Here is a 54,859-nt window from a genome sequence, read left to right as displayed (position 1 = left end):
AAGGGGCGTGTGGACGACTGGCGTGATGCCAATCTTCAGCTTTCCGTGGGGCTCAAGGGACCGGACGGCGGCAAACTCCTGCAGCAGCTGGGCTTTGACATTATCCCCTTGAACGAAAACGACGGCGGACGGCTTTACGCGATCGCCTCAGGGGTGCCGTCGAGCGGGCTTGCAGTCCAGCTGGACGCCACGATAGGCACTTCCGAGCTGTCAGCGGACGGCGATCTGGTGATCGTGAAGGATGCCGACACGGAGTATGACGTTGCCGTTTCCGCAAAGACGGATGATCTGGCACCGATCGCACTGATGGCCGGCAGGGTTCTGCCTGTCATGACCGGCACATTGCCGGCCGAGATTTCCTTCGGCATGAAGGGACGTGGCAGCCAGCTTGAAATCAAGGACGCGGCGGGCAGGATCGGCGAGACAACATTCGAAGGGGCTGTTCAAGGTGACCTGGAACCGGCACCCGGCGAGCGCAACCGGCGCTTTAGCGGCAGGCTTGTGTCGAACCAGGCGGATCTTCGCGGTCTGACCGAGCTTGTGCTTGGTCCCGATCAATGGTTTGCCGCCGGGGACGGGTCAAGCATCTGGCCGACTGTGCCATTCGGCGCACCGCTTCTTGACCGCCTCGATGTGACGCTTGAGTTCGAAGCGGATCGGCTGTTGCTCGATGACGAGACCGAAATCTCCAACCCGCGCGCCGAGATGCGGTTGTCACCGACATTGATGCGCCTTGACGGCCTGAACGGCGCGTTCGCGGGAGGCGGCCTGACCGGGAGCCTTTCGGTCCAGCGTTCGGACGCCGAGGCGGCGTTCTCCGGCCGCGTGAAACTTGACCGTGCCGATGTCCGCCAGCTTGTCTGGCGACCGGATAACCGGGCTGTCGCATCCGGAACCCTGGACCTGTTCCTCGAATTCGAAGGGGCCGGGCGGTCGATTTCCGCCATCGTTGCGGGCCTGAACGGCGGCGGCACATTCGCACTCGAGGCGGGCGATTTCCGCGGTCTCAATCCACAGGCCTTTCCACTCGTCACACGCGCAGCCGATGCCGGGCTTGAACTCCAGGATGACCGGATCCGGGACGTTTTCGTCAACCACATGAGCGCCGGAAGTCTGCCGTTCGACAGAGTCGACGGCACGCTCACGCTTGTCGGGGGACGGCTGAGTGCGCGCAATGTGGTTGTCGATTCCGCAAGGGCGGAAATTTTCGGTTCGGGCGAAGTCGATCTCAGATCCTATGATCTTGATGCCGACTTCTCGTTGAAGATCGATCCGGGAGAGGATGCAGTCACTGGTGCAGAACCCCAGGTCGGGCTGCTGTTTGAAGGACCTGTCGATGCGCCTGCGCGCCGGGTCGATATTGCACCGTTTACCGCCTATCTCACGCTGCGTGCGTTTGAACAGGAGGTTGAGCGCGTTGAAAAGCTGCAGGCGGAGATCCTGGAAAGGGACCGGCTGGTGCGTGAGCTGAAACGCCAGAGACAGGCGCGGGACAGGCGCGTGCGCGAGGCCGAGGCAGCCGCGCTTGCTGCAGAAGAACTGGAACGCCTGCGGCTCGAGGAAGAGGCGCGGGCGCTTGAAGAGCAATCGGAACAGCGGATCGAAGAAGAAGCTGCCCAGCCGAGCGAGCCGGCTCCTGTGCCGAGACAGCAGAGTATTTTGCAGCAGGACGGCGAAGACGGTGCGTTCGCGGAGCGCATCCGGGCAGTTATTGGGGATGACGGTCCGCCGACAACCCAGTCCGTGCCCAGTTCAGCGCCACCGTCAAAACCCGGTAGCGATCTGCCGCCGCTCGACCCGCCGATTTCGATCGAAGACCTGATCACACAGGATGTGGGTGCACCTCTCGTGCTGCCGGGTGCTCAGTAACGCAGGTTCCCCCTTGGCGGGAACAAGTCGGCTTCATCTATCTCACCGTTTTCTTCCGTAATGATCAATGAGTGTCCAAGACTTCCGGACGGCTGCGCCACCCCTTCCGGGAGGATGAAACTGACGCCTTGCGAACCGGCTAGGCCTGAAGGTACGCGAATGGCGTCCAAGATCCGGTAGACATCCCTATGGCCGAATCTGACCGGTTCGAGTTTTCCTGCAGCAACAAGCTGAGCCAGTCCGGCCTCTTTGGGCAATAACTCGTAGTACCGGGCCTCAACATCGCTCGACACCGCTTCCTTTGCCACGTTGACGACGCCCCCCGGATTGAATCTCTGGAGAACCTGCTTCAACTCCCGGTTAACCGGACCAGCCATCAACTGCCGGATGGCGGGACTGTGGCCTGAGCTGTCGGAACCACCCACAGAAGACGTGACGTATGACAGATTTTTACCGTACGCGGCAGCCTTTGACGGCTGATCCAGATATTTGCCTGATGGAAGCGCGAGTTCATGGACCGAACCATGTCCGTGTATTTCAACGGTCGCAGCCCCGACAAGGTCTGTCGATTGGACCCAGGCCCTGATGTTGCTTACGCTTTCTCTTTTGGTCACTTGATAAATGCACTTGGAAGACGACACAAAGGTCGTTTTTGCGTCTGAAAGGCCGGTTGCTCCAGCCATGATTTTTCCCTCGTCGTTTTCCGGTCCGGACAGAACGACGTTTTCCAGACGGTTTACCGCGCCGGCCAGCTGCCAAATGATCGGACTTCCAGACGTAAGTATCAGGTAAAGCGGTGTCTCACCGGCTTCGATGTTGATCTTTGCAACTGAGGTTAGCCGGTCCTGCCCGGAAACCGAGACCGATGACACGCCGCTGCCTTTGGACGCGCCAACGAGGTGAACCTCCGCTTCAGCGGATGCAACAGGAGCTTCACAGACGTTCTGCTCTCCCTGATTTTGCGTTTGAACCCGAGGGCCTGTGCCGTCTTTGAGGACTGCCCGCAACAGACCCGCGGCCTCATATGCCGACAGGGCTCCGTTTTTGTCCGGATCAAGCTCGAGCAGGTCTTCCAGAATCAGGAGTGCTTCGTGTTGCCTGTTTTTCCCGTCCGGCACGGATCTGGTGCTGATCGCCGCTATTTCCTGGAGCGTGATTTCTCCGTCCTGGTTTGGGTCCAACTGAAGTATTCCCTGGACTTTCGACTCTATGCGGGCGCTGTTTCGAATGCGTTTTCTATTTCTTTTTGCAATGCGCGCGGTGGAAACAGTTGCGATCTCCTCGCGGTTGATGACGAAGTCGCCGTTCAGGTCATACTTCAGGTAACCTGAAACAGTGTTCGCGCGCTTATCCGCCAAGAGCCGGGCCCTGAAGAAGTCTATTTCGCTCTGGCTGACGCCATCATCGTCACGGTCGATTTTGTGCATCATCACAACAAGGTTGTCGAGAAATGCCGTTTCCTTCATGCGATCGTCAAAGTGAACGGTCCACTTGTCGCGAAGCGCGTTGAATTCTTGAGCGGCTACCGGTGTCATTGGCGTCGCAAACGCACACAGTATCCATATACCGAGCCACAATGGCTTGAAATTTCGATTAAGTTTCAATGAGGTCTGGTCCCGCATCATTGTCTCCGGAATACACGCATGAAGTGTTCAGAAAAAGTATGTCTATGGAGGGTATGCGGAAGTCGGAGCGAAATTTAGGCAGAGCGGAGCTGTTTTAGCGCCCATACCCGAACTGCCGAGGACAGCGGGTCGTCCGGATCGCGGCTGTCGTCAATTTCGGCGATCAGGCTGGCGAGCGAGCGTTTCTCTGATTTTACGTGGGTGTCGACCACGTCCCAGAATTCGGGCTCCAGAGCAAGGCTCGTTCGGTGGCCGTGAAGGGACAGGGATCGTTTGACCAATGGCATGAGGATCAGGCTGTGTCGTCGTCGGAAGGGGACAACCGATGCCCCTCGACCTTCTTTTCCAGTTCATCGCGGCGTCTGCGGGCAGCCTCCCGCTCGGCCTTGGTCCGGCCGAATTTGCGGCGGTTGTCTTCCGCCTGCTTTTCGCTGTCAGTGCGCTGCTTTCGCTTGCGCGCCTGGCGCAGATTGACGATTTCCGCGCTCATTGGTGTCTCCGCTGGTCAGGTCTTCTTCCGGAAAGCGTCCAGGGAAACGACTTCGCCACCGCCGTCGCCACCGGGTGCCTTCTCGGCATCGTCCTTGTCCGGCGGCGAGGCATCGGCCTCCTTCGTGTCGCCGGGTGCGTCGGTCGAATTTTCCGACTGCTCCTGTTCGGCCTTGGCAAGTTCCTCGACTGCTTCGAGCAGCTCTTCCGGCAATTCCTCGGCGGTCTTGCCGGGATCGAATTCCAGGGCGAACTGGACGGACGGATCGAAGAAACCCTTGATAGCCGAAAACGGGACCAGAAGCTTTTCCGGGACGCCGCCGAATGAAAGACCCACTTCAAATGCATGCTCGCCGATCGCCAGATCCCAGAACTGGTGTTGCAGCACGATGGTCATTTCCTGCGGGTAGCGTTCCTTCAGTCTCTGCGAGATGCGAACGCCCGGCGCATTCGTGTCGAAGGCGATATAGAAATGATGCTCGCCCGGCAAACCGGTGCGCCCGACCTCGGCCAGGATCTTCTTGACCGCGCCCCTGAGCGCGTCCTGGATCAAAATATCGTATCGCAGAAGGTCTTCAGACATCAGTTCTCGTCGAATCTTGCTTTGATTTGGTGCCGTATAGGCCACATTGACGGTCCGGCGGCAAAAAGAAAAGCCAATTCTCCAAGTGATACCAGAATAATGCGTCTTTCCTGAGAAGGCGCAGTCAATGCATGCACAAAGCCGTGTTTTCGGCCCTCGTTATGGGCATCTCAGAGGTTGGGAAAGTGAAGGCTTCTGTTGCCAGGTGCCTTCGAACCCCGCCTGCCGGTGCTAACCCAGCAGGGCTTTAAAGGACGACTGGCACTGCATTACGCAGCGACAGCGTTGTCCATAGCATAGTTGTCGTTTGCAACTATTAAAACAGCCCGATAACGGTGGTACAATGCCGAGCAAAAGCACAGTCTTTACGCCCTCGTCGATCCTATTTCGCCCCCGCCGAAACCCACGTCACATCCGGTGGAATGCCTCGTGGGCTTGGGTGGAGGCGCCGGGTACCGCCCCCGGGTCCGATAGGTTTATTGCACTGACAGTTTATTGCCATAGCTGGCGAACCAGCACGCCTGATATAGGTGTTTCAGCCCTGAATTGAAAGTGCTTTTGCACCTTAAGGCCTGTTTCGCCGGCTTCTTCGGAGGCGGATCGTCCACAGCCTCGGCCTTGCGATCTGGGGAAAGTGCCGGGCAGGGGATGTGTTTTTGCGAGAATCTGCGAAGTTAGCCCTATCCACTCACATCCGCGTCCGAAAGGCATTGCCGTGCAGCAATATCTCGACCTCCTGACAAAGATCCTGGAAGAGGGCGTTGATCGCGGTGATCGCACGGGTACAGGCACACGGTCGGTCTTCGGGTATCAGATGCGGTTCGATCTGGCCGAGGGGTTTCCCGTGGTCACGACCAAGAAACTGCATCTCAGGTCGATCATTCACGAACTGCTCTGGTTCCTGGCCGGTGATACCAATATTCGCTATCTAAACGAGAACGGCGTCAAGATCTGGGACGACTGGGCAGATGAAAACGGTGAACTCGGCCCCGTTTACGGCTACCAGTGGCGGTCCTGGCCGGCACCGGACGGCCGCTCCATCGACCAGATCGAGAAGCTGCTTGAAATGATCCGCACCAGCCCGGAGAGCCGGCGGCTGATCGTGTCGGCCTGGAATCCAGCGCTGGTCGACGAGATGGCGCTGCCGCCGTGCCACTCGCTGTTCCAGTTCTATGTCGCGGACGGCAAACTCTCCTGCCAGCTCTACCAGCGCTCCGCCGACGTGTTCCTCGGCGTTCCCTTCAACATCGCCTCCTATGCGCTTCTGAACATGATGGTGGCGCAGGTGACCGGCCTGAAGCCGGGCGACTTCGTGCACACGCTCGGCGATGCGCATCTTTATTCCAACCATTTCGATCAGGCGCGCGAACAACTCACCCGCGCACCGCGCCCGCTGCCGGAGATGAAGATCAATCCGGACGTCAAGGATCTGTTTTCGTTCAGGTTCGAGGATTTCGAGCTGGTCGGCTACGACCCGCACCCGCATATCGCAGCACCGATCGCGGTTTGATTGTCTGGGGCCGAACTAGCCAGTCGGCCACCGTCCACCGACTGCCTCTCCCAGCGGGAGAGGGGACTTTCACTTCGTCTATTGCGCAACGGCTCTCTATCGGCACGCTGATCTAAACCCCGCCACGTCCGGGTGACGAAATCTGGACCATGCGGTAACCGTTTTACACCCTCATCCTGAGGAGGACCGTCAGGTCCGTCTCGAAGGATGGGCCACCTGGCTCTGTACCAGCCGCACATCCTTCGAGACAGCGCTCCCGCGCTTCCTCAGGATGAGGCTTTTGCGCCTGGCAATCCGCTTTCGATGGTTCTTTTGACCGGTTGATCGAGGTTGTATGGGCCAATTTGCCACCGGGCGTTGGTCACCTCTCCCATCGGGAGAGGTCGGCGCGACTGCGCCGGGAGAGGGGACAAACCTCGTTGAGATGTGCAAACGTCTGATCCCTCACCCTAGCCCTCTTCCAGCGGGAGAGGGGACTTTCGCTTCGACCCATGTGGCCTATCCTTCGACACATCACTGCCGCGCTTCCTCAGGATGAGGCTTTTGCGCATGGCAGTCCGCTGCGCTTCGACAGGAATGTCAAGTCCGTTTACGCAGGCTCGCCTTATGGGACCCATTTCGCGGAAGCCGGATCGCAGCGGGTCAGGTGTGGCAAGGGCGATCACCGGGTGTTTTGCGCACGCGCATCCGCATCACAAATGCTGACTGTGTGGGCCTGAGGGCGCAATTTGCGCCGGCTCACACCACCTCGAACCACGTCATCATGCCCGAGGCGGCGTGGCCGAGCATGTGGCAGTGGATCAGCCACTTGCCGGGATTGTCGGCGACGAAGGCGATCCTGACCGTCTCCTGCGGCTGTGTTGTGAACGTGTCGCGCCAGTCCTGATGTTCCAGTGGCTCTCCGTTGCGTTCCAGAACGCGGAAATGATGTCCGTGGATGTGCATTGCGTGGGCGAAGCCGGTGTCGTTGCGGCTTTCCAGCACGATTGTCTCGCCGCGTCTCGCATTGAACATCGGCTCTCCGTGCATGCCCGCAACCCCGTTGAAGGTCCAGAACTGGCCGTCCCGGATCATCTTGCGGACCTCGTCTTCCGTCCGGTCCTGCATCAGCGCACGCATTCCGCCCATGGCGCCGCCCTGCATCTCAAGGGGAAGTTCGAGGGCGTCGCCAAGGTCCGGTTCCGGCAAGCTGTTGATCGCGGGAAGCCGAAGAGGTCCATCCCGGCCACCAGCATCCGTCACCTGGAAATTGGCGAATGCGAAGGGCTGCCCGGTCATCATTTCGAGAGGAAATGTGCCAGTTTCCGTTGGCCTCAGGGCAAGATCCATGCGCTGTGCCGGGGCCAGCTGTACAATCCCCGGCACCTCCCGTGGTTCGCTCAGTGTCTGGCCGTCAAGCGCGATCACCTTCGCGCCCAAGCGCTCCGGGGCGAGATCGAGGATCCTTGAGGCGGAGACGTTGATCAGGCGCAATCGGTGCCAGCGGTCCTTCTGCAAGGCAATGTCCGGCAGGGAGGTGCCATTGACCGTGAGCCAGTTGCCGAGGCGTCCTGCATGCGAGAAATCATGGCGCGCACCGAAGCTCGCCGTGTCGAGAACGCCGTTCTCGTCCAGGCGCCAGTCGCTCAAAACCAGATTGATGTCTGTATCCGGTGAAAAGGCATCGTCGCGATCTTCGACGATCAGTGGTCCCGAGAGGCCGCGTGGAACCTGGTTCCAGCTCATGTTGTGGGCGTGGTACCAGTAGGTTCCAGCGTCGGGTACGACAAAGTCATAATCAAAGCTTTCACCGGGCTGGACTGCCGGCTGGGTGATGCCCGCAACCCCGTCCATTGCATTGTCGATACGGATACCGTGCCAGTGGACCGAGGTCGGTTCGTCAAGTTCGTTGATGAAGCGGACCCTGACCCTTTCGCCCTGTTTTACCCGGATTTCGGGGCCGGGCAGGCGGTCATTGTACAGCCACAGGGGAGAGGACCCGCCCTTTTCGCCGTAGAGCCTTGCCTCGCCTTTGGCAGCTCGCAGTTCCATGAAACCGTCTGAACTTCTGGCGAGTGACAGTTTTGGAATGGTGGCCGTTGCACATCCGGCAAGTGCCACTTTCAAAAATGACCTGCGATCCAAATCCATCTCCAGTGAATTCGAACAAAAACGTTCCAGGCAGACTTATGATGTTTCCAGCGGCTGGAAGGTCAAGTCCGGAACACGGATTGGAGTTTGGACGTCCAATTGGGCGCATTCTTGTGTACACTTGCAGTTGTGCTCACCGACCTCTTCCGATCAGGACACGGCTCATGACTTCTCCCGACACTGCAATCTCCCTGTCGCCGCATGCACTGGCCGCCGAAAATCGTGGATTCGATCCGATGATCGGCCGCAAGCTACAGGCCGGTGTCGAATCCGGCCTGTTGCCGCACCTGCATGTCGTATTGGCTGAACGGGGTGGCGAAACCGTTCTTGAAAGCTTCGGAAAAGGGCCCGACGAGGACTGGGGCAGGCCGATCGGGGACGTGGAATTCGGGCCTGGCACGCTTCATGACCTGCGTTCGATCACCAAGAGCATCGTCAGCCTGCTCTATGGCATCGCACTCGGGAAGGGGCTGGTGCCGCGCATCGACACACCGATCCTTGCTCTGTTCGCCGATTATCCCGATCTCGCCGCCGATCCAAAGCGGATGGAACGCACGATCGAACATGCGCTGACAATGAGCCTTGGCATGGCGTGGGATGAGACAAAGCCCTATACGGACCCGGAAAACAGCGAAATCGCGATGGAACTCGCCCCGGATCGCTACCGCTACATTCTGGAGCGCGATCTCGTTGCCGAGCCCGGTACACGCTGGATCTATAGCGGCGGGGCCACAGCCCTGGTCGGCGGAATCATTGAAACGGGCACGGGCAAGACGCTACCAGATTTCGCCAGGGAGGTGCTGTTCGATCCGCTTGGCATCACAATGTTCAAGTGGTCCGCAGGAAAGGACGGAACCCACTCGTCCGCCTCCGGCGTTCGGCTGACGGCACCCGATCTCCTGAAGATCGGCCGTCTGGTGCTCAATGACGGCGTCTGGGACGGGCGCAGCATTGTGCCCGAAGCCTGGCTCCGGGCGTCGCTCCGACCCGTTCTCGCAACCGGCGAAGGGGTCGACTACGGTTATTTCTGGTTTTGCGGGAAGGCTCAAAACGCAGCGCTCGGCGGGCCGTTGCCGTGGTTTGGCGGCTTCGGGAATGGCGGGCAGCGGCTGTTCGTCTGCCCGAAAGCCGATGTCGCCGCCGTCATCTATTCCGGCAATTACAACAACTGGATGGCCTGGGTCCCGCCCACCAGGGTGTGGCTCGAGATCATCCTCGCCAACCTGCAGAAGGCCTGAAGGGCGAGCGCCTGGGTGAACGTTCGCGGTTCAGCCGAGTGTGCAGCCCATCCTTCGAGACGCCGCTGACGCGGCTCCTCAGGATGAGGTTCTTGCGTGTTGACGCCGCAGAAGCAGCAGCTCACTCAGTCCTCATCCTGAGGAAGCGCAGGAGCGCTGTCTCGAAGGGTAAGCCACTTGTTGAGTTTCGCAATTCAAACTAGTGTTTCTTGAAAAAAACACTTATGGATAGAGCGCGCATGGCGGCAATCGTCTATATACTCAGATGTTCGGACGGCAGCTACTATACGGGCATCACGCAAAAAGATCTGGAAAGCCGGTTCAGTGAACACCAGCAGGGCGTTCATGATGGGTACACAGCCCGACGCAGGCCCGTTACCTTGGTTTTCAACTGCGTTTTCAACCGGATTACGGATGCAATTGCCTGTGAACGTCAGATAAAGGGTTGGCGCCGCGAGAAAAAGGAAGCTCTCATCCGGGGCGAATATGAATTGCTTCCCGAACTGGCGGCTCGCAGGATGAAGTAGATACCCTGAGCAAGCGGCCCATCCTTCGAGACAGGCCTGCGGCCTTCCTCAGGATGAAGTTGTGTTTCAACTAGACCTTCTGCATTTGCCACAGGCCCAAACCTCATCCTGAGGAAGCGCGGGGCGCTGTCTCGAAGGATGGGCCGCGGGCGAGATCACGGCGACACCCTGGTGGCTGTTCCAGATCACTCGGACGTGGACAGATCCACGAGCCATGTCCAGAAGGCCAGCGTGGGCTTCCAGGTGTCCACGAGAAACGACGCCGCCGTCTCACCGATAACCGAACCGGTGTCCGCGAGCGACGTCCAGACGGCCAGGCCCTTGTGGCGGGCGAGATCGGTGTGTTCGTGGTTTTTTGGAAAGCCGCGGGGCGCCTTGGCGAGATCCGGCGCGGAGCGTTCGAAGCCTTTTCCCGCAAGATCGGACAAGAGTGCCGAGATTTTGTCTCCGCTGCCGCTTTCCAGGGCGTGGAGATAGGATCCCAGAGCCGTCTTGGAAAACGTCATGCAGCCTGTCCCGAGGCGGATGAGGCCGGGTTCGAAAGAGACAAAAAAGCTTGGTGGCTGCGCTTCCCTGCCTTCAAATGCCTTGCCCTTCGGCCAGAAGGCCATCCGGATATGTGCGTTATAGGGTGTCTTGTCCTTCGAAAATCTCAGATCCCGGTTGATCCGGAATTGTTTGGAGGTGGTCTCATGGCCTGTCAGGCCGGATATCTGCCCGGCGAGATCGGCGCGCAGGGCATCGGCCGGCTTCTTGATGAACCGTTGGTAGTCCGGTTTGTGGGCGTCGAACCATTCCTTCGCGTTGTTGGCCTTCAGACTTGCGAGAAACGCAAATGTTTCGGCTGAAAATCCTTGTGACGGCATCAGGCGCTCCTCCCGGCGGGTTTCTTTTTCGATTTCGGTGCCTTGGGGGGCAAGGCACAGACATAGGTGCGCGCCATGTCGACCCAGATCTTGAGGTCTTCGTCGCTTTCAATGCCTTCCGGATCGACCCTGATGAAGCCCGGCATCGGCCGTCCGGCCGGCGTGCAGGGGGCGGCATGAGGCCTGGCCAGGGCCTCGGCTTCCTGCTCCTTGCCGACGCGCGCCATCAATCCGCGTCTTGAGGCGCATACGAGCATATTGCCGTTCACCATGAAGCAGGTTGAACCGAACATTTTTTTCTGCTCGACATTCGCTTCCGGGATCAGGGCCCTGGTGCGCTCGATCAATACGGTTTCCATCAAGTCTGACATTTTAAAGTTTCCTGTCCTGCCGTGTTCCTTACCGAGGACGCGCACGGATCGGGAAATCCGACAGGCCCGTGGAAAAGCGTGCGCCAAAACTCATCGCGCACCCGATTTTATGCTAGGAGGCGCACTCGGAAAAGGAAACGGGCATCGGAGACGCTCTTGCCGGAACTTGTTCTGATAGCCGCCGTTGCCCGCAACGGCGTCATCGGCGCGGACAATGACATGCCCTGGCGGCTGTCGTCCGACATGAAATATTTCAAACGCCTCACGCTCGGAAAGCCGGTGATCATGGGGCGCAAGACGTTTCTGTCTTTTGGCGGGCGGCCATTGCCCGGTCGTCCGCACGTGGTGATCTCGCGAGATCCCGATTATGCTGCCGAGGGGGTTGATACGGCAACATCCTGGCCGATGGCGCTTGAAAAGGCCGCAGAGCTTGCAAAAGAACTGGAGGCCAGCGAGATCTTCTGCATCGGCGGCGGCCAGATCTACGGGCAGGCGATTGGCGAGGCTACCCGTCTGGAAATCACCGAAGTCGACGCGGCACCGGATGGCGACACGCGTTTCCCGTTCATTGATCCGGAAGTCTGGGAAGTGGTCAAACGGGTTGCTGGAGCGCGCACGGACAAGGACAGCGCCGACTTCACCTTCGTGACTTATCGCCGCATATCCGGTGCAAACTGAGTATCAGAATGGATTTCGAAGCATCCCAAACCGCCAAGTGGTGCCGCCTGCAGCAGATGTCGCCGCTCGATGTGCACGATCTTCTCAAACTCCGGCAGGACGTCTTTGTCATCGAGCAAACCTCGCTTTATCAGGATATTGACGGCAAGGACCCAGACGCCCTGCATCTGCTCGTGAATGATGCAGCATCCGGTGCGCTTGTCGGGACCGTCCGCGTTACCGAAGACGCGGAAGCGGGAAAGGCCCGCATCGGGCGAGTGGTCATCGCGCCGGCAGCGCGGGGGACCGGCCTTGGCCGGAAACTCATGCTTGCCGGGATCGAGAAGGTGGAAGAAATCCTGCCTGAAGGCGTCATCGATCTGTCGGCGCAGGCCCATCTGGAGAGCTTCTACCGGTCCCTGGGCTTTGTGACCGTTTCGGCGGAATATCTCGAAGACGGCATTCCGCATGTCGACATGACCCGCAGGTGCGGGACAGGCAATTAACCCTTTGCCCAAACCTTTCGGCGGCGGCGACTTGACACCGCCACAATTGCCCACCACCTGCGGCACGGGAAAACACATGGGTTTTACGCGGAAAGTATGCCGGGCTTCTCATTGAAAGCATCCGGTAACCTCCCTATAACCAACGGTGAGTCAGAACGGGTGCTAGCCCATTTCCGGCGGCAGACGCCGGAGTTCAAAGAAGGAAGTCTTGATGCCTTGGAGCAATCAGTCAGGTGGCGGCGGCCCCTGGAAAGGTGGCGGAAACAATGGCGGCCCATGGGGCGGCGGCGGCGGCGGTAACAACAACGGACCCTGGGGCGGTGGCCCGAACCGGGGCGGAGGCGGCGGTGGCAACCCGCCGGATCTCGAAGAACTGCTGAAAAAGACCCAGGACCGCATGAAGACCGTTCTTCCGGGCGGTGGCGGTGGCGGCATCGGTTTCGCGGGCGTCCTGATTGTGATCGGCATCGGCATAGTCGGCTGGCTGGCGACGGGCATCTACACCGTTGATGAAGGCGAGCGCGGCGTCGAGCTGGTTCTCGGCGACGTTGTCGGGATTACCTCTCCGGGTCTGAACTACAATCTTCCCTACCCGATTGGCGACGTTTACAAGCCGGCGGTCGAACTCCAGCGTGAGACCACGGTGGGTGTTGACGAGACCTTCTCCACGTCCGGAGCGGTGCGTGCACGCGACATTCCCGAGGAAAGCCTGATGCTGACGGGCGATGAAAACATCGTTGACGTTGGCTTCAAGGTGCTTTGGCGTGTCAAGAACACGACCGACGGGATCACCGACTACCTGTTCAACATCCAGGAACCGGCAGCCACGGTGAAAGCGGTCGCGGAAAGCGCGATGCGTGAAGTCGTCGGCAGTTCGAACATCGACGCGATCCTGACCGAGAACCGCGTCTCCATTCAGAATGACGTTGCCACGCTGATGCAGTCGACGCTCGACGCCTATCGCGCCGGTGTCGAGATCTCCGAAGTGCAGATGCAGCGGGTTGACCCGCCGGCACAGGTTATCGAGGCGTTCCGTGACGTTCAGGCGGCCCGAGCCGACCAGGAGCGTATCCGCAACGAGGCGGAAGCGTACGCCAACAGGATCGTTCCGGAAGCCCGCGGTCAGGCCGCGCGCGTTCTGGAACAGGCAAACGGTTACAAGGACCAGACCATCGCGGAAGCGACCGGTCAGTCTCAGCGTTTCAGCAAGATCTACGAGGAATACCAGAAGGCTCCCGACGTGACGCGCGAGCGTCTCTATCTTGAGACCCTGGAAAAAGTCCTCGGATCCAACAACAAGATCATCATCGACAGCGACACATCAGGCTCCGGCGTCTTGCCGTTCCTGCCGCTGAACGAGTTGAACAGAGGCGGCACTGCGCCCGCCACGCGGACAGGAGGTAACTGATCATGCGTAGCGGTATTTTCGTAATTGTTCTCGCCGTTGTTGCCGTTGTCGGTTACCTGTCGGTCTATGTGGTCAATCCGACCCAGCAGGCACTGGTCCTGCGCTTCGGTCAGATCACGGAAGCTCCGAAGACCGAGCCCGGTCTTTATTTCAAGATCCCGTTCGTTCAGAACGTTGTCTATCTGGACAAGCGTATCCTGAACCTGAACATGCCGCCGCTTGAGCCGATTTCCTCGGACAAGAAGCGGTTGATCGTGGATGCGTTCGCGCGCTACCGGATCTCCGACCCTGTCCTGTTCTACCAGCGTGTTCAGAACGTACTGACGGCCAACCGGCGTCTGTCGACACTGCTGCAGTCCTCGCTGCGTTCGGAAGTTGGCCGGACCAGCTTCGTGGCACTGGTGCGCGACGACCGTTCCGGCGTGATGGACAACATCCGCCGTGACGTCAGTGCCAATGCCGAGGAACTGGGGATCGAGGTAATCGACGTGAAGATCCGCCGCGCGGACCTTCCCGATGCCAACTCACAGGCGATTTATGCGCGCATGCAGACGGAACGTCAGCGTGAAGCGACCGAAATCCGCGCGCAGGGTGAAGAGCAGTCCCGCCGGATCAGGTCCCGCGCCGACCGTGATGCGACGGTTATTGAGGCGGAAGCAAACCGGGATGCTGAAATCATCCGCGGTGACGGTGATGCGGAACGGAACCGGATCTTCGCGGAAGCCTTTGGTGCCGATCCGGAGTTCTTTGCCTTCTACCGGTCCATGCAAGCCTACGAATCCGGTCTGCAATCGGGCGACACCAGCCTCGTGCTGTCTCCCGACTCCAGCTTCTTCCGATTCTTCAAGGACCCGACGGGCGTGAACGCGCCGGCCGGTGGCGGTGACGACGGCGGGACAGGGATCTCGACACGGTCGCCCTCTCTTGCCGCGCAATGAATGACTTTGTAACCGCGCTTGGTCTGGTTCTGGTCATCGAAGGCGTCCTTTATGCGCTCATGCCCGGCGGCATGAAGTCCATGATGCGAAGTGCGCTCGAAACATCGGATCAGACCCTACGCGTTGCAGGCATCGTTGTGGCCGTTGTGGGGCTCATATTTGTGTGGATCATACGCGGATAACGAAAAGTTTCCGGGCGGGAGGGGCAAAAATCTCCCGCCCGTTCTATATTCTGACTACAAGTCGTTTGAAGTTACCGGCTGTCTTCAAGGTCAGACAGCTGTACCGGAAGGGATGAGGAGAAAGCCCTATGGCTCCAATTTTTGTTCGCCGTCGCATGTCCCGGATCGCGTATGCCGCGGCGGGTCTCGTGCTTGGCGGAATGGTTGCGTTTCAACCCGTACAGACCGCGCAGGCGCAGGGACCGGTTTCTGTCGCGGACCTGGCGGAAAATCTGGCGGACGCCGTCGTCAACATCTCAACCGCACAGACCGTCCAGGGTCGCAGGTCGGTACCGATGCCCCAGGTTCCGGACGGATCTCCGTTCCAGGAGTTTTTCGAGGAATTCTTCAATCGGCAGAACCGGGATAACGAACAGGCTCCGCGCCGCGTGCAGTCGCTCGGGTCCGGTTTCGTTATCGACGGGACCGAAGGCATCATCATCACCAACAATCACGTGATTGAAGGCGCCGACGAGATTACCGCCAATTTCAATGACGGCACCGCGCTCAGGGCCGAGATTATCGGTACGGACGAGAAAACCGACCTGGCCGTTCTCAAAGTCGAACCGGAGACACCGCTGAAAGCGGTTGATTTCGGAGATTCCGAGACGATCCGCGTTGGCGACTGGGTGATGGCGATCGGTAACCCGTTCGGCCTTGGCGGCACCGTGACCGTCGGGATCGTTTCCGCACGGAACAGGGATATCAATTCCGGCCCCTACGACAACTTCATCCAGACGGATGCCTCCATCAACCGAGGTAACTCGGGCGGGCCGCTGTTCGATATGCAGGGCAACGTGATTGGCATCAACACGGCGATTATTTCGCCTTCAGGCGGCTCCATCGGCATCGGCTTTGCCATTCCGGCAAAAACCGCCATGCGTGTTATCGACCAGCTGCGTGAATTCGGTGAAACCCGGCGTGGCTGGCTGGGTGTCCGCATTCAGGAAGTCACAGACGAGATCGCCGAAAGCCTTGCCATGAACGAGGCGATGGGTGCGCTTGTGGCCGGCGTAACCGAGGACGGCCCCGCCGCCAAGGCGAAGATCGAGGCCGGTGACGTCATCATCAAGTTCGATGGCAACGAGGTTGAGGAAATGCGCGAACTGCCGCGCATGGTGGCCGAAACCGCGATCGGCAAGGAAGTCGAGGTTGTTGTGTTGCGGAAGGGCGAGGAAGTCACGATCAACGTGATCCTGGAGCGTCTTGAAGAAAGCACACCGACGCCGGCAAGCGTCACCGAAGAGGAAGAACCGGCCGAGGAACCCGTTGCGAAAAGCGAGGTTCTGGGAATGATGCTGGCCGAGCTGGACGATGAATTGCGCGAGCAGTTTTCCATCGACGCCGATGTGAGCGGTGTTGTCGTGACCGAAGTCCTGCCGGACACGTCCGCCGCCGAAAAGCGCATCACAGCCGGTGATGTGATCAAGGAAGTCGCCCAGGAACCGGTGGAAACGCCGGCCGACGTGGCGTCCGAAATCGACAAGCTCAAAGATGACGGACGGCGTTCTGCGCTGCTGCTTCTGTCAAATCCGACGGGTGACGTCCGTTTCGTTCCGGTCCGGATCGAAGACGAATAGATCCGGCACAGCACTTGGAAAATTGAAAGGGCGCCCATTGCGGCGCCCTTTTGTTTCGTGCACTTGCCGCCGCTCAGGCGGCTGTCGCCGCCCCGTTCAGCTCAGGACGAAGTCCTTTTCCGAATAGCCCTGAAGATAGAGAAGGGCGGTCAGATCGCCGTGGTCAACGCGAAAATCGGCAGCTTCGGCAACGGCTGGCTTTGCGCGGTAGGCAACGCCGGCACCGGCGCGCTCGATCATGGCAAGGTCGTTTGCACCGTCACCGACCGCCAGTGTCTCGTTGAATTCGATCGCCTTTTCGGCAACCAGTTCTTCCAGCCGCTCGCGCTTGGCGTCGCGCCCGAGAATGGGTTCCGCGACCTTGCCGGTCAGCTTGCCGTCTTGCTCCAACAGGGTGTTTGCCTGGTTCTCGTCGAACCCGATCATGGCGGAGACGGACTTTGTAAAATGCGTGAAGCCGCCTGAAACGAGCGCGCAATAGGCGTTATTCGCCTTCATCGTCTGAACAAGTGTCCGGCCACCCGGCATCAGCACGATCCTGTTGCTGAGCACGGTATCGATCGCGGAGACGGGGAGGCCGGCGAGCAGGGCAACCCTTTCACGCAGGGCAGGTTCAAATTCTATCTCACCGCGCATGGCACGCTCGGTGATGCCGGAAATCTTCTCTTTCAGTCCGAGCTCGGCCGCCAGTTCGTCAATGCACTCCTGACGGATCATGGTGGAATCCATGTCGGCGATCAAAAGGCGCTTGCGGCGATCCTCTTCAGGCTGCACAAAGACGTCGACCGGCGCCGGGCCGACGACATTGCGAATCCGCGCCGTTACATCAACCGCGGTTTCACCGGGGTTCTCAAAGCTCAGGTCGGCTGCAACACCGGGGCTCAGGATCGTCGCGAGGGTCTTGTCACCCAGGGCTTCCGAGACCCGGCGGACAAGATCCTGATCGACAGCCGGGGCCGTCGGAGTGGACACCAAAGTGGCAACAAAAGACATGGACGCATCCCTGGAACGCAAGAGCACACAGCCTGGCAACGGCCGTGTCATCCTGATAGCGGGACCGACCGCCAGCGGCAAGTCTGCTTTCGCGCTCAATGTCGCGGCAAGCTGCGACGGCGTGATTGTGAACGCGGATTCCATGCAACTTTACCAGGACCTGAGGATTGTCAGTGCCCGCCCGAGCGCGGAAGAAGAAAAGCTGGTGCCGCATCGGCTCTACGGGATCTTGCCGGCGTCCACCGCTTTTTCGACCGGCGCCTGGCTGCGGCGCGCTTCCGCGGAGATTGCCGGATTGCGCACCGACGGCAAGTTGCCCGTCGTCGTCGGCGGAACCGGGCTCTACTTCAAGGGACTGACCGAGGGTTTTGCCGACATGCCGGACATTCCTGATGATGTGCGTCAAGCCGCCCGCGACCTGTGCGACCGCGAGGGTGTGGAGGGACTGCGTGCCGCTCTGGCGAGGGAAGGGGATGGAGAGGCAGCAGTGACGCTCAACGACCCGCAACGCCTTTCCAGGGCGCTTGAAGTCATTGTCGCGACCGGAAAACCGCTGAGCGTCTGGCAGGCCTCTGCGCAAACAGCCCCGTTTCTGTCCGGGAACGATTGCGTCCGGATCGTGCTGGCGCCGCCGCGTCCCTGGCTGCATGCACGGATCGAACAGCGGACCCGCCTCATGCTCAGCGATGAGGGAATCGGCGAAGTCAGGGCGCTGCTGGAGAAAGAATTGCCTCCGCAATTGCCTGCCATGCGGGCGATTGGCGTTGCCGAGATTCGCGATTTTCTGTCCGGTGAGACAGGTTATGAAGAAACCGTCCACAGGCTCACTGTTGCGACGCGGCAATATGCCAAGCGTCAGGAAACCTGGTTCCGCAACCAGATGACGGACTGGCAACGGATTGATCCATCGGAGGGAATCGGAGCAGATGAGATCGTCGCGCAGATATAATTTAACCTAGTCAACTTAAAGGCGGTGCGCTGCAACATGGTGTTTTAAGGTAACCTGTTGGTAATACGCATATATTTTTGCCTTTTTTGACCTTATACTTTTGTATGCCTTCGAGTTGGCACAATTCAGGGTTAGGCGTCCGACGTTCGCTTTCGGAAGTTTCCCGGCCTTGTCAGGAAGCCACCTGAAAAGATCTGATCTCAGAGGAGGACCACGGTGCAGACGATTATTCTCGAATGCGGCTCAGTGCGGCTTGTTCCCTTCTCCCCGTCCGATATTAATCTTGTCATCAACCTCCAGTCCGACCTTTTTGGAAATCGATATACGGAATTCTCGACCGGTTCCATTTCCGCTGATGCCGCCGAGCTTGTCCGTTCCGCCCTTCAGAACCAGGCCGAACTTGGCTTTGCCAAGTGGAAAGCCGTTGCGGAGGACGGGCGTTTCCTCGGGTGGGCCGGCTTCACGCCGGTCAGCGAAACATCTGAGATCAGCCTGAGTTATTGTCTTTCCAACGAGATTCTCGACAAGGACGGCACCTTGGCAACGCGCCTGTGTGCCGCGTTGACCGGCTGGTTTTTCGAGAATACCTATTTTTCGCATCTCGTGGCGGTGGTTCGCACCGACAACAGGAGCATGCGCGAAGTGGTGCAGGACGTCGGCTTCAATCATCGCGAAAGCAAGAAGATCGAAGGCATGCAGGCCGATGTCTTCCAGCTCTTCAGTCCATCGATGCAATCCTACCTCATGAGCGCGTGACGGGTTGAAAAGCCTGCGGACCTCCGTCCAGTATGCCTCTTTCAGAACCTGACCCCTCGGCGCGGTCGCATGTCCAGGATCGACTGCCTTGTCAGACATTATTCTTGAAACGGAACGTCTCCGGCTCGAGCCCTTCGTGGAAGCGGACCTGCCGTTTCTGTTGGAGCAACATTCCGATCCGGAAGTGAACCGCTACCATTCACCCGGCCCGCGGCCGATGACCACCGACGAGGTGAAGACCAGACTGTTTGAATTTATCGAACGGGATGACGGTTCAGGATTTGGCCGACGCAAGCTGACCACGCATGACGGTGATTATATCGGGCGTGCCGGCATAGACTGGATGAGCGATCCGGACGGCTATGAACTTGCCTACAGCCTGAAACGCTCCGCCTGGGGCAACGGCTATGCCTCGGAGATCGCAGGAGCACTGACCCGCTGGTTTTTTGAAACCACGGACAATGGGTTTCTGATCGCTTATGCACACGCAGATCACCAGGCGTCGCAACACGTGATGAAAAAGACCGGTTTCAGGCACTGGTTCGACAGGGACAAACACGACGTGCCATGCGCGTTTTACCGGATCGAGAGCAGCGACGTGGCCTGATGGAGAAGACTGCGGTTCCGCGCCTGATCCGCGGCGTTGACGTACAAAAAACGCCCCGGCTTGTGGGCCGGGGCGAAGGAACTTTCGGAGAAGAAGAGGTTGTGGCAAAGCCTCAGACGGCCTGCAGGGCTCCGGGGTTGCCGGTCTGCTGGCGCAGGGCCAGCTTGTTCATGGCAGATACATAGGCACGGGCCGAGGCGACGAGCGTGTCGGTGTCCGCGCCCTTGCCGGTTGCGATCCGGCCTTCGGCTTCCAGCCGCACGGAGACTTCCGCCTGTGCGTCCGTTCCTTCCGTCACCGCATGCACCTGGTAGAGGGACAGGGTCGCCTCGTGCGGCACGATCGCCTTGATCGCATTGAATGTGGCGTCCACGGGACCGTCGCCGGTGGCTTCCTTGGTGATGTGCTGGCCATTGACATCCATGGTCAGGATCGCCTTCTGCGGACCGCCGGTGCCGGCAATCACGGTCAGGGCAATAACCTTGGTGCTTTCGCCCAGGATGTTGATTTCATCTTCGACCAGCGCTTCGATGTCCTCGTCATAGACATGTTTCTTGCGGTCGGCGAGATCCTTGAAACGGCGGAATGCGTCCTGCAAGGCGTTGTCGCCCAGTTCGAAGCCCAGTTCGCGCAGTTTGTCGCGGAAGGCGTGGCGGCCGGAATGCTTGCCCATGACCAGCGAGGTCGCTTTGACGCCGACATCTTCCGGGCGCATGATCTCGTAGGTTTCGGCATTCTTCAGCATGCCGTCCTGGTGAATACCGCTCTCGTGGGCAAAGGCGTTCTTGCCGACGATCGCCTTGTTGTACTGGACGGCGAAGCCCGACGCCCCGGCGACCATCTTCGACGCGCGCACCATGAATTGCGGGTCGATCTGGGTCGTGTATTGCAGCACGTCTCCGCGCGTTCGGATCGCCATGACGATCTCTTCCAGGGCCGCATTGCCGGCACGCTCGCCCAGACCGTTGATGGTGCATTCGATCTGGCGCGCACCGCCGGCGACACCGGCCAGCGAGTTGGCAACCGCGAGGCCCAGATCATCGTGGCAGTGAACGGAGAAGACGGCCTGATCGCTGTTCGGCACGCGCTCACGGATTTCGGTGAACATGGCCTTGTATTCTTCAGGCGTTGCGTAACCGACCGTATCGGGCAGGTTGATCGTGGTCGCGCCGCACTTGATCGCAGCTTCCACGCAGCGGCACAGGTAATCGATCGGTGTGCGGGTGGCATCCATGGCGGACCACTCGACGTCATCGATCAGATTGCGGGACCGGGTCACGGTGTCCGTGATGATGTCCATCACTTCGTCCTGCGACTTGTTCATCTGGAACTTCAGATGGATCGGAGAGGTGGACACGAACGTGTGGATGCGGCCCTTGCCAGCGTGCTTGACGGCTTCACCGCATCGGTCGATATCGGCGTGGATGGCGCGCGCAAGACCTGCGATCACCGAGTTTTTCGAGCGCTTGGCGATTTCGCTCACGGCCTCGAAATCGCCGTTGGAGGCGATCGGAAATCCGGCTTCGATAATGTCCACGCCCATGTCGTCGAGGATCTCGGCGATCTGCAGCTTTTCCTCCAGTGTCATGGAGGCGCCGGGCGACTGCTCGCCGTCGCGCAAGGTTGTGTCGAAGATGCGGATATGGTCCGTCTCTTGGGTGGCAGTCATGTCGTTTCGTCCCTGGCTTGGATCGGCGGTTCTAAGGAACTGTGTCGGGTATGAACGCGGCGCGATCCGGAATTCGTAAGGTGGTGATTTGAAGTCTCTCCCCTAAGTGTCCGTTCCGCTCGTTCAAAACACGGATCAGCCGACGCTCAGGGGCATCTAAGAAGGAGGAGGTCGCCAAGTAGGATGAGGCCGCCGCGCTCTTTCAGCGCGTCGTCGCTAGAACCGGTGATGTCGCTTGCCGCGATCATGGGTCTCAACAGGGCCTTCGGTCTTTACAGCGTTTCAGCCACCAAGCCTGACGAAAAAGCGTGAGCAGGTGGTTAACGGGATCGTTCTTACGTCAGGACGGAGCGGGTTGCAAGACGTTATCGGTTTCAGCAAGCTGCGGGCTCCGTTTTTTACGGCGGAACGCAACTTGGCGATTGGAAATTCCGTCACTGTCATTTATGCTTAAGTTCGTGTGGGGGACATTGAAAGGTGTCCTAATGAAACTATCCCATGCCGCGGTGGCAGCGCTTTTTTCCGCGTGCGCCATCATCTCTGCTGCCGCAGCTTCTGAAAGCGGCGGCACGAAAACTCCCAATGAAGTCATTTCCAAGCAGCACCAGGCATTGGCCAAGAACACCGGCGGTGCCGGTTTCGGTCCCCAGTCTCCGCGCGATATCGAGGTTCTGGACGGAGCCAATCCGAGGATATTTGTCTCCGCGCCGCCCAGAGCTTACATGAACCTGTGCAACATCCACTTCCACGAAAATGCGGAACACCGGGGCGGCGAGTTCACGACCTATGCCGGCAATGGAGACGGGCATGGCTACGGGACAGGGTACAAATACAACGGCACTCTGTCCGACGCCGAACTTGCACCGCTGGACTACAAGGTCGGTGCGAGTGAGCACGGCGACCTGGAACCGGGCGACACGATTGAAGTTCATTTTGTCTTCACAACCGCCAAGGTTGAGCCGGGACCGACACTTGGCTCCTGCCTGAGCGAGGCCATCAAAAATCCGCAGTTGCGCGTTGAGGCCCAGGTCTTTGTCCTTGTCAACGATGACCGGGCACTCGATTTCGTCGATCTGACAAAAGTGGAGGTCGTCGGCGGCTTCCATCAGGCGACGAACATTCCGGCCAACACCGGTGCGCCGGTGCAATATGCCGGGTCAACGACGGGGCCGGGATACAATGAAAAAGGGTCTCCCTTCCAGGTGACATGGAGCGTGAGGCCCAAGGTTGCGAAAGTCTCCATTGCTTCCGTGGACTACTGGCTGAGCGGAAACATCTTCAACGAAGAGTACGCGCATGGCGTGAGAAATCTCGTGCGCAATCCGGACCTTCTCAGCGTGATCGAGAACTAGGTGATGGACTCATAAATGGGGCCGAAATGGTTTGAGGCGACTTGCTTATCGTCAGGGAGCGGAAGCGCAGGAAATGTGGTTCATTTTCAAGCCTTTCGCAACGCGGAGGAGGAGCAAGCCGGTCAAATCCGAAGGACATGGAAATGGCTTCACCCCGTGGCGTCAGCGTGCTTGACCGGGCAGGAAGCCCGCTCCGCACACTCTTCCTGACGGGATTTCGCCATTTCGCATGCCATTTCAATCTCATTTATGGGTCCATCACCTAGACCGGTTTTTCAAGGCGTCGCGATTTTGCTCTTCCGCGCGAAACCGCGACGCCCAAGACGGACACGCGGGGGTTCTGCGTTCTGGTGGCGGGGCGGAACCGGACGAGCTTTCATTGAAAGGCTTTCAGGACATGAAAGTGTTGGCCATTCGCTGCCGGCTGAAGCAGGAAACGTGCGCGGACAAGGGAGCCGGAAAAGGTGTCTCATTGCGAAAACAACATGGGCAGCCTGATCGCGCTCTTGGTCCGTAGTTGGGCGGCAATCAACGAATTGCTCTGCTGACTCATTGAAAAAATTTAATGAATTTCGTTAACCGTCAAATATTGAAACTCTTGCTAAGGTGCACTATGTGCACTATTGTTGAGTGCAAGGAGGAAAATAATGAATTTACACACAGCACACTGCCTGCTTGTCCGCGATGGCCTGACCTACAATCGGTCGCGTCTCAGCTGGCTCCCATCGAAGCTTTATCGCTCGTTCCGCGATGCCAACAAGTACCTGCGCGGTTCGCGCTAGGGTCCTCAGGCGGATCTGAGCGTCTGGTCTAACCCTGCGTTCAGCTCAAGAAAAAAGCCCGCCGGTTTGGCGGGCTTTTCTGTTTTTGTCGAACTGCGATGTTCCCTTCTGAATTGCGGGAACCGGGTTCGGTCTCCTCTTGCGAGGCTATGCCTGAATGTCGACCGTCTGGCCAAGACCCGGGGCTGGTGCCGCCGGGGTGCTGGAGGCCGCGGACGCCTCGCTTTCTGGTGTTTCGGTCTGACCCGGTGCGGTCGGGTTTGACGTGTAAGCTTCCGATTTCAATGCCTGTGTGCTGGCCGGTACTGCACCTGCTGGTCCAACATCCATGACCTTCTCCTTTTATCCATTCCATACCATTGGATCGTGCGAAGGTGGCCGGGGAAGCTTAATGGGCGCTGAAGCTTTTCACGCGCATTACAAGACGTGAACGCGAATTCAATTCAGGTGATCGCCAGCGCTCAGCAACCGGGTTCCAGTTTTCCGCTGTTCTTCCAATCAAAACCCGTCTGAGGCGTTGTTGTCCTTCTGCAACAGTGCATCCTCTTTACATCATATTTTGCAAATCCCGGTTGCAATCGGGCGATGGCAGACTTAAACACGCGCATTCCGCGCCGCAAACCGGCGCAACAAGGAGAGATCCATTGCTGGACAAAGACACCCTACCGGGTCTGTGTTTCGTCGCACTCCAGCCTCAGCCCTAAGCACATCCCATGTGCCGCGGTCGAGGCAGGATCCACGACGACCGCGCAACCCTTCGAAAACTGAAGACGTAAACGGGCTCTTGCACGTGGCGGAACTGCTTTGTGCCGGCCCGGATCGGGACATGGGACACTCATGAACGAATATCAGCTGGTGAAGGCCATGCTGCTCCACCTGAGCCGCGGGCTTTCCGACGATGCTCCTTTGGCGAAGGCGCTGAAGGACTGGGCGCTTGACAATCTTGCCTGGCTTGACCTGGGCATTCGCAAAAAGGATGCGACCGACTGGGACAGCCTGAAGCTGGCGCTTGAGCGCTGGCGGCTGCCTGAATCACCCGAACCATATGTCATGGAGATCGCGGACACGCTCGCAGAATTGCTTGGCCTGGACATCGCCAACAGCACCCTGCTGGCGTTGCTCATCGGTTGCGACCGGTTGCCGAAACTGCAACGGCTTACGGAGGTTGCGACCGGCCGGGGGATCGACCTGCCGGTCCTCCTTGCCGAGTTGTGCGGTGTTTCGGCCCACGATGCCTTGCGCTTTGTCAGGCGCAGTCCGGTGTTTCGTCTGGGTCTGATCGGGTTTCGAGCCTATCGCGGCGGTACGGTGGCCGTGGATATCAAATGGACGCTTGAGACGCTGCTCGACCGCGCTCCGAGCCAGGGGCAGGAATTTGTCGACGCTCTGATCGGCCCTCGTCATGAGACAGGTATGTCCTTACCGGATTTCGCTGAAGTCAAGGATGCGCGTTTCCTTGTGCACCTGCTGGCCGGTGCGGTCAGGGAGCAGGCTATTGGTGTCAATATTCTGGTCTACGGACCGCCCGGGACTGGAAAAACGGAACTGGCGCGCGTCCTTTGCCGCGAAGCCGGGTTGCGTCTTCATGCCGTCGGGGAGGTTGACGAAGACGGAGACGAGCCGACGCGCCAGGATCGCGTCAGCGCGCTGATGCTTGCGCAGCGTGTTCTTGGCGACAAGAGGGAAGCCGTCATCCTGTTTGACGAAATGGAGGACTTCATTGGCAACAGCCAGCGCAGCGCAGGAGACTGGATGACACGCCGGGACGGCAGCAAGGTCTTCGTCAATCGCATGCTTGAAAACAATCTTGTGCCGGTCATCTGGACAACCAATGCAATCGGCAACATGGATGACGCGATCATTCGCAGGATGAGCTACGTTCTGGAACTGGATTATCCTTCCCGCAAGGCACGGCAGCGCATTGCAGAGACTATCTGCAATACTGAAAAGGTCCGTTTTTCCAAAGAGCTATCAACGCTTGTCGATGCGGCATCTGAAACCACGACCGTCTTGCGCAATGCCGCAAGGGCGTCGAGGATCGCGGCTCACGGCGACCATGTGGAACAGGCGGCGGCCGTGCTTGTCAAAACGCTGCGGGGCGGAGAACTGCCGGATCAGACAGCGTTGGAAATCGATCTGGATCTTTACAACACCGAGCCTCGTTTGAGCACTGTTCTGGAGAATGTCGCCCAAGGAGGACACAGCGATGTGTCGCTGTTGCTCAGCGGGCCTCCGGGAACCGGCAAGACGGCGTTCGCACATCATTTTGCGCGCCGCCTCGACAAACCGCTTCTGACCAAACGTGCATCAGATCTCCTGTCCAAGTGGGTTGGCGGTACAGAACGCAACATTGCCGAAGCCTTCAACGAGGCCCGGCAGGAGCAGGGTGTGCTGTTTTTTGACGAGGCGGACAGCCTGATGTTCGACCGCAGCACGGCGCAGAGAAACTGGGAAGCCGGTCAGGTCAACGAGTTGCTGTCCTGGCTCGATCGTCACGACCAGCCTGTTCTGGCGGCAACCAACTTTGCGTCAAAACTGGATCCGGCGACGCTGAGACGGTTCGATTTCAAGCTGGAATTGAAACCTTTGGACCAGGTGGGTCTGTCTCATGCCTTCGCGAAGTTCTTTGGGGGAGAGTTGCCCGCTGACGTGGCGCGATTGCGCAATCTGACGCCGGGAGACTTCGCTGTTGTGAGAAAACAGCTGCGGTTCTGCGACAATCCCACTGTTCAGCAGATTGCAACAGCGTTGCAAAGGGAAGCCGGTCTGAAGCCAGACGCTCCGATGGCGATCGGGTTCGTTTAAGGGGTTGGTGACCAGGCGGGGACTTTATGCCGGCTTCCAGCCTGGCGGCCATGTCAGTTTGCAAAAGGTCTGCCGCTGCAGTGTCCTGTGGGAAAGGGGTACAAAAGGCCTACTGATCGCAAGGGTGGGCGCTTTCGATGCGGCACGACTTCAGCATGAGGACGTGGTTGCCCCGTACGCCACCCCATCCGTCACCCGCGATAACGTGAACGCAGAGACCGGGGCGTGGTTCGATGTACTTCAGGTTTTCAATTTCACATTCCACCGAGAGCGTACCTGTCCCGGTGCTCAGATCGAACACATGAACACCGGGCTGCTTTGGCAGACCGGTTGATTCATAGTGAAAACAGAAGCCCTTCGCTTCGCGGTTCATGATCGCCTCAACATCGTTCCAGCTGTTGTAAACCTTCAGACACCGGAAATCGTGGCTGATGTCATCTGCATGGGCTTGGATTGAAGACAGAAGCAGCAGCGGAGCAAACAAAAGAAGAATTTTCATACCACGAAGTTCAAGCAGTTGACGTTGACCGTTTCCGGGTTGAGCTGGTCGAGAACCACTGTCCCTGAGTTTCCCAATGGACAACAGATCGCATCGACGAATGAAAATGGCTGATTTGCGGTCTCGAAGGCCTCACCATACCAGGTAGCGTAGGGGACCTTTGCCGTCAGGCCAACCTCTCGATATTGAACCGTGTCGTTGCTGCTGGGAACGAGCTGCGTTGAAACATGCCTGACTGTTCGTGGAAAGGCGGCCGCGGTTGAGCGCGGCGCGCTGTCTTTTGGCGGGAAAAGGCAGGGGGCAGGAACGCAGTCAGGCGTCGACGACGCCGTACCTGTCACGCCGCCGTACCCACGCCTGGGGGTAGGGTAGATCGTCTTCCTGTCGGCCCATCGGCGTCAGGTCCAGGATATTGTAGGCCATGTTCAGGATGTCGAGGCCCCGGCCGTAGGTGGAATAGCTGTGGCCGACACGGCCGTCCTCCAGCTTCAGGAACGTGCTGACGCCGGGCAATTCCTCCGAAAAGACGGTATCGCTGCCGCTATAGTTGTAGCCCCTGCCGGTTGGATCCTTCTTGTCGGGGAAGGTGACGCCGAAATCGACACCGAAGCCGTTCCCGGCGGTCGAGACCCATTCAAAGGTCCAGCCCATGCGGTTCTTGTAGGCCTGCAGTGTTTCCAGCGGTGCATTCGAGACTGCGATCAGTCTCGTGTCGCGAGCGGCCAGATGTGTGTCGAGGCGATCGTAATTGTCTGCCCAGAAGGAACAGCTCGGGCATCCTTCCTGCCAGGTCTCGCCGAACATGAAATGATAGACGGCAAGCTGCGGGTGCGGTCCGAAAAGCTCGGCGAGGGTCTTCTTTCCGTTCACCGTATCGAAGACATAGTCTTTTTCCACCAGAACCAGTGGCAGATCCCGGCGGGCCGCGGACAGGGCGTCGCGCTCCCGGGTGAAGGCCTTTTCCTTTTCAAGCAGCGCCTTGCGGGCGTCCAGCCAGTCTTCGCGGCTGACAAATTGCGGGCGTGTCATGTCGTTCTCCCAGGCAATTGTTGTTAGGTGATCGTGATTTCGGCAAGCCGCTTGAAGCAGCCGTCCCAACCGCCTCCGACACCGCGGCGGGCATCCTCGGTCTTGATGGCTTCATGGCGAAGCTTCACTTCGGTCGCCTTGCCGGCCTCGGTGAATGTGATCGCCACCTGAGAGGTGTCCGTCGCCTCCCGCGTACCGTCAGCGAATTGCTGAACGTGCCGCCAGCTGAATTCGAGCCTCTTCGGCGCATCGATGGCCAGGTATTCGCCCTCGAAGTGAATCTGCTTTTCCTGTGTTTTCTCAATGACGAAGCACCACTTGCCGCCGACCTTGAGGTCGATATCGACCGAGACAAGGCCGCCCGATTTCGGCACGAACCAGCTCTGCACCTCTTCGGGTTCGGTGAAGGCGCGGAAGACGCGCGCGGGGGCTGCCCGGAACAGGCCCTCCACAATGACGGGCTCCTGGCCCGGTTCCGATTTGAGAAACTGATTGTCGACTTCCTGAACGCTCATTTCTCGTTCTCCTCTTTGGCAAGGTGACGGGCCAGGGCGTCGAACCGGTCGATCCAGAAGGATTCGTACTTGCTCAACCAGTCGACGGCTTCCTTGATCGGTGCACCGCGCAAGCGGCAATGGCGGGTGCGGCCCCGTTTTTCGATGTCGACCAGGCCGGCATCGGACAGGACCCTGAGATGTTTGGACACGGCCGTCAGCGACATGTCGAAAGGTGCGGCAAGATCCGACAACGTGGTCTCGCCATCTGCGAGGCGGGCGACAATGGCGCGCCGCGTCCCGTCGCTCAAGGCTGAAAATGTAGCGTCCAGTTGGGCCATTTGCTGCACTGTCATAAAGTTAACCTTTTGGTTGACTATCATCGAATTCCATTATAGTCAACTGAATGGTTGAGTAAAGTCGCCGTGCAGGTGAGCCGCTCGACGGGGCCGGACGGGATAGTCCTGAAACCGGCATGCACAGGAGCTGAAATCATGGAACTCTATCTGACCGACCTGTCTCCCAATTGCCGCCGCGTTCTGGCCGCGATCCACCATCTGGGACTGGACAGCGAAACTGAAATCCGGAATTTCAACCTCTTCGCCGGAGAGCATCAGACCGATGAATTCAAGGCGATCAATCCGAATGTGAAGGTGCCTGTTCTGGTCGATGGCGATTTCAAGCTCTGGGAAGCCAATCCGATCATGATCTATCTGTCGGACCGGCAGAATGCCGATACGTTCTGTCCGTCGGACAATGCGGCACGTATCGAGGTGCTGCGCTGGATGTCCTGGGAAGTGCAGCATTTCAACCGGGCGCTCGGCGAGATTGTCTGGGAAACCGTCGCCAAACAGGTGTTCGGCCTTGGTCCGGTCGATGAAGCAAAAGTGGCGTCCGGTCAGGAGAATTTCCGCCGCTTCGCAGCTGTTCTTGAAGATCATCTGGCTGATCGGGACTTCATTCTGGGAGACACGCCGACCGTTGCCGACTTTGCCGTCGGCAGTCACTCGGCCCTGGCCTTGCACCCGCAGTCCCAGGTGCCTCTGCTCGAGTTTCCCAAAGTGCTGGCGTGGCTGCAACGCATGGAGGCTTTGCCAGCCTGGGAAAAGACCGCGCCACAGGCACCGGCCGAAGCCGCGGAGTAGATCCTGCGCACAAGGACAATCGGACTGGCGGTGGCAAGGGTGCCTGTTGCCGCCAGCCGGAACGGCAAGTCGCGATGCCGCAAGCTCCGGCGGGCTACGTTGCCGCGCCGCAGCCAAGGCGCTACGATGGGCGTCGATGACGAAACCTTATGCAATCGCCCTGTTCTTTGGATTTGTTGCCGCTTTCCTGATGGGCGCGAATTCCGTCATTGTCAGGTATCTGACGGGCGATCTGCATGGGCTTCAGATCGCTGTCTTCAGGCTCTGGATTGCCTGTGGCGTCATCTTCGTGATGCTGAAACTCTCCGGCAGGCGCCTCAGCCTGTTTCAACCGGACCGCCATACGCTGCTTGCCAGCACCGGTTTCACGCTGAACTACATCACCTTTCACATCGGACTTGAACATACCAGCGCCACGAACGCGATGGTCCTGGAAAACACGGCACCGTTCTTCGTGCTGCTGTTCCTGGTCGTCGCCGGTGTCGAACGGGTGCGATGGTTCGATGTTCTGGCGACATGCCTGGCGCTGGCCGGCGTCTACCTGACCGTGCGCCACGATTTCGACGCAGGAGCGGGAGAGAGCCTCCTTGGCGATTTCTGGGAGTTGGGTGCGGGATTTTCCTGGGCGATATTCATCGTTGGAAGCGCGCAGGCGGTCAAGCAGACCCGCTCAACCATGGACCGGATGGAAGTCCTGTTGAAGATCCTTCTGCCAAGCGCTGTTGTCTTGTCACCCAGCCTGCTGCTTTATCCATTGGAGGCAAGCGCAACGGACGCGCTCCTGCTGGTTTTGCTCGGTGTCCTGTCCACGGCATTCGGATATTATCTGTGGTACGAGGCGATGGCGACGGTATCGACGGTGACCGCGGCGTTGCTCGCCGTGTTGTCGGTGGTCTTCACTTTCGTGATTGCCTATCTGGCACTCGGTGAAGAAATGACCCCGGACATCCTGATCGGCGGCGCGCTCATCATCGCCGGCGTGGTGCTGCCCGGTATCCTGAACGCGCGGCTGCAGCCCGAGACCACCAAAGACAGCACTGCCGCCAGCGAAAACCAGGACTGACCTATCCGTCAGACGAACAGTTCACCCCTTGCAACGAGCGTCGCCTGACCGCCGATGCGAACCGCGTGCATGCCGCCGTGCTCGATATCGATTTCCAGATCGATCAGGGAGGGCCGGCCCATTTCGAAGCCCTGTTCGATGCGAATGTGATGGGTGCCTTCGGTCAGGCCGTCATAAAAGTTTACGACGCCCGCGAAGGCCGCCGCGGCCGAGCCAGTGGCCGGATCTTCTGGAACGCCCATGTCGGGCGCAAACAGTCTGGCGTGAAAAGCACTGTCGTGTGACCGGGTTTCACGGCAGTAGATATAAGCGTGATTGTGATTGTCCTTGCCGAAGCCGGCTTTCCACATCGCGGCGACCGGCTTTGCCCTGGACAGGGCATCAAGGTCGCGCACGGGCACGAAATTGAACGGGGGCCCGACCTGAAACCGGGAGGGAGCGTGGTTCTCAAAGCCGATATCGGTCGGTTCAAGATCCAGTGCCGCCGCGATGAGTTCGACATTGTGAGTCGGCCCGGCCGGTTCCGGCAGGCTGGGCACATCGAATTCGGCGAAGCCGGCCGCATTCTGCTTCAGGATGACAGCGCAGCGCACGGCGCCTATCTTCTGCTTCAGAACAACGACTGAATCCTGTTCGCCGTCGACATCACCAAATCGTTCCTTTGCCAGGAGAATGGCAGTGCCGATCGTCGGGTGTCCTGCAAAGGGGAGCTCCATTTTGGGCGTGAAAATCCGCATGCTTGCCGACTGGCCAGGGTTATCGGGCGGAAACACGAAAACCGTTTCGGAAAGATTGAACTCTCCCGCGATCTTCTGCATCTGCTCATCGCTCAGATCTTCGCTGTCCAAAACCACCGCAAGCGGATTTCCGGCCAGAAGTGTGTTTGTGAAGACATCCAAGATCGCGTAGCGGCGGCCCATATTCCGTTCTCCCTGGAGAATTACCTGCCCTCTCATATCGGGTCGAGCGGACTTTTGCATGTCTGGCCGGGTCCCGCCAGCCCCCACAGCCTGTTCTTGGTGAACAAACCATTGACTGTCCACCGGGGGCCGCGTTCTGTGACCTTGCCCCGGCGTTGAACGACCGGATCACTGCAGCAGGTAATGCGCAATTTCACGAGCGAAGGGGACGATTGCCGGGTCTTGGAGATCGTCACGCGAGCGGATAATGCGGATATCGGACAGTTCCTTTTCTTCCGATGCAGCCGAATGCGCCAGAATGGCCTCGCGCAGCGCAGCGGCCTCGTCGTCGCAGTCGAACACCCTGGCGATAGAAATGCGCGGTCCATCGAAGGTGGCAAGCAATGCGGCCTTCTTCATCGCGGCCCCGCACAATCCCGTCTCTTCGGCAAGCTCCCGGTCAATTGCCCGGATCACGTCAACCGTGCCATCCGGCATGACGTCGTTCAGATCGAGGTTCCCGCCTGGCGGATAGATCATGCCGCCCGTTGCCGTATGAGGTCCCATGACACCGTAGAGCAGAGCACCGTCGCCGCTCCTGATGATGGCAGACCCGAACAGGTTGAAGGCAGTGGCATCCGGAGCTCCCCAATCCCGCCAGGCAAGGTGAGCGGCGTAGGAGCTTTCGGAACAGGAGCCTTCGAAAATCCCGTCCTGAAAGGCATAGTGCGTGAGTTTCAGCGTCCGGCCGTTCCACAACAGCGCGATGCGCTTTTGTGCCTCTTCGAAATGCGCGGCGATTTCGGTCGCATTTTCCGTTTCGAAGCGCCAGGGCCGGTCCGTGACCCTGAGATCAATGCGTTTGAGTTCGTGCACGCAGGCCGGAAGCCGTTTTTCCATGAGCGGAATATGCCTTCCCGGCGACATCTCGCTTGGGCGGGTGGCATAGGTTTGAAAGCCGTGTTTCTCATAGAAGTCGCCCGCATGGGCATCCGCCTCCAGACGAAGGCGTGTGAGTTGCAGTTGCCTGGCAGCGTCCTCGGCGCGTTTCACCAAAAGGCTGCCGATCCCCTTTCCGTGCATGCCGGGGTCGACGAACAGGAAGTCGACGAGAAGGGTTTCCCTGTCGTCCGGCACAACGCCCAGGAACCCAATCGGAACCCCTTGCGTCTCCGCGACTGTCATTTCAATCGACCGGATCGTTGTTTCGCTTATGCCCCAGGCGTCCATGAACTCCGTCATCTTGTCCTCCGGATATCCCCATGAGGCCTTTGCGCGGTGGAGGATGTCGGTGAGGGCGGGGGCGTCTTCGAGCGTGGCAGGTCTGAGTTTGAGAGGCATGGGCATCCGGTCTTTATCGTGCCGGAGAGCCCTAGCCAGTGATTGTGAAGGTTGCAAGGCAGTGCGGCGCCCGGGAACGCGAAGTGCAGGTGCCGAAGACCAATGTCGTGAAAGTTCCTGGCCGTTCGCATGAAACAGATCGAGCGGGATATCCAGGATCTCCCGCCAATTCACTCCCTGTCGATCAGCGAATGCGAACGGCGCGAATACTAGGTGATGGACCCATAAATGAGACAGAAATGGCCTGCGAAATGGCGAAAGCCCGTCAGGAAGGGTGTGCGGAGCGGGCTTCCTGCCCGGTCAAGCACGCTGACGCCACGGGGTGAAGCCATTTCCATGTCCTTCGGATTTGACCGGCTTGCGCCTCCTCCGCGTTGCGAAAGGCTTGAAAATGAAGCACATTTCCTGCGCTTCCGCGCCTTGATGAGAAGCAAGCCACCTCAAACCATTTCGGCCTCATTTATGGGTCCGTCACCTAGCGGATAAAGGTGCCGTTCTGCAGTTCCGTCACGGCCTGCACGAGTTCGTCGCGCGTGTTCATGACAATCGGTCCATGCCAGGCGACCGGTTCTTTGATGGGCGCGCCCGAGACCAGCAGAAAGCGGATGCCTTCGTCGCCCGCCTGAACGACGATCTCGTCACCGGTCCCGAAAATGACGAGGGTCCGGTCACCGGTCTGGTCCCGTATCTTGAGTTCCTCACCGCCGAATTCCTTTTCGGTCAGGACACCGAACGGGTCGGATGCACCTTCGAATGTGCCGGACCCTTCGAAAACATAAGCGAAAGTCTGTTTGTAGGTGTCGACCTTGAGGCGTTTCTTCTGGCCGGCGGGCACGTGAATGTCGAGATACTGGGGTTCAGCCGCGATGCCGTCGACCGGGCCGCGCTTGCCCCAGAATTCGCCGCAGATGATCCGCGCGGAGGTGCCGTCATCCTCTGTCACAACCGGGATTTCACCCGAGGTCACATCCTGGTAGCGCGGTTCCGTCATTTTCAGCGAGGAGGGCAGGTTCGCCCAGAGTTGAAAGCCGTGCATACGGCCTTCAGCATCTCCCTTGGGCATTTCCTGGTGCATGATGCCGCGTCCGGCGGTCATCCACTGAACGTCTCCGGCACCAAGGTCTCCCTTGTTGCCCAGGCTGTCTCCGTGTTCCACGGTGCCTGCAAGGACGTAGGTTATCGTCTCGATACCGCGGTGGGGGTGCCATGGAAAGCCGGCCAGGTAGTCTTCCGGCCGGTCGTTGCGGAAGTCGTCCAGAAGCAGGAACGGGTCCAGCATTTCAGGGTCCTGGAAGCCGAACACGCGCTCGAGTTTGACGCCGGCACCTTCAAGCGTCGGCTGTGTGGCTCCGATATGTGTGACCGGACGAATGGACATCGCTCTTGTTCCTGCTTCGGGCGGGCCTGCTGCAAGCGGGCCTCTCGTGGGTCTGTGTCAGTCCCAAGATAGCGTGGATACGCCGGAAACCCAGCCTCGTGCGGGAAGACGCACTGTTTCCGGAGCAGAAACAGTGCCGCTGAAACGCGCGCCCGATCTGTCCAGCACCTTTCTGAAACGTCGGCAGCCTTAAAAAGCTTGCCCCTGGTCGAGAACATCTGTTTTTTGGACCGGAAACAAATTTGAGGTGCGTACCTCAAAGATGCGTTATACATTGCTCATCACCAATTGACCCGAAGGAGGCGAGGCAATCGGAAGGTGCCAGGGGGGCGTGCAATGAAGGCCGACACCTTGTGTTCCGCTTGCCTTGCCCAGGGTCTGCAAGTTGGATGAAGTTGACGAGGTGCGGAAATGACGGGGTTCGAGACCAGACCGGAATACGTGATCAGCGATGAGACGGCGCTGAGAGACCTGTTCCCGCCGACCCACGAGCTGGCGGCGAAAAAATGCCTGACGAAGCTCGACAGGCATGCCCGGGAGTTCATCGAACGCGCGCCTTTTCTATGTCTTGGAACCCAGAATGCGAACGGCAAGGCGGATGTCAGCCCGCGCGGTGACCCGCCGGGTTTCGTCAGGATAATTGACCAGGAGACGCTTGCTGTTCCCGACCGTCCGGGCAACAACCGCCTCGACAGTCTGGTCAACATCGTTTCCAACCCGAGCGTCGGATTGCTCTTCCTCATTCCCGGGTTCGATGACACGTTGCGGGTCAACGGGCAGGCAACCCTGGTTGTCGATCCCGAGTTGCTGAAGGCCATGAGCATCAGCGGGCGCAGTCCGAAGGTTGCGATCGTCGTCAAGATCACCAGCGTCTTCATGCACTGTGCGAAAGCTTTCCGGCGGTCGCGTTTGTGGGACCCTGAATGCTTCCAGGATCGCGATGACATGCCCTCGCTGATGAAAATCATCAACGATCAGATAAACGAAACGCCCGTGAGCGAGGATGAGCTGAACGCGTTGGACCAGAAACTGGAAGAGAGTTACCGCAAGACGCTTTACTAGTTGGACTATCACCGCCGCTGACTTTTTGGGCCGGTCCCTTCCTGATCCAGCCACGGAACCTTGCATCTTGCAGGATTGCGGCCCACATGTTGCAATATCCGCACATTTGGCCGTCTGGTCAAAACTCCAATCATCATGTCAGCTCAGGTCTTCATGGCGCCCATTCTCACTGTCCGCGATCTGGAAAAGACCTACGAAGGCGGCTTCCAGGCTCTGAAATCCGTGTCGCTGGACATCCGGGAAGGGGAGGTTTTTGCGCTCCTTGGCCCCAACGGTGCGGGCAAGACAACCCTGATCAGCACCATTTGCGGTCTGGTGCGCCCAACCTCCGGGAGCATCACTGTCGGCGGACATGATGCGATTGCCGATTTTCGCGCCGCGCGGAGCCTGATCGGCCTGGTTCCGCAGGAAATGCCCACGGCACCTTTCGAGATTGTCGGCGATACGGTTGCCTTCAGCCGCGGGTTGTTCGGCATGCCGCCCGATCGCGCCTTCGTTGAACGCATCCTGAAAGATCTCACGCTCTGGGACAAACGGAAAAATCCCATCATGGCGCTCTCCGGCGGCATGAAACGGCGGCTGCTCGTTGCCAAGGCGCTGGCGCATGAGCCGAAGGTTCTCTTTCTCGATGAGCCAACTGCCGGTGTCGATGTGGAATTGCGTCACGACATGTGGCGTATCGTGACCGAGCTGAAGGAAAAAGGCGTCACCATCATTCTGACGACTCACTATATCGAGGAGGCGGAGGAGATGGCGGACAGGGTGGGTGTCATCAACAAGGGCGAGATCATCCTGGTGGAGGAAAAGGCGGAACTGATGCGCAAGCTCGGACGCAAACTCCTCACCCTCAATCTCTCAGAGCCCCTGAACGCGGTGCCCGAAAGTCTAGCGCGGCACAATCTCCAGCTTGCCGATGCCGGCTGCAAGCTGATCTATACCTACGACACGCACGCTGAAAGAACCGGCATCACTGCGCTTTTGAAGGATCTCGCAGAGGCCGGTGTCCGGTTTCAGGACCTGCAGACGGACCAGTCGTCGCTTGAAGACATATTCGTGGATTTGCTGAAGAAGGGTTGAACCGACATGACCAGAGATTTTGCCATTCGGCCCGCGCGCCAGGCCGACAAGAACGCTCTTACAGAGCTTTGCATGAGATCCAAGCAGTCCAACGGTTACGACGACACTTTCATGGAAGCCTGCACAGACGAACTTCGGGTACGCGACAGCTGGATATCGGAAGACGATTTCTGGGTCGCGGAGGCCGCTGACGGGTCGCTGGTCGGATGTATCCGGCTGTCTTCGGATATGGATTCCGGCGGTGAACTTGAAACCTGTTTCGTTGCACCGGACTACAAGGGCAAAGGGGTTGGACGGGCGCTGTTTCAGACGCTTGAATTCCAGGCCAGGAAGATCGGGCTGAGGCATATCGAACTGGATGCGGATCCGTTTGCAGAAGCGTTTTATGCGCGCATGGGGTTTGAAACAACGGGCCGTTCACCTTCCGGCTCCATTCCCGGCAGGACGCTGCCGAGAATGAGAATGGAACTTCGTTGAACAGCGGAAACGCCACAGACAGGAAAACAAAAGGGTGGGCGAATGAACCTGGGCGCAGTCCAAGCGATCTACATCTCTGAAATGGCACGCACTAAACGGACGCTGATGCAAAGCGTGATCTCGCCTGTCATCTCCACCGTGCTTTATTTTGTCGTTTTCGGTGCTGCGATCGGGTCGCGCATCTCGGAAGTTGACGGGGTCAGCTACGGGGCCTTCATCGTACCGGGGCTGATCATGCTCTCCCTGATGACACAGAGCCTGTCGAACGCTTCCTTCGGCATATATTTTCCGCGCTTCACCGGCACGATATTCGAGGTTCTGTCCGCACCGGTTTCCTACCTGGAAATCACGATCGCCTATGTCGGGGCAGCGGCCACGAAGTCCATTATTGTCGGTCTGATCATCCTGATAACGGCGAATTTCTTTGTCGACATTCAAATCCAGCACCCTATCTGGATGGCGACCTTTTTCATCCTGACGGCTGTCACCTTTGCCCTGCTCGGTTTCATCATCGGCATTTGGGCGGACAATTTCGAGAAATTGCAATTCGTTCCGCTGCTGATCGTGACGCCCCTGGCGTTTCTCGGCGGCAGTTTCTATTCCATCAACATGCTTCCGGAGATCTGGCAGAAAGTCACGCTGGTCAATCCGGTTGTTTATCTGATATCGGGTTTCCGCTGGAGTTTTTACGGTCAGGCGGATGTCAGTCTGTGGTTGTCGCTGGTTGCGACGATGCTGTTCCTGTTTGTTTCGCTGGCGATCGTTCACTGGATTTTCAAAACCGGGTACCGGCTGAAGGCCTGAATTCGGAGCCTGAGCAAGGGTGAGACCGTTTATGTTTCATAGGGATAAACTGACCAGAAAAGTCGGCGCAGTTCTCCTTGCTCTGATGCTTGCTGCCTGCCAGACCGCGCAAGCGCCTTCGCCGTCGGCATCTTCAGCCACCCCGTCTGCGGACACGTCCGTTCAAACTGCGTCGCTGCCGGCCACGGGGTATGCCCCGGCGACCGCGCAGGAGCGCGGCTTTTCGGCACTGGTTCTGAATGCGTCCACGGGCGAGCAGCTCTATGCCGTCGATGCCGATGCTGCGCGGTTCCCGGCTTCGCTTACCAAGATGATGACACTGTACCTCCTTTTCGAAGCGGTTGCGGAGGGGCGCTACAGTCTCTCGTCTCCATTGACCGTGAGCGAGAATGCGGCCTCGCAGCCACCGGCAAAGATCGGGTTGAAGGCCGGTACGACCATCTCGGTGCAACAGGCCGCGCGCGCTCTTTCCGTCAGATCCGCAAACGATGTCGGTGTGGCGGTTGCCGAGAACCTTGCCGGCAGCGAGGCGGCCTTCGCGCGCCAGATGACCCAGCAGGCACGCGCGCTCGGGCTCTCGCGGACCCGCTTCGTAAACGCAACGGGACTTCCTGACCCGGGCCAGGTGACCACCGCCCGCGACATGGCCAAGCTGGGGCTGGCGCTCAAGCGCCGTTTTCCGCAATACGCCAGCTATTACCGGGCAAAGTCGTTCACCTATAACGGCAGGACCTTCAAGGCGACCAACAATCTCCTGGGCAAGGTCTCCGGCGTTGATGGTCTGAAGACCGGCTATATCCGCATGTCCGGCTACAACCTCGTGGCAACGGCGCGGCGCGGTGGCAAGCAGCTGATCGTCGTGGTGATGGGGGGGCAAAGCGAAAGCGCCCGGGACAGGGAGGTCACCAGACTGATCGAGGCCTATTCGTAGCGGCCCGAGAAAAGGGAAACGTCAGCACCCGGCGGGCAGGTCTTTCGCGAAGGTGACGCAGTTGCGTCCGTTCTTCTTTGACCGGTAGAGGCTGTCGTCCACGGCCTGAAGCAGATCTTCCATCGCCATTTCGTTGCCGTTGCCGTGATAGATGCCCGTGGACGCGGTGATCCTGAAGTTCTCCGGAGCGAAATCAAACTCGATCCGGGAAATCAGCTGCCTGAGACGGTCGGCGACCTTGGCCGCGTTTTCCCGGGAGATGTCGGGCAGCAGAACGGCAAACTCCTCACCGCCAAGGCGGGCGAAACAATCGTCTTTCCTGAGCTGTGCCTTGACGGCCGCCACGATCTTGACCAGTGCCTGGTCGCCGGACAGATGTCCGAACGTGTCATTCACAAACTTGAAGTGGTCCAGGTCGAAGTTGAGCAGGCCGAACGTCTTTTCCGGCGGCGCGTGCAGCAGATCTTCCAGACGGGCCTGAAACTCGCGTCGGTTGTACGCACCTGTCAGGGGATCCCGTCTTGCAGCTTCCCTGTGCCGCTGGGCAACCTGCTCAAAGGAGAGGGCAGTCGAGAACGCGCCGGTCAGGCTGACGAAAAGCATTGCGCTCATCAGATGCAGGCCCTGCATGGTGTCGTTGATCATGCCGGGTCCTGCCGGGCCGTCGCCAACGAGACCGTGGAATACCCGCAGCCCGCCAACACCGGCGAGGAAGAAAAACGCCAGCACAAGCCCGATGACGGAAATCAGCCCGTGGAAGGTTTTCGACGTGTAGGCAACGATCGTGGCGATGCACAGGACAGTGAAGATGAAATTGCCGCCGACATAGGCGAGCGTGGCGTCCGACAGCACGAAGGCAAGCAGGCCCACGATCAGATAGGCCGCGGCCGGCGCGAATGCGTCGCTTAGCCTGTTCGGCAGCTTTGCAAGAACACGGGCGGCATAAAGATGAAAGCCGAACCCAAGCAGGAGCAGGGTGTTGGGCAGGATGTACGCAAAGAACTTCGGAAGAACGTTTTCAAAGGCGAAGCAGACAAGAGCGAGGACAAGAATACCGTTCGCGGCGGCCCAGCTGCGCCAGTGCACGCTCGGTGTGACGCGAAGCGACATCGCCTGAAAGGATATGGCAAAAATCAGCAGCAGAAGCAGATTTGCCGAAAAAAGCGTCAATAAATCCATGCAGACGCACTCCACACGCTACGCGTCGAAAACGACCAGTTGAGGCAGCCTAGTTTGAAATGTTTTTAGATGCTGTTAGGGCTGGTTAAGAGATTTTCATCAAATTGTAGGGGTGTGGATTTTAATAAAAACATATCCACCGGAAAGCGTGCAGACCCCCACACAGACATGCCTGCATTAAGAATTTCTGAATTCAATCTGCGAAACACGGACCTTTCGCGCAGTTTGTGAAAATTTTTCGAAAAAGTCGAAAAAAAAACAAAAGCAATCGGTCTGCCCAATGGTCAGCCCGTTGTTTTCGCACTGGACCCCTTCGAGCATATATGAAATTTTGCCAATCTGTGGTTGCGCGTTCGCCAAGGCGATACGCTGGGCAATTTGGTTGGGCAATGAGACTTCTTTTCAGTTTGATTTTGGGCTTGTGCATCCTGTCAGCGGATTCTCATGCTGCCGGTGAGTTGGGCGAGCTGGATCGCGAACCGTCGTGGCGTGATCATGGAAACACGTCATTTTTTTTGGGCGGCACGGATGGCGGTCCATCCCATTTCGGAAGTTTGCCGGATGCGCAAGAGCTCGACGAGCTGCTTTCCCGCGAAGTTGCGCAAGACCCGGAGGATCTTTATCGCCTGGGACTTGCCTACGAAAACGAAGAGCTCTGGGAACCTGACTACGAAAGGGCCTTCGCTTATTTCCAGCGTTCGGAAGCGCTTGGTTTTCCCTGGGCCAAGTCGCAGCTGGGGTATTACTACGAAACGGGGCTTGCCGGCGAGACAGATCTGGCGAAAGCCGTCGACTTCTATCAGCAGGGCGCAGACTTTGGTGACAGCTGGAGCGGGCTGCGCCTCGGTTATCTCTATCTCAACGGCAGAGGCCTTCGCCAGCACGACGGGCAAGCCTTCTTCTGGATACAGTGGGCCAGTCGCGGTGGTGTTGTGGAGGCGACTTCCGCGCTCGGCTGGCTTTACGAAAACGGACGCGGAACGAGCAAAAATCCGCACAAGGCCAAGCGCCTCTATGAAGAAGCTGCCGGTGCGGGCAGCCTGAATGCTCTGGTCAATCTCGGTCTGATGCATGAAAGGGGGGTGCTCGGCACACCTGACGCTGCAATGGCGGTGGAATTCTACCGTAAAGCTGCGGACGAGGGTTCGGGACGAGGCCGGCATCACCTCGGTACGATGTCCTATCTGGGAAAAGGGGTTGAAAAGGATCAGGAACGCGCTGTCTCTTTGTTCCGGGAGGCGATCGGACTCCAGTATCCCTATGCCCATGTGTCTCTCGGCCTGGCATTTGAACACGGCGGCGGTGTCGAGCAGGACTATGCGAAGGCTGCGCTTCATTATCAAAAGGCAATCGATGCCGGGGGCTATCCCAGGGCAAAAGCCTTCCTGGCCTGGCTTTATCAGACCGGAAACGGTGTCGACCGTGACCTTGAGCGCGCCCGAGACCTGTTTGAGGAAGCTGCCGGTGAGGGACAGACCTTTGCCCTCACCGAGCTCGGATATGCGCTTGTCCATGGCATTAATGGAGTTGAACAGGATATCCATCGCGGGCGTCGTATGCTGGAGCGCGCGGCAAATGATGACTATGGCGGGGCCATCCTCGTTCTTGCCGAAATGTATGACGAAGGTGACGGGGTTGCCAGAGATACAACCGAAGCGCTGCGTCTTTTTCACAGGGGCATTGATCTCGGCGGCACGGATGCCCTGTTGTTGCTCGGCGACTATTACGCTGATGGCGAAGTTGTCGAGCAAAGTTTCGAAAAGGCGAAAGAGCTTTACCTGCAAGCGCTTGAAGAAGGAAACGAGGCGGCGCTGGTCGATCTCGGCTACCTTTACACGCGGACGGATTGGAGCGACCACGATTTCCAAAAGGCGATGCAGTACTTCCTGCAGGCAGACGAAGCCGGTTTGGACAACGCGCCGACGTATCTGGGGCTCGCCCACTTTCACGGGGAATGGGCGGACGAAGACGATGTGCTGGCGCGAGAGTACTTTCAACGGGCGACCGAGAATGGGTATTACGTCGCGGCTGAATATCTCGGCTACATGGATGAAGAGGGCCTTGGAGGGCCTGTGGATCGGGAAATGGCAGTCCGCAGCTATGAGTTCGCTGACGAGGGAGGCAAGATCTACGCGGCGCAGCGTCTCCTTGAGGGGTACGGCGACAATGGCTGGCTGGACCCTGATCCCGAAAAAGCCTTCCATTGGATGGTCCGGGCCGGTGAACTCGGCGATGCCGAAGCTGCCTATGCGGCGGCTGAGGTGTTGTCGAGCGACCCGGCGCACCTGGACCTGGAAAAGGCCTCCGACCTTTTTCGAATTGCCGCGGACGACGGCAATCTGGATGCTACGGTCAAGTGGGCGCGAATGCAGATCCTCGGAAAAGTCGACGGGGCGGATTTTTTTGCCAGTCTCGACGAACTCAAATCGATTGCCGCATCCGCTCCCCTTTCGGCCATCGGCCCGCTGTCCCAACTGATCAGCACATCAGCCACGGACCGGGAAGATCCGAGCCATGCGGCGGTGCGGGAGCTTTTTCTCGGGCTCGCTTACGCGAACGGGATCATTTTTCCTGCGGATCAGGACAAGGCGGAAGCGCATCTGCGCCGCAGCATCGAGATTTCCACGACTCCTCTGCCGGCCGCGCATCTGGCATTCGCCGAATTTCTTATCGACACGGCTGTGGATACGCCACAAACACATGCTGAAATTCTGCGCCATCTGGAGAATGCCGCCACCGGAGGACATTTTACAGCGCAAATGGGGTTGGGAGAACTTTACGCTTCAGGACATCTGAAGGGCCAGCCAGTCGCCGACCAAAACGCCGCGATTGCCCTAAAATGGTTTCGCCGGGCGGCCGAGCAGAGCGACGAGGGCCGCTATTGGCTGGCGTCGACTCTCTTGCGAGGCCTTGATCCGAGCGTTGATCCGACCGAGGGCAAATCGGTGCTGGAAGATCTTGCCGTCCTGGGGGACGATCGGGCGGCTTTCGAACTTGGACTGTTTCATAGCAGCAACGAGGCCAGCGACGATTATGATCCACAAAAGGCTCTCGCGTGGTTCGAGAAGTCCGCACGTTTTGGAAATATCGAAGCGCTGGATGCGATCGGATGGCTGCATCGAAATCGCATGATCGAAAACCACTCGCTGGAAACCGCTTTCAGCTATCAGGTCAGGGCTGCGGAAGCCGGCCTGGCGAAATCCGCCGAAACCGTCGCGTGGCATTTGCGTCATGGAAAAGGCGTCAAGAAGGATCTTGATGCTGCAGAGCGCTGGTATCTGAAATCGAAAGACCTGGGAAATCGGCGGGCGGATTTCGTGCTGTCACTTCTGTATCTCGACAATGCAGAGCATTTTGGCGAACAGAAGCTGAAATTTGCAGTGGACGTGTTTCAGGGCAGCGACAACAGGGACAACGCCTATGCCTGGATGGCGCTCGGCAGGGCCTTTGTCGAAGGACTTGGCGTTGAAAAAGACGCGCAGCGCGGCCTGGCCTATTACCGGAAGGCGCTCGAACAGGTTCCGATGCCCGCAAACACCGCGTTGGGAAATTTTTTCATGCTCGGGCACGGCGGGACAGTCGATTATGAATTGGCTCACAGGCACTATTCAAAGGCTGCGGATCTCGGCAGCGCCGTATCCCTCAACAACCTTGGCTGGATGTTCCAGAACGGCCTTTTTGTCGACCGCGACTATGCCCGCGCCATCTCGCTCTATAACGCCGCCATTGAAGCAGGTGACACTTACGCGCTGACCGCGCTTGGTCTTCTCTACCGTGACGGAGAGGGTGTGGAGCAGGACTATCAGGAAGCAATCCGGCTCTTCCGGGAAGCTCTCGATCGCGGTTTCAGCAGCGGCAAGGCCAATGTCGGCTGGATGCTGCTTCACGGCCTGGGGGTCGAGCAGGACAGGCTCACGGGACTGGAGTTGCTGAAGGCCGCCGTTGCCCAGAATGATACTGACGGCACCTATTACATGGCCGTGTTGCTGGAAGAAGGAAAATTCCTGAACGCGGACCTTGAACGCGCGAAGGGGCTTTACAAGATCGCGGCGGAACAAGGCAACCTGCTTGCGGCCAAGGCCCTGGAACGCCTCGGGGAGACATAGCTACTCGACAACTCTGAAGAGGTCTGCAAACCTGCGATCAGCCAAAAGAAAAGGCCGGGCGTTGCTGCCCGGCCTTTCCGTTCTGATGTTCAGATCAACGCTTAGTTCTTGGTCTTGTCGACCAGCGCGTTGGACTTGATCCACGGCATCATGCCGCGCAGCTTTTCGCCGACTTCCTCGATCTGGTGGCCGTCGTTGAGGCGGCGCGTTGCCTTGAACTTGGCCGCGCCCGCACGGTATTCCTGCATCCACTCGGAGGTGAACTTGCCGGTCTGGATGTCCTTCAGGACACGCTTCATTTCCGCTTTGGTTTCGTCGGTGACGATGCGCGGACCCGTGACATACTCGCCCCATTCAGCCGTGTTGGAGATGGAGTAGTTCATGTTGGCGATGCCGCCTTCGTAGATCAGGTCGACGATCAGCTTCACTTCGTGCAGGCACTCGAAATAGGCCATTTCCGGCGCGTAGCCGGCTTCCACGAGGGTTTCGAAGCCGGCGCGGATCAGTTCGACCAGACCGCCGCACAGAACAGCCTGTTCACCGAAGAGGTCGGTTTCACACTCTTCCTGGAAGGTGGTTTCAATGATGCCGGACCGGCCGCCGCCGACGCCGCTGGCGTAGGAGAGACCGAGGTCGAGGGCGTTGCCGGAGGCATCCTGATGGACAGCGACCAGGCACGGCACACCGCCGCCTTTTTCGTATTCACCGCGCACGGTGTGGCCCGGGCCCTTCGGTGCGACCATCAGAACGTCGACGGAGGCTTTCGGCTCGATCAGGCCGAAATGAACGTTGAGCCCGTGCGCGAAGGCAATCGCAGCGCCATCACGGATGTTTGCGGCGATGTGGTCCTTGTAGATGTCAGCCTGCAGTTCATCCGGCGTTGCCATCATCATCAGGTCGGCCCAGGCAGCTGCCTCGGCAACGGTCATGACCTTGAAGCCGTCGGCTTCGGCCTTCAGCGCCGTGGTGGAGCCTTCGCGCAGAGCAACGGCAATGTCCGGCACGCCGCTGTCTTTCAGGTTCATGGCATGGGCGCGGCCCTGCGAGCCGTAACCGATGATGGCGACTTTCTTGGACTTGATCAGATTGATATCTGCGTCACGATCGTAATAAACGCGCATGGGTTCCTTTCTCCCGTTTGCATTCTCGTTCTTCATGGTTGGAGCCGGAGTTGATGTCCGGTCTTCGTTGGCTGGTGGTCTCCAGTCGGCCGACAGCCGGGGTCAGGCCCCGAACAGCCGGTAAAAGCGGTCGACGGCATTCTCCGCCTGGGATGCCAGATCCTTTTCGGCGGGACTTGCGTTTTCGCCGAGAAGGAGCCGGATGTGAACGTCGCGGATCGCAAGGCCGTAGAGCACCTGATAGGCGTCTTCGGCATCGTCGAATTTCAAAAGGCCGTGCCGGCGCCCGCTTTCCAGCATGGTGCGTGCACGGGCCGAAATCATGTGCTTGCCGCGCACCAGCAGCAGGTGGCCGAGCCGGTTCGAATTGGTGTTGGACTGGCCGATGGACAGGCGGTTGAGGGCAAGCGAGGTCTCCGAAAAGAGAACGCCGAGCAGGGCCTCCACAAAGGCCGTGACATGAGCGCGGAAAGTTGCGGCATCGGCCGTTGCGCCGGTCTCGGAGGGGAACTGCACCTGGCTGGCCTGGTAGGCAACGACTGCGGCGAGCAGACCGTCACGGTCGCCGAACCACTTGTAGAGGCTTTCCTTGGAGCAGCTTGCGGTGCGTGCCAGACCGGCGGTCGTCAGCGCCTTTTCACCGCCCTCGACCAGAAGCGTCAACGCATGCTGCAGCACCACCTGCTGGCGCGGCGAAAATTCGGGCGCGGCGTCCGGGCGGGAAGTGGCGATGTCATATGCGGCAGCGGGCATGTGCTTTGTCTTGGCTTGAGGGAAGCTGAAATCAACGGAACCGTACGGTACGGTTCGGCGAGCGTTATGGCATCGTGGAAAGGGCGGGTCAAGGGAGAAATGAGTTTTTTCGGCGGCGGGGTGAGAACGTTTTCGTCGCCATCCTTCGAGACAACGCCTGCCCGTTTGCTCAGAATGAGGCCGCTAAGGTTGGCAGCCCATCAGAGCGTGTGGTGCTCAGCCTTATTCCTGAGAGTCCCGCCTCGAACGATAGGCAAGATAGGACTGTACCTGCTGCGCATTGGCTGATGTTTCCGGTTCCCGTTTCATCCTGGATTTAATCCGGGATCCAATCCACATCGCGACGAAACGCCAGCCTAAGTTTATGATAGGCAGGACCTTCTACTGCAAAAAAATCAGCATCTGGAAACGAATGCTCCCGGATCTCCGCAGCGCTGCGTCCGGGATGACAGTGGAGGGTGGCGGAGTGCCCGACTGCCTCATCCTGAGGCGCGCGGTAGTGCGTTTCGAAGGATGGCCCGCGCATTCGGGAGAGATTTGGCGGTCTTTTTCAGGATGAGGGTGTGGCCTTTGCCGTGCTCCTGTCGCAGACCGGACCTCACCCACCGGCGTCATCCGGAACCCCGCAGCGTTGCGTCCGGGATGACGGCGAAGCAGGATGTTCTATCAGTTCATTTCAGCTGTCGTCCCAGACGTGATCTTGGGGGCAATCCCCACACTTTCTCTGGCACAATTCAGAAAAAAATCCCTGTAGTACTCGCCTAATACCCGTTCAATCCCTTTGCCTGCTAGCTTTCGCACACATTGGTTTTCAAGGCTCCGGGAGGATACGAGATGAGTGCCAAGATCCTGATGATCACGGGTGATTTCACCGAGGACTACGAGACGATGGTGCCGTTCCAGGCGCTTCTTGCGATGGGGTATCAGGTCGATGCCGTCTGCCCGGGCAAGAAGTCCGGCGAGGCGGTCGCGACCTGTATTCATGACTTCGAGGGCGACCAGACCTATACCGAAAAGCGCGGCCATAACTTCACGCTGAACGCGACATTCGCCGATATCGACGTCACCGCGTACGACGCCCTTGTGATCCCGGGCGGGCGTGCTCCGGAATATCTCAGGCTCGATGCCGACGTGATTGCCGCCGTCAGCCATTTCATGACCGCTGACAAACCGGTTGCCGCGATCTGCCACGGCGCGCAGATCCTGACGGCGGCCAGGGTCATCGAGGGACGTACCGTTTCGGCCTATCCTGCCTGCCGTCCGGAAGTGGAACTTGCCGGTGCCACTTACGCCGAGATTGCCGTCGATGCGGCTGTAACCGACGGCAATCTTGTCACAGCCCCGGCCTGGCCGGCTCACCCTGCCTGGCTGGCGCAGTTCAACGCCGTGCTTGGCGGTGCGGCAGCCGGCTCGCTCGCAGCCTGATCGGACTGGGTTCAGGCACGATATTCCGACCGATCCTTCGAGACGGACCTGACGGTCCTCCTCAGGATGAGGTTAGGTGAAACTGGCCGATTTTTCTCTTGCTGCGCGCAGCCTTGTTATCCCGGCTTTAACGGGATGATCACCGGGCTTAGATTGCCTTACGACTTCATCCTGAGGAGCGCGGCGGCGCGTCTCGAAGGATGGCCGAGGATCCGGAGCATTGCCGCTTTGAAGCGGACGAGGGGCAGGCCTTTACCCGGCCGGTTGGCCATCTGCCGAGAAGCCTTATATTGGAGCACCAAGGCTGAATGAGCCGGCAAGTAAGAAGGGAGGACGCCATGTGCAAACTCTTTATCGAAGCTGATCCCGCGTTGTGGGAGAGCAGCACGAAGTCGCTGCGTATCGACGGCATGGTGACCAGCGTCAGGCTGGAAACCTTCTTCTGGAACGTACTGGACGAGATTGCGGCGCGGGACGGTATGAATGTCGTCCAGCTGATCACACGGCTGCATCACGAAAGCATCGATGCCGGGCACGATCTCGGCAATTTCACCAGTTTCCTTCGTGTCTGCTGCGGCCGTTACCTGGCGCTGCAGCTTTCAGGCGACGTGCCGACCGACACGAGGCTGCCGATTTCCACGCTCGATGCAGATGAAATCCTGGAAGCGGAAAATGCTCGGGTGCATTAACTCAAGCGTTCGAGAACGTCATTTCCGATCGCGAGAGACGATGTGAGACCCGGTGACTCGATACCATAGAGCGCGACAAGGCCTTCCAGTTCGTGTGTTTCCGGTCCGTCGATGCGGAAGTCGGCTGCCGGTTCGCCGGGGCCGACGATCTTGGGGCGGATACCGCAATAGTCCGGAACGAGGGAATTGTCCGGAAGCCCGGGCCAGTAGCTGCGGATCGCGGCATAGAACTTCTCTCCGCGCGCCGGATCGACGTCGTAGTTGATGCGCTCGATCCACTCCACATCCGGCCCGAAACGGGCCTGGCCCTGAAGGTCGAGCGTGATGTGCACACCGGAGCCTCCGGGTTCGGGAACGGGATAGACCAGCCGTGACAGCGGCGCCTTGCCCTGAAGCTTGAAGTAGTTGCCCTTGGCAAGATAAGCCTTCGGCGGGTTTGCGCCCGGCAGGTTTGCGGCGAGGCCTGGCGCGGCGTGTCCGGCGGAGATGACAAGCTCGCGGCAGGTGAGGGCCATGCTGTCGCCGTCAGCGCTTGTCACCTCTATCGCATAGCCCTCCGGCGTCTTTTCAATCCGGTCAACACTGCTGCCGAGCACGACCTGACCGCCATGGGCTTCCAGATGTCCCTGAAGCGCCAGCATATAGCCGTGGCTGTCGATGATGCCGGTCGATGGCGAATAGAGCGCGCTGATGCAGTCAAGCGCCGGCTCGACCTCCTTCAGTTTCTTCGCGTCGTAGACTTCGAGATCGTGCAGGCCGGTTGCCTCGGCCTGCGCATGAAGACGTTCCAGTTCCGGCAACTGGTTCTCGTTCGAGGCGACGATCAGTTTGCCGGTCTTCTTGTAAGCAATGCCGTTCTCGTCGCAGAACTGATAGAGAAGATGCTTGCCGGGGAGGCACAGTTTTGCCTTCAGGCTGCCCGGCGGGTAGTAGATACCGGCGTGGATGACCTCGGAATTTCGGGCGCTCGTTTCGGACCCGATCAGCCCATGACGCTCCAGCACCATGACCTCGCGCCCGGCGATCGCCAGAGCGCGTGCAATCGCAAGGCCGACAACGCCTGCGCCGATGACGACTGTTTCGATGTCATGCATTCAGGTCACCAATCATCAAAGCGAACAGAAGGGAATTGACGTTATCCCTGTCCCCAATGCTGGCCCGGCCTTTTAGCCGGGGCCTTGTTTGCAAGCCGCGGTCTTCTGGTCCAGGATCAGGTCCGGGACGGCGAAAAGGTGCAACTTTCCTAAGTGCTCAGCCCCACCATTTCTGCGGTTCGAAGGAGCCGGCGGCATCTTCGATGACCTGCCCGACCTGGAACAGCGTCGCCTCATCAAACGGCTTGCCGATGAGCTGAAGGCCGAGCGGCAGGCCGTCCTTGTCGAGGCCGGCGGGAACCGAAATGCCCGGAAGTCCGGCCATGTTCACCGTTACCGTGAAGATATCGTTCAGATACATCTTCACCGGATCGGCGTGTAGTTCCTGATCCGCGACACCAAAGGCAGCGGATGGCGTTGCCGGGGTAAGGATGGCATCGACGCCGTTCTGCCACGCAAGATCGAAGTCGCGCTTGATCAGCGTGCGGACCTTCTGGGCTTTCAGGTAGTAGGCGTCATAGTAACCTGCGGACAGAACATAAGTGCCGATCAGGACGCGGCGCTTGACCTCGTCTCCGAAGCCTTCTGCACGGGTGTTTTCATACATCTCGACAATGTCCTTGCCCGGAACGCGCAGGCCGTAGCGCACGCCGTCATAGCGGGCGAGGTTGGACGAGGCCTCCGCCGGAGCAACGATGTAATAGGCGGGCAGGGCGTATTTGGTATGCGGCATGGAAATCTCGGTGATTTCCGCGCCTGCATCCTTGAGCCACGCGATGCCCTTCTGCCAGAGGTCTTCGATCTCGGCGGGCATGCCATCCAAACGATACTCGGCGGGAATGCCGATCTTCAGGCCCTTGACCGACTTGCCGATGACCGCTTCATAATCCGGAACCTCGATATCGACGGAGGTCGTGTCTTTCGGGTCGACGGAGGCCATCGATTTCAGCAGGATCGCACTGTCACGCACCGTATGCGCAATCGGTCCGGCCTGATCGAGCGAGGAGGCAAAGGCAACGATGCCCCAGCGCGAGCAGCGGCCATAGGTCGGTTTGATGCCGACGGTGCCGGTGAAGGCAGCAGGCTGGCGGATCGAGCCGCCGGTGTCGGTGGCGGTAGCCCCCATGCAAAGGCGTGCCGCGACCGCCGTTGCAGAGCCGCCGGAGGACCCTCCGGGAACGAGATCCTGGTTGGACCCGGTCTTGCGCCAGGGGTTGATGACGTCGCCGTAATAGGACGTCTCGTTGGAGGAGCCCATGGCGAACTCGTCCATGTTGAGCTTGCCCAGCATCACCGCGCCGTCGGACCAAAGGTTGGTGGTGACGGTGGATTCGTAGGCGGGCTTGAAACTGTCGAGGATATGGCTGCAGGCCTGGGTGTGCACGCCTTTTGTCGCGAACAGATCCTTGATGCCGAGGGGAATGCCTTCCAGCGCCCCGCCTTCGCCCTTGGCGAGCTTCTCGTCGGACGCTTTCGCCATGTCGCGGGCCTTGTCCGGGGTTACCGCGACATAGGCGTTGAGCTGTGCATTGGCCGCCTCGATGTTCGACAGGAACGCGTCGGTCAGTTCAAGAGACGAATAGTCCTTGTTTTTCAGGCCTTCGCGGGCGTCGGCAATGGTCAGTTTGGTCAGGTCGGTCATTGATGTGTCTCTTGGCTGGCCGCAAGCGGCCGGGAATAAAAAACGGAATAGGGGCTGTCCGGGTAGTCGAGCACCGGGCCGCAACGCGTGAAGCCGGCGCGCTCGTAGATGCGCCATGCGGCCGGGTGTTGGTCGCCTGTTTCCAGAACAATAGATGAATAGCCCTCGCACTCGGCAAGACGCACGATCTCGTCAAGGATCCTGCTGCCGATGCCGTGTCCCTGATAGGCGGGCCGGGTATACATGCGCTTGACCTCGGCAACACCGCCATCGTGGCGATGCAGGGCGCCACAGGCCGCAGCCTTGCCGCCGACGCGGGCAACGAAGACCGTTGTCGCATCTCCGGCCATGTCCTCAGGCGTCATGTGATAGCAGGCCTCGGGCGGTGACAGCGTCAGAAGCAGCGTGTTCAGCTCACCGATCATTGCGCCCATGTCATCCGACAGGGGCGTTTCGACAGTGATGGTGGGCGCGGGCTGCGTCATGCTGGCGCGGGTCCTATTCGACGACTTTGGGAACCATGAAGAAATTGTCTTCAGAGGCCGGTGCGTTGAGCGTGATGTCGCCGGCCTTGTTGCCGTCGGTTATCCCGTCCACGCGCTTTTTCATGGTCTGCTCGACAACCGAAGTCATCGGTTCGACACCGTCGATATTCACTTCGTCGAGTTGTTCGACGAAGCCGAGGATCGCGTTGAGTTCGCCCGTCATCCGCGTGGCATCGTCTTCGCTCACCTTGATGCGCGCCAGGCGGGCGACGCGCTTTACCGTCTCGGTATCTACTGACATCTGGTCCTCGTTCTGTTTGGCGAAAAATTCGCCGGAAGTTCTGCCGGTCAATCGCGGTGTTGCCACCGGTCGATCCGCTTCAGTTGGCCTCCTTCTAGACCGTAATCCCCGCGAGCGGGACGAAAAACAAACCGGATCTCGCAAAAAAGGGATAAATACGGTACCAATTGGAACCGAATATTGAGCAGAACGCGAGAAAATGGCCCCTGCCACACATCAAAAAAGCCGGGGACGCCCGATCGAGAACAGGCTGAGCGACAAGCTTCTTAACGTCGCTTTTGCCGAGGTGGCGGCAAAGGGAGTGGATGCGACGACGATTGCAGCGATCGCGAAGGCTGCCGGAACAAGCAAGCAGGCCATCTACAGACGATACCGGACGAAAGAGCAGCTCGTCGCGGCGGCCGTCCGCGACCGGATCGCGCTGATCGCGGCCGTGGCTCCGCTTCGCAGTTCCGTCGCGGACGATCTCAGGCGGTATCTCGGGCATCTCGCCGAGGCTTTCCAGAGCACTCGTTTGGCGTCTGTTTTTCGAACGCTTCTCGCTCATCGGCAAAACAGGGAATTCGCGGCCGTTCTTGAAAACGCCGAGGCGGAACAACGGCTCGCCCTTCGCCAGATCCTTATTGCAACGCCGTTTGAAGTCGACATGGACATGCGGATCGACCTGCTGCTGGGCTTTGTTTACTTCAGGCTTGTTTTTGCCGACGCAGAAATCACACAGGCAGAGATCGACAGGGCTATCTTGCTTGCGCTTGGCCTTGTTGCACCGCGCGACCCGTCGCCTCATTCCGGTCAGCCGGGGACGTGAAATGACGTCAAGTCACAAAATCTGGCGGCCTGCGCTCGTCTCTGTGATCAAAGGTTATTGGTCATTTACCGCGTCAAGCGACATGTTTGCACCAGCACGGTGCGAAAACGCGCCGCGCGCAATGCCTTCTCTTACTCTTGTGGGGACGTCCATGCCGCTTTACACCTCCAAATCCGTCCTTCTGGGCCTGACCGCCCTGTTTTCGGCAGCTGCCTTCACGGCCTCCGCCGACGAGATCACCACCTTCACCAAAGGCGGCGCTGCCATTGGCGGCACCGATCCGGTCGCCTATTTCACCGAAGGCAAGCCCGTTGCCGGTTCCGACCAGTACACGTTTGAATATGACGACGTGACCTGGAAGTTCTCTTCCGCCGAGAACCGCGACAAGTTCGCCGCCGAGCCTGCAAAATATGCGCCGCAATATGGCGGTTTCTGCGCGTTCGGTGCTGCCATGGGCTTCAAGGTTCCGGTTGTCCCGGAAGCCTGGTCGATCGTCGATGGCAAGCTTTACCTGAACAACTCCATGAAGGTTCAGGAGCGCTTCGAACAGGATGTTCCAGGTCACATCAAGAATGCGACGCTCAACTGGGAAATCATCAAGGACAAGAAGCCGGAAGATCTGAAAGAGCCGATCATCCGGAACTAGTGCGGTGAATTTGAAGTTCGCATCATTGCTCCAGCAGTCTCTGAAGCGAACTTCAAATTCGTAAACCGCACTAGAGACATGGACTGGCTAGTCACCTTATTGAATCTGAAGTTCGTTCGAAACCCGCTGCAAAATGAGTCGAACTTCAGATCCAGGTGACTAGGTGTTCCTCAATCAACCTGCCATTATCTCCCAACACTTTTCAGCCCGCCTTTTGGCGGGCTTTTTTTGTTCGGGACGTCCGCGCGTTACGGTGTGTTTCACACGATCGAACAATCCCCCCTTCAAAAACGACCGGTTGTCGATTAAATCTTGAGTTCGTTATTCATGTTTGGAGGTCCTTCCGTGCTCAAGCGATTAAAGCGGCGCCCGCGCTTTCTGACTGTTCAATCGACGTGTCAGCTCAGCCCGCATCTTCTCCGCGTCACCTTCGCCGGGCCAGCCCTGGAGGGGTTCCCGCCGAAACACGAGGGGGCGAATTGCAAGCTGGTTTTGCCGCGCGATGGTGAGACCCGTGAGGAATTCGAAGCCTATTTCGCGCCGGACGGTCCCGACGAAAAAGTCCATCCCGTCAGGACCTACACCGTGAGATCACACAGGCCCGACAAGCTTGAACTCGACATCGATTTCGTGGTTCACGGTGACGAAGGTCCGGCAACGCGCTGGGCGCAAGCGGCCCGGCCCGGTTCCTTCCTCGGTTTCTTCGGTCCGAGCCAGACCAAGGTCGCCGAGTTTTACGCCGACTGGTACCTCCTGGCAGCCGACCTTTCCGCCATGCCGATTGTCGAAGCGACGCTTGAGGCCATGCCTGCGGCGGCGCAGGGGATTGCCGTTTTTGAAGTGCCTTGCGAGGATGACATTCGCGACATCGCCGCGCCGGAAGGCATCGATGTCACGTGGCTTATCCACGAAGATGCGCATGTAGCGTCAACCGCTCAGGTCGATTTCATCAAGTCGATCGGCTGGCGCAGCGGTGTGTTGCAGACCTGTATTGCCGGAGAGAGTTCGGTTATCCGGTCGCTGCGGGACTATCTTCACAACGAACGCAAGGTGCCAAAAAAGGACACCTACATCTCCGGCTACTGGAAGATCGGTCTCGTCGAGGACGAGCACCAGAAGATGAAGCGTGCGGAAGCCGCCTGAGGCCCGGCGCAAGTCTTGACCAGTTCACACGGCCGCTCAGACGGCGTTGCGGTTTCTTCGGCCGAATTCTCTCGGCGGTGGAACGTTGTACTGCGTGCGTGGCTGGGCAGGTGGCCGATAGACCGGAACGAAAGCGTCTTCAGGTGGACGAGGATTGTCCGATCTGAACCTGCCTGGCGCCTTTTCAATCCCGCAAAAGTAAAACATCAGGCCGGTGCCGACGGTCGGTAGCTGGAAACTCAGATACCAGAACCCGGTTCGGCCGGAATCGCGAAGCCTGTTCAGGCAAGTGCACAGGTTCATGTAAATCGCCGCGACGATCGTCACCGCCAGGCCGACATTCTCCATTGGATTACGGACGTCGTCTTCCGCCGTTAGATCTGCAAAGAGGAAAATTGTGGCAGCCAGGCCAGCAAGCGCCAGACAGAAAATTGCAAACTGAGATAACCACCAGTGCCTTCTGCCGATTTTGCCGTAGCATGGGTTGAAAAGTGCAAACATCAGATACTCCAAACAGGACCTGACTTAAACTGGAGATTGTAAAAACGGGTTTAAACACGACGTCAAAATTGTTCGAATTCTCCCCGCGCAGGATGGCGTATCGAAACACCTTTCAAAACACTGTCTGTCAGATGCGAGCCTTGTCCCTTTCAGCCAATCCGGTCCTGAGCGTGACGCGTAGATTTCTCATCGCAGGAGGGATGAAATGGCTCGGTATCATGTATCCGTCACAGGTTTGCGCCTGAAGAACTGGCTCCACGTTTTCCTGTTCTGGCGCCATGCCATGCCGAGCTACAACCAGGCCAGGGATGCAGACGGCAATGTTCTTACCGACGT

General features: G+C 58.9%; 58 protein-coding genes and 1 other RNA gene (2 of these 59 only partly in view). 32 read left to right on the top strand and 27 right to left on the bottom strand.

Annotated features, from left to right (window positions below; all coding sequences use genetic code 11):
- Positions 1–1,869, top strand: partial view of an AsmA-like C-terminal region-containing protein gene (locus RBB49_RS11620; protein ID WP_336623420.1) — the 3' portion only. The gene continues 1,971 nt to the left of window position 1, outside the view; 1,869 of the gene's 3,840 nt are visible here — the last part of the coding sequence; its start codon lies beyond the left edge, outside the window; it ends in the stop codon at positions 1,867–1,869.
- Here RBB49_RS11620 and RBB49_RS11615 read toward each other — a convergent pair.
- From RBB49_RS11615 to ssrA, 5 genes are all read right to left on the bottom strand, one after another.
- A complete protein-coding gene (locus RBB49_RS11615; RefSeq protein WP_306142952.1) occupies positions 1,863–3,404 on the bottom strand; it encodes a hypothetical protein in 1,542 nt (513 codons plus the stop codon). The genes RBB49_RS11620 and RBB49_RS11615 overlap by 7 nt on opposite strands.
- 164 nt (positions 3,405–3,568) lie before the next feature.
- Positions 3,569–3,781: a ribbon-helix-helix domain-containing protein gene (locus RBB49_RS11610; RefSeq protein WP_306142951.1), complete on the bottom strand. Its 213-nt coding sequence runs from the start codon at positions 3,779–3,781 to the stop codon at positions 3,569–3,571.
- Between the two features lie 5 nt (positions 3,782–3,786).
- A complete protein-coding gene (locus RBB49_RS11605) occupies positions 3,787–3,984 on the bottom strand; it encodes a DUF4169 family protein (protein WP_306142949.1) in 198 nt (65 codons plus the stop codon).
- A gap of 15 nt (positions 3,985–3,999) precedes the next feature.
- Entirely contained in the window at positions 4,000–4,566 is a 567-nt protein-coding gene (locus tag RBB49_RS11600; protein WP_306142948.1) for an SspB family protein, read from the bottom strand.
- Between the two features lie 184 nt (positions 4,567–4,750).
- Positions 4,751–5,122, bottom strand: a transfer-messenger RNA (tmRNA) gene (gene ssrA / locus RBB49_RS11595).
- Between the two features lie 159 nt (positions 5,123–5,281).
- Between ssrA and RBB49_RS11590 the strand changes: the two genes are divergently transcribed.
- Entirely contained in the window at positions 5,282–6,076 is a 795-nt protein-coding gene (locus RBB49_RS11590) for a thymidylate synthase (RefSeq protein WP_306142947.1), read from the top strand.
- Between the two features lie 738 nt (positions 6,077–6,814).
- Here RBB49_RS11590 and RBB49_RS11585 read toward each other — a convergent pair.
- Positions 6,815–8,206, bottom strand: a complete 1,392-nt coding sequence (locus tag RBB49_RS11585; protein WP_306142946.1) for a multicopper oxidase family protein — start codon at positions 8,204–8,206, stop codon at positions 6,815–6,817.
- 164 nt (positions 8,207–8,370) lie between these two features.
- Between RBB49_RS11585 and RBB49_RS11580 the strand changes: the two genes are divergently transcribed.
- Entirely contained in the window at positions 8,371–9,444 is a 1,074-nt protein-coding gene (locus RBB49_RS11580; protein WP_306142945.1) for a serine hydrolase, read from the top strand.
- A 239-nt stretch (positions 9,445–9,683) separates the two neighbouring features.
- A complete protein-coding gene (locus tag RBB49_RS11575; protein ID WP_306143114.1) occupies positions 9,684–9,971 on the top strand; it encodes a GIY-YIG nuclease family protein in 288 nt (95 codons plus the stop codon).
- A gap of 185 nt (positions 9,972–10,156) precedes the next feature.
- On the opposite strand, the gene RBB49_RS11570 is transcribed toward RBB49_RS11575, so the two are convergent.
- Both RBB49_RS11570 and RBB49_RS11565 read right to left on the bottom strand, forming a co-directional pair.
- Entirely contained in the window at positions 10,157–10,837 is a 681-nt protein-coding gene (locus RBB49_RS11570) for a DUF2461 domain-containing protein (protein WP_306142944.1), read from the bottom strand.
- Positions 10,837–11,208, bottom strand: a complete 372-nt coding sequence (locus tag RBB49_RS11565; RefSeq protein ID WP_306142943.1) for a TfoX/Sxy family protein — start codon at positions 11,206–11,208, stop codon at positions 10,837–10,839. Before RBB49_RS11565 ends, RBB49_RS11570 begins: the two co-directional genes overlap by 1 nt.
- Positions 11,209–11,364: 156 nt before the next feature.
- Between RBB49_RS11565 and RBB49_RS11560 the strand changes: the two genes are divergently transcribed.
- The 6 genes from RBB49_RS11560 to RBB49_RS11535 all read left to right on the top strand — a co-directional run bounded on the left by RBB49_RS11560 (position 11,365) and on the right by RBB49_RS11535 (position 16,518).
- A complete protein-coding gene (locus RBB49_RS11560; protein WP_306142941.1) occupies positions 11,365–11,886 on the top strand; it encodes a dihydrofolate reductase in 522 nt (173 codons plus the stop codon).
- Positions 11,887–11,894: 8 nt separating this feature from the next.
- Positions 11,895–12,371 (top strand): GNAT family N-acetyltransferase, encoded by a 477-nt coding sequence (locus RBB49_RS11555; RefSeq protein WP_306142939.1) that lies wholly within the window; start codon positions 11,895–11,897, stop codon positions 12,369–12,371.
- Positions 12,372–12,582: 211 nt separating this feature from the next.
- A complete protein-coding gene (gene hflK / locus RBB49_RS11550; protein WP_306142937.1) occupies positions 12,583–13,779 on the top strand; it encodes an FtsH protease activity modulator HflK in 1,197 nt (398 codons plus the stop codon).
- 2 nt (positions 13,780–13,781) lie between these two features.
- Positions 13,782–14,717, top strand: coding sequence for a protease modulator HflC (gene hflC, locus RBB49_RS11545; protein ID WP_306142936.1), 936 nt, complete (start codon positions 13,782–13,784; stop codon positions 14,715–14,717).
- On the top strand, positions 14,714–14,899 hold the full coding sequence (locus tag RBB49_RS11540; protein WP_306142935.1) for a DUF2065 domain-containing protein: 186 nt from the start codon (positions 14,714–14,716) through the stop codon (positions 14,897–14,899). Before hflC ends, RBB49_RS11540 begins: the two co-directional genes overlap by 4 nt.
- 200 nt (positions 14,900–15,099) lie before the next feature.
- Positions 15,100–16,518: a DegQ family serine endoprotease gene (locus RBB49_RS11535; protein WP_306143113.1), complete on the top strand. Its 1,419-nt coding sequence runs from the start codon at positions 15,100–15,102 to the stop codon at positions 16,516–16,518.
- A 96-nt stretch (positions 16,519–16,614) separates the two neighbouring features.
- Here the strand turns inward: RBB49_RS11535 and serB are convergent, their stop codons facing one another.
- A complete protein-coding gene (gene serB / locus RBB49_RS11530; RefSeq protein WP_306142934.1) occupies positions 16,615–17,511 on the bottom strand; it encodes a phosphoserine phosphatase SerB in 897 nt (298 codons plus the stop codon).
- Here serB and miaA point away from each other — a divergent pair.
- From miaA to RBB49_RS11515, 3 genes are all read left to right on the top strand, one after another.
- Positions 17,495–18,460: a tRNA (adenosine(37)-N6)-dimethylallyltransferase MiaA gene (gene miaA / locus RBB49_RS11525; RefSeq protein WP_336623417.1), complete on the top strand. Its 966-nt coding sequence runs from the start codon at positions 17,495–17,497 to the stop codon at positions 18,458–18,460. The two genes, serB and miaA, sit on opposite strands and share 17 nt — an antisense overlap.
- Positions 18,461–18,676: 216 nt before the next feature.
- Positions 18,677–19,216 (top strand): GNAT family N-acetyltransferase, encoded by a 540-nt coding sequence (locus RBB49_RS11520; protein WP_306142933.1) that lies wholly within the window; start codon positions 18,677–18,679, stop codon positions 19,214–19,216.
- 88 nt (positions 19,217–19,304) lie between these two features.
- The gene (locus tag RBB49_RS11515; protein ID WP_306142932.1) at positions 19,305–19,823 is read left to right on the top strand and encodes a GNAT family N-acetyltransferase; all 519 of its coding nucleotides are present in this window, start codon (positions 19,305–19,307) and stop codon (positions 19,821–19,823) included.
- A 112-nt stretch (positions 19,824–19,935) separates the two neighbouring features.
- Here RBB49_RS11515 and RBB49_RS11510 read toward each other — a convergent pair whose 3' ends face one another.
- The gene (locus tag RBB49_RS11510) at positions 19,936–21,492 is read right to left on the bottom strand and encodes a 2-isopropylmalate synthase (RefSeq protein WP_306142931.1); all 1,557 of its coding nucleotides are present in this window, start codon (positions 21,490–21,492) and stop codon (positions 19,936–19,938) included.
- A 183-nt stretch (positions 21,493–21,675) separates the two neighbouring features.
- Here RBB49_RS11510 and RBB49_RS11505 point away from each other — a divergent pair, with 183 nt between their 5' ends.
- From RBB49_RS11505 to RBB49_RS11490, 4 genes are all read left to right on the top strand, one after another.
- The gene (locus RBB49_RS11505; protein ID WP_306142930.1) at positions 21,676–21,804 is read left to right on the top strand and encodes a hypothetical protein; all 129 of its coding nucleotides are present in this window, start codon (positions 21,676–21,678) and stop codon (positions 21,802–21,804) included.
- Positions 21,805–21,977: 173 nt separating this feature from the next.
- On the top strand, positions 21,978–22,844 hold the full coding sequence (locus RBB49_RS11500) for a delta-class carbonic anhydrase (protein WP_306142928.1): 867 nt from the start codon (positions 21,978–21,980) through the stop codon (positions 22,842–22,844).
- A gap of 143 nt (positions 22,845–22,987) precedes the next feature.
- Complete coding sequence (locus RBB49_RS11495) at positions 22,988–23,110, top strand: hypothetical protein (RefSeq protein WP_306142927.1); 123 nt, start codon at positions 22,988–22,990, stop codon at positions 23,108–23,110.
- A gap of 381 nt (positions 23,111–23,491) precedes the next feature.
- Positions 23,492–23,626: a hypothetical protein gene (locus tag RBB49_RS11490; protein WP_306142926.1), complete on the top strand. Its 135-nt coding sequence runs from the start codon at positions 23,492–23,494 to the stop codon at positions 23,624–23,626.
- A 147-nt stretch (positions 23,627–23,773) separates the two neighbouring features.
- Here the strand turns inward: RBB49_RS11490 and RBB49_RS11485 are convergent, their stop codons facing one another.
- Positions 23,774–23,956 (bottom strand): hypothetical protein, encoded by a 183-nt coding sequence (locus tag RBB49_RS11485; RefSeq protein WP_306142925.1) that lies wholly within the window; start codon positions 23,954–23,956, stop codon positions 23,774–23,776.
- Positions 23,957–24,463: 507 nt separating this feature from the next.
- Between RBB49_RS11485 and RBB49_RS11480 the strand changes: the two genes are divergently transcribed.
- On the top strand, positions 24,464–26,431 hold the full coding sequence (locus RBB49_RS11480; RefSeq protein ID WP_306142924.1) for an AAA family ATPase: 1,968 nt from the start codon (positions 24,464–24,466) through the stop codon (positions 26,429–26,431).
- Between the two features lie 109 nt (positions 26,432–26,540).
- On the opposite strand, the gene RBB49_RS11475 is transcribed toward RBB49_RS11480, so the two are convergent.
- From RBB49_RS11475 to RBB49_RS11460, 4 genes are all read right to left on the bottom strand, one after another.
- The gene (locus RBB49_RS11475; RefSeq protein ID WP_306142923.1) at positions 26,541–26,930 is read right to left on the bottom strand and encodes a hypothetical protein; all 390 of its coding nucleotides are present in this window, start codon (positions 26,928–26,930) and stop codon (positions 26,541–26,543) included.
- 312 nt (positions 26,931–27,242) lie between these two features.
- Positions 27,243–27,959 (bottom strand): DUF899 domain-containing protein, encoded by a 717-nt coding sequence (locus RBB49_RS11470; protein WP_306142922.1) that lies wholly within the window; start codon positions 27,957–27,959, stop codon positions 27,243–27,245.
- A 23-nt stretch (positions 27,960–27,982) separates the two neighbouring features.
- Positions 27,983–28,474 carry an SRPBCC domain-containing protein gene (locus RBB49_RS11465; RefSeq protein WP_306142921.1) on the bottom strand — a complete coding sequence of 164 codons (492 nt, stop codon included), beginning with the start codon at positions 28,472–28,474 and terminating at the stop codon, positions 27,983–27,985.
- Positions 28,471–28,794 carry a helix-turn-helix transcriptional regulator gene (locus tag RBB49_RS11460; protein ID WP_306143111.1) on the bottom strand — a complete coding sequence of 108 codons (324 nt, stop codon included), beginning with the start codon at positions 28,792–28,794 and terminating at the stop codon, positions 28,471–28,473. Before RBB49_RS11460 ends, RBB49_RS11465 begins: the two co-directional genes overlap by 4 nt.
- A gap of 153 nt (positions 28,795–28,947) precedes the next feature.
- On the opposite strand from RBB49_RS11460, the gene RBB49_RS11455 reads away from it, so the two are divergent.
- Together RBB49_RS11455 and RBB49_RS11450 are read left to right on the top strand one after the other, a co-directional pair.
- A complete protein-coding gene (locus tag RBB49_RS11455; RefSeq protein WP_306142920.1) occupies positions 28,948–29,598 on the top strand; it encodes a glutathione S-transferase family protein in 651 nt (216 codons plus the stop codon).
- Between the two features lie 136 nt (positions 29,599–29,734).
- Positions 29,735–30,661, top strand: coding sequence for a DMT family transporter (locus RBB49_RS11450; RefSeq protein ID WP_306142919.1), 927 nt, complete (start codon positions 29,735–29,737; stop codon positions 30,659–30,661).
- A gap of 8 nt (positions 30,662–30,669) precedes the next feature.
- On the opposite strand, the gene RBB49_RS11445 is transcribed toward RBB49_RS11450, so the two are convergent.
- The 4 genes from RBB49_RS11445 to RBB49_RS11430 all read right to left on the bottom strand — a co-directional run bounded on the left by RBB49_RS11445 (position 30,670) and on the right by RBB49_RS11430 (position 34,279).
- Complete coding sequence (locus RBB49_RS11445; protein WP_306142918.1) at positions 30,670–31,581, bottom strand: PhzF family phenazine biosynthesis protein; 912 nt, start codon at positions 31,579–31,581, stop codon at positions 30,670–30,672.
- Between the two features lie 168 nt (positions 31,582–31,749).
- Entirely contained in the window at positions 31,750–32,901 is a 1,152-nt protein-coding gene (locus RBB49_RS11440; RefSeq protein WP_306142917.1) for a GNAT family N-acetyltransferase, read from the bottom strand.
- Positions 32,902–33,110: 209 nt separating this feature from the next.
- Positions 33,111–33,233: a hypothetical protein gene (locus RBB49_RS11435; protein WP_306142916.1), complete on the bottom strand. Its 123-nt coding sequence runs from the start codon at positions 33,231–33,233 to the stop codon at positions 33,111–33,113.
- Between the two features lie 143 nt (positions 33,234–33,376).
- Positions 33,377–34,279 (bottom strand): pirin family protein, encoded by a 903-nt coding sequence (locus RBB49_RS11430; protein WP_306142915.1) that lies wholly within the window; start codon positions 34,277–34,279, stop codon positions 33,377–33,379.
- A gap of 411 nt (positions 34,280–34,690) precedes the next feature.
- On the opposite strand from RBB49_RS11430, the gene RBB49_RS11425 reads away from it, so the two are divergent.
- From RBB49_RS11425 to RBB49_RS11405, 5 genes are all read left to right on the top strand, one after another.
- Positions 34,691–35,341 (top strand): pyridoxamine 5'-phosphate oxidase family protein, encoded by a 651-nt coding sequence (locus RBB49_RS11425; protein WP_306142914.1) that lies wholly within the window; start codon positions 34,691–34,693, stop codon positions 35,339–35,341.
- A gap of 153 nt (positions 35,342–35,494) precedes the next feature.
- Positions 35,495–36,418, top strand: coding sequence for an ABC transporter ATP-binding protein (locus RBB49_RS11420; protein ID WP_306143110.1), 924 nt, complete (start codon positions 35,495–35,497; stop codon positions 36,416–36,418).
- A gap of 6 nt (positions 36,419–36,424) precedes the next feature.
- Positions 36,425–36,895, top strand: coding sequence for a GNAT family N-acetyltransferase (locus tag RBB49_RS11415; protein WP_306142913.1), 471 nt, complete (start codon positions 36,425–36,427; stop codon positions 36,893–36,895).
- 42 nt (positions 36,896–36,937) lie between these two features.
- On the top strand, positions 36,938–37,699 hold the full coding sequence (locus tag RBB49_RS11410) for an ABC transporter permease (protein WP_306142912.1): 762 nt from the start codon (positions 36,938–36,940) through the stop codon (positions 37,697–37,699).
- Positions 37,700–37,730: 31 nt separating this feature from the next.
- Positions 37,731–38,630, top strand: coding sequence for a D-alanyl-D-alanine carboxypeptidase family protein (locus tag RBB49_RS11405; RefSeq protein WP_306142911.1), 900 nt, complete (start codon positions 37,731–37,733; stop codon positions 38,628–38,630).
- Between the two features lie 21 nt (positions 38,631–38,651).
- Here the strand turns inward: RBB49_RS11405 and RBB49_RS11400 are convergent, their stop codons facing one another.
- Entirely contained in the window at positions 38,652–39,809 is a 1,158-nt protein-coding gene (locus tag RBB49_RS11400; protein ID WP_306142910.1) for a GGDEF domain-containing protein, read from the bottom strand.
- 554 nt (positions 39,810–40,363) lie between these two features.
- On the opposite strand from RBB49_RS11400, the gene RBB49_RS11395 reads away from it, so the two are divergent.
- On the top strand, positions 40,364–43,915 hold the full coding sequence (locus RBB49_RS11395) for a tetratricopeptide repeat protein (protein WP_306142909.1): 3,552 nt from the start codon (positions 40,364–40,366) through the stop codon (positions 43,913–43,915).
- A gap of 101 nt (positions 43,916–44,016) precedes the next feature.
- Here the strand turns inward: RBB49_RS11395 and ilvC are convergent, their stop codons facing one another.
- Both ilvC and RBB49_RS11385 read right to left on the bottom strand, forming a co-directional pair.
- On the bottom strand, positions 44,017–45,036 hold the full coding sequence (gene ilvC, locus RBB49_RS11390; RefSeq protein WP_306142908.1) for a ketol-acid reductoisomerase: 1,020 nt from the start codon (positions 45,034–45,036) through the stop codon (positions 44,017–44,019).
- Between the two features lie 102 nt (positions 45,037–45,138).
- Complete coding sequence (locus RBB49_RS11385) at positions 45,139–45,789, bottom strand: TetR/AcrR family transcriptional regulator (RefSeq protein ID WP_306142907.1); 651 nt, start codon at positions 45,787–45,789, stop codon at positions 45,139–45,141.
- Between the two features lie 834 nt (positions 45,790–46,623).
- Between RBB49_RS11385 and RBB49_RS11380 the strand changes: the two genes are divergently transcribed.
- Together RBB49_RS11380 and RBB49_RS11375 are read left to right on the top strand one after the other, a co-directional pair.
- Complete coding sequence (locus tag RBB49_RS11380) at positions 46,624–47,214, top strand: DJ-1/PfpI family protein (RefSeq protein WP_306142906.1); 591 nt, start codon at positions 46,624–46,626, stop codon at positions 47,212–47,214.
- Between the two features lie 338 nt (positions 47,215–47,552).
- Positions 47,553–47,903, top strand: a complete 351-nt coding sequence (locus RBB49_RS11375; protein WP_306142905.1) for a ribbon-helix-helix domain-containing protein — start codon at positions 47,553–47,555, stop codon at positions 47,901–47,903.
- Here RBB49_RS11375 and RBB49_RS11370 read toward each other — a convergent pair.
- The 4 genes from RBB49_RS11370 to gatC form a co-directional block, all read right to left on the bottom strand.
- Positions 47,900–48,997, bottom strand: a complete 1,098-nt coding sequence (locus RBB49_RS11370; RefSeq protein WP_306142904.1) for an NAD(P)/FAD-dependent oxidoreductase — start codon at positions 48,995–48,997, stop codon at positions 47,900–47,902. The genes RBB49_RS11375 and RBB49_RS11370 overlap by 4 nt on opposite strands.
- Before the next feature lie 157 nt (positions 48,998–49,154).
- Positions 49,155–50,639, bottom strand: a complete 1,485-nt coding sequence (gatA, locus tag RBB49_RS11365) for an Asp-tRNA(Asn)/Glu-tRNA(Gln) amidotransferase subunit GatA (RefSeq protein WP_306142902.1) — start codon at positions 50,637–50,639, stop codon at positions 49,155–49,157.
- Entirely contained in the window at positions 50,636–51,124 is a 489-nt protein-coding gene (locus tag RBB49_RS11360) for a GNAT family N-acetyltransferase (protein ID WP_306142901.1), read from the bottom strand. Before RBB49_RS11360 ends, gatA begins: the two co-directional genes overlap by 4 nt.
- Positions 51,125–51,137: 13 nt before the next feature.
- Entirely contained in the window at positions 51,138–51,425 is a 288-nt protein-coding gene (gene gatC / locus RBB49_RS11355) for an Asp-tRNA(Asn)/Glu-tRNA(Gln) amidotransferase subunit GatC (protein WP_306142900.1), read from the bottom strand.
- Between the two features lie 199 nt (positions 51,426–51,624).
- Between gatC and RBB49_RS11350 the strand changes: the two genes are divergently transcribed.
- From RBB49_RS11350 to RBB49_RS11340, 3 genes are all read left to right on the top strand, one after another.
- Positions 51,625–52,233: a TetR-like C-terminal domain-containing protein gene (locus RBB49_RS11350; RefSeq protein ID WP_306142899.1), complete on the top strand. Its 609-nt coding sequence runs from the start codon at positions 51,625–51,627 to the stop codon at positions 52,231–52,233.
- A gap of 151 nt (positions 52,234–52,384) precedes the next feature.
- On the top strand, positions 52,385–52,879 hold the full coding sequence (locus RBB49_RS11345; RefSeq protein WP_306142898.1) for a YHS domain-containing (seleno)protein: 495 nt from the start codon (positions 52,385–52,387) through the stop codon (positions 52,877–52,879).
- 345 nt (positions 52,880–53,224) lie between these two features.
- Positions 53,225–54,022: a siderophore-interacting protein gene (locus RBB49_RS11340; protein WP_306142897.1), complete on the top strand. Its 798-nt coding sequence runs from the start codon at positions 53,225–53,227 to the stop codon at positions 54,020–54,022.
- A gap of 36 nt (positions 54,023–54,058) precedes the next feature.
- Here the strand turns inward: RBB49_RS11340 and RBB49_RS11335 are convergent, their stop codons facing one another.
- Entirely contained in the window at positions 54,059–54,523 is a 465-nt protein-coding gene (locus tag RBB49_RS11335; RefSeq protein ID WP_306142896.1) for a DUF805 domain-containing protein, read from the bottom strand.
- Between the two features lie 205 nt (positions 54,524–54,728).
- Between RBB49_RS11335 and RBB49_RS11330 the strand changes: the two genes are divergently transcribed.
- On the top strand, positions 54,729–54,859 hold the start of the coding sequence (locus tag RBB49_RS11330) for a DUF3291 domain-containing protein (RefSeq protein WP_306142895.1). The gene runs 220 nt beyond the window's last position; 131 of the gene's 351 nt are visible here — the first part of the coding sequence; the start codon lies at positions 54,729–54,731; its stop codon lies beyond the right edge, outside the window.

Origin of the sequence: Roseibium sp. MMSF_3412 (genome assembly GCF_030733265.1) — a bacterium.
Classification (GTDB): Bacteria; Pseudomonadota; Alphaproteobacteria; order Rhizobiales; family Stappiaceae; genus Roseibium.
Note: the sequence above shows the minus strand (reverse complement) of the source record. Positions and strands in the feature narration are given on the sequence as shown.

What these genes read in the sequence shown, in the direction of transcription:
- RBB49_RS11615 (WP_306142952.1), bottom strand. Translation starts at nt 3,404, where the DNA reads ATGACACCGGTAGCCGCTCAAGAATTCAACGCGCTTCGCGACAAGTGG.
- RBB49_RS11610 (WP_306142951.1), bottom strand. Translation starts at nt 3,781, where the DNA reads ATGCCATTGGTCAAACGATCCCTGTCCCTTCACGGCCACCGAACGAGC.
- RBB49_RS11605 (WP_306142949.1), bottom strand. Translation starts at nt 3,984, where the DNA reads ATGAGCGCGGAAATCGTCAATCTGCGCCAGGCGCGCAAGCGAAAGCAG.
- RBB49_RS11600 (WP_306142948.1), bottom strand. Translation starts at nt 4,566, where the DNA reads ATGTCTGAAGACCTTCTGCGATACGATATTTTGATCCAGGACGCGCTC.
- RBB49_RS11585 (WP_306142946.1), bottom strand. Translation starts at nt 8,206, where the DNA reads ATGGATTTGGATCGCAGGTCATTTTTGAAAGTGGCACTTGCCGGATGT.
- RBB49_RS11580 (WP_306142945.1), top strand. Translation starts at nt 8,371, where the DNA reads ATGACTTCTCCCGACACTGCAATCTCCCTGTCGCCGCATGCACTGGCC.
- RBB49_RS11575 (WP_306143114.1), top strand. Translation starts at nt 9,684, where the DNA reads ATGGCGGCAATCGTCTATATACTCAGATGTTCGGACGGCAGCTACTAT.
- RBB49_RS11570 (WP_306142944.1), bottom strand. Translation starts at nt 10,837, where the DNA reads ATGCCGTCACAAGGATTTTCAGCCGAAACATTTGCGTTTCTCGCAAGT.
- RBB49_RS11565 (WP_306142943.1), bottom strand. Translation starts at nt 11,208, where the DNA reads ATGTCAGACTTGATGGAAACCGTATTGATCGAGCGCACCAGGGCCCTG.
- RBB49_RS11555 (WP_306142939.1), top strand. Translation starts at nt 11,895, where the DNA reads ATGGATTTCGAAGCATCCCAAACCGCCAAGTGGTGCCGCCTGCAGCAG.
- hflK (WP_306142937.1), top strand. Translation starts at nt 12,583, where the DNA reads ATGCCTTGGAGCAATCAGTCAGGTGGCGGCGGCCCCTGGAAAGGTGGC.
- hflC (WP_306142936.1), top strand. Translation starts at nt 13,782, where the DNA reads ATGCGTAGCGGTATTTTCGTAATTGTTCTCGCCGTTGTTGCCGTTGTC.
- RBB49_RS11540 (WP_306142935.1), top strand. Translation starts at nt 14,714, where the DNA reads ATGAATGACTTTGTAACCGCGCTTGGTCTGGTTCTGGTCATCGAAGGC.
- RBB49_RS11535 (WP_306143113.1), top strand. Translation starts at nt 15,100, where the DNA reads ATGGTTGCGTTTCAACCCGTACAGACCGCGCAGGCGCAGGGACCGGTT.
- serB (WP_306142934.1), bottom strand. Translation starts at nt 17,511, where the DNA reads ATGTCTTTTGTTGCCACTTTGGTGTCCACTCCGACGGCCCCGGCTGTC.
- RBB49_RS11510 (WP_306142931.1), bottom strand. Translation starts at nt 21,492, where the DNA reads ATGACTGCCACCCAAGAGACGGACCATATCCGCATCTTCGACACAACC.
- RBB49_RS11505 (WP_306142930.1), top strand. Translation starts at nt 21,676, where the DNA reads ATGAGGCCGCCGCGCTCTTTCAGCGCGTCGTCGCTAGAACCGGTGATG.
- RBB49_RS11500 (WP_306142928.1), top strand. Translation starts at nt 21,978, where the DNA reads ATGAAACTATCCCATGCCGCGGTGGCAGCGCTTTTTTCCGCGTGCGCC.
- RBB49_RS11495 (WP_306142927.1), top strand. Translation starts at nt 22,988, where the DNA reads ATGGCTTCACCCCGTGGCGTCAGCGTGCTTGACCGGGCAGGAAGCCCG.
- RBB49_RS11490 (WP_306142926.1), top strand. Translation starts at nt 23,492, where the DNA reads ATGAATTTACACACAGCACACTGCCTGCTTGTCCGCGATGGCCTGACC.
- RBB49_RS11485 (WP_306142925.1), bottom strand. Translation starts at nt 23,956, where the DNA reads ATGGATGTTGGACCAGCAGGTGCAGTACCGGCCAGCACACAGGCATTG.
- RBB49_RS11480 (WP_306142924.1), top strand. Translation starts at nt 24,464, where the DNA reads ATGAACGAATATCAGCTGGTGAAGGCCATGCTGCTCCACCTGAGCCGC.
- RBB49_RS11475 (WP_306142923.1), bottom strand. Translation starts at nt 26,930, where the DNA reads ATGAAAATTCTTCTTTTGTTTGCTCCGCTGCTGCTTCTGTCTTCAATC.
- RBB49_RS11470 (WP_306142922.1), bottom strand. Translation starts at nt 27,959, where the DNA reads ATGACACGCCCGCAATTTGTCAGCCGCGAAGACTGGCTGGACGCCCGC.
- RBB49_RS11465 (WP_306142921.1), bottom strand. Translation starts at nt 28,474, where the DNA reads ATGAGCGTTCAGGAAGTCGACAATCAGTTTCTCAAATCGGAACCGGGC.
- RBB49_RS11460 (WP_306143111.1), bottom strand. Translation starts at nt 28,794, where the DNA reads ATGGCCCAACTGGACGCTACATTTTCAGCCTTGAGCGACGGGACGCGG.
- RBB49_RS11455 (WP_306142920.1), top strand. Translation starts at nt 28,948, where the DNA reads ATGGAACTCTATCTGACCGACCTGTCTCCCAATTGCCGCCGCGTTCTG.
- RBB49_RS11450 (WP_306142919.1), top strand. Translation starts at nt 29,735, where the DNA reads ATGACGAAACCTTATGCAATCGCCCTGTTCTTTGGATTTGTTGCCGCT.
- RBB49_RS11445 (WP_306142918.1), bottom strand. Translation starts at nt 31,581, where the DNA reads ATGGGCCGCCGCTACGCGATCTTGGATGTCTTCACAAACACACTTCTG.
- RBB49_RS11440 (WP_306142917.1), bottom strand. Translation starts at nt 32,901, where the DNA reads ATGCCTCTCAAACTCAGACCTGCCACGCTCGAAGACGCCCCCGCCCTC.
- RBB49_RS11435 (WP_306142916.1), bottom strand. Translation starts at nt 33,233, where the DNA reads ATGGCTTCACCCCGTGGCGTCAGCGTGCTTGACCGGGCAGGAAGCCCG.
- RBB49_RS11430 (WP_306142915.1), bottom strand. Translation starts at nt 34,279, where the DNA reads ATGTCCATTCGTCCGGTCACACATATCGGAGCCACACAGCCGACGCTT.
- RBB49_RS11425 (WP_306142914.1), top strand. Translation starts at nt 34,691, where the DNA reads ATGACGGGGTTCGAGACCAGACCGGAATACGTGATCAGCGATGAGACG.
- RBB49_RS11420 (WP_306143110.1), top strand. Translation starts at nt 35,495, where the DNA reads ATGGCGCCCATTCTCACTGTCCGCGATCTGGAAAAGACCTACGAAGGC.
- RBB49_RS11415 (WP_306142913.1), top strand. Translation starts at nt 36,425, where the DNA reads ATGACCAGAGATTTTGCCATTCGGCCCGCGCGCCAGGCCGACAAGAAC.
- RBB49_RS11410 (WP_306142912.1), top strand. Translation starts at nt 36,938, where the DNA reads ATGAACCTGGGCGCAGTCCAAGCGATCTACATCTCTGAAATGGCACGC.
- RBB49_RS11405 (WP_306142911.1), top strand. Translation starts at nt 37,731, where the DNA reads ATGTTTCATAGGGATAAACTGACCAGAAAAGTCGGCGCAGTTCTCCTT.
- RBB49_RS11400 (WP_306142910.1), bottom strand. Translation starts at nt 39,809, where the DNA reads ATGGATTTATTGACGCTTTTTTCGGCAAATCTGCTTCTGCTGCTGATT.
- ilvC (WP_306142908.1), bottom strand. Translation starts at nt 45,036, where the DNA reads ATGCGCGTTTATTACGATCGTGACGCAGATATCAATCTGATCAAGTCC.
- RBB49_RS11385 (WP_306142907.1), bottom strand. Translation starts at nt 45,789, where the DNA reads ATGCCCGCTGCCGCATATGACATCGCCACTTCCCGCCCGGACGCCGCG.
- RBB49_RS11380 (WP_306142906.1), top strand. Translation starts at nt 46,624, where the DNA reads ATGAGTGCCAAGATCCTGATGATCACGGGTGATTTCACCGAGGACTAC.
- RBB49_RS11375 (WP_306142905.1), top strand. Translation starts at nt 47,553, where the DNA reads ATGTGCAAACTCTTTATCGAAGCTGATCCCGCGTTGTGGGAGAGCAGC.
- RBB49_RS11370 (WP_306142904.1), bottom strand. Translation starts at nt 48,997, where the DNA reads ATGCATGACATCGAAACAGTCGTCATCGGCGCAGGCGTTGTCGGCCTT.
- gatA (WP_306142902.1), bottom strand. Translation starts at nt 50,639, where the DNA reads ATGACCGACCTGACCAAACTGACCATTGCCGACGCCCGCGAAGGCCTG.
- RBB49_RS11360 (WP_306142901.1), bottom strand. Translation starts at nt 51,124, where the DNA reads ATGACGCAGCCCGCGCCCACCATCACTGTCGAAACGCCCCTGTCGGAT.
- gatC (WP_306142900.1), bottom strand. Translation starts at nt 51,425, where the DNA reads ATGTCAGTAGATACCGAGACGGTAAAGCGCGTCGCCCGCCTGGCGCGC.
- RBB49_RS11350 (WP_306142899.1), top strand. Translation starts at nt 51,625, where the DNA reads ATGGCCCCTGCCACACATCAAAAAAGCCGGGGACGCCCGATCGAGAAC.
- RBB49_RS11345 (WP_306142898.1), top strand. Translation starts at nt 52,385, where the DNA reads ATGCCGCTTTACACCTCCAAATCCGTCCTTCTGGGCCTGACCGCCCTG.
- RBB49_RS11335 (WP_306142896.1), bottom strand. Translation starts at nt 54,523, where the DNA reads ATGTTTGCACTTTTCAACCCATGCTACGGCAAAATCGGCAGAAGGCAC.